Consider the following 57,671-nt stretch of genomic DNA (forward strand, 5'->3'; position numbering starts at 1 on the left):
GACGATGGCGCAGGTTCGAGCGGCGCGCCTCGGGGATCGTGTAGAAATTGATGTCGATGACATTGTCGAGCATTCGCATCGCGGTCGCGACCGTCTTGCCGAGCCGGGCCCGGTCGAGCCCGTCCGCCGTTACATGGGCAGCCAGGTTGATCGAGCCCAGATTGCAGACGGCGACCTCGTCGGCCGAGGTGTTCAGCGTGATCTCGGTGCACAGGTTCGAGGAATGCACCACGCCGGCATGCTGCTGCGGCGAGCGCAGGTTGCAGGCATCCTTGAAGGTGATCCAGGGATGGCCGGTTTCGAACAGCATGGTCAGCATCTTGCGCCAGAGATCGAGGGCGTTCAGGCGCTTGAATACCTTGATCTCGCCGCGTTCGGCCTTGGCCTCATAGGCCTCATAGGCCGCCTTGAACGGCTTGCCGTAGAGATCGTGGAGGTCGGGCGTCTCGTCAGGCGAGAACAGGGTCCACTGCCCCCCGGCCGCAACGCGCTGCATGAACAGGTCGGGGATCCAGTTCGCGGTGTTCATGTCATGGGTACGGCGGCGGTCGTCGCCGGTGTTCTTGCGCAGGTCGAGGAACTCCTCGACGTCGACATGCCAGGTTTCGAGATAGGCGCAGACCGCGCCCTTGCGCTTGCCGCCCTGATTGACGGCGATCGCGGTGTCGTTGGCGACCTTGAGGAAGGGCACGATGCCCTGGCTCTCGCCATTGGTGCCCTTGATATGGGCACCGAGGCCGCGCACGGGCGTCCAATCATTGCCGAGCCCGCCGGAATATTTGGCCAGCAGGGCGTTGTCCTTCACCGCCTTGAAGATGCCGTCGAGATCGTCCGGCACCGTGGTCAGGAAGCAGGAGGAGAGCTGCGGCCTGAGGGTTCCTGCGTTGAACAGGGTCGGCGTCGAGGCCATGAAGTCGAAAGAGGAGAGCAGGTCGTAGAAGGCGATCGCTCGCGCCTCGCGGTCGATCTCGCGGATCGCCAAACCCATCGCGACACGCATGAAGAAGGCCTGCGGCAGCTCGAAGCGGTTGCCTCGGACATGCAGGAAATAGCGGTCATAGAGCGTCTGGAAGCCGAGATAGTCGAACTGGAGGTCGCGCTCCGGCTTGAGCGCAGCCGCAAGCCGGGCGAGATCGAAGCGTCCAAGCTCGGGATCGAGCAGTTCGTTGGCAATGCCGGTCTTCACATAGGCGTGGAGATAGTCGCCATAACGCCCTGACATTTCTGACTGAGTGGCCTGTTCCGGCCGGCCGGAGACGAAGCTCAACGCCTCGTGGCGGAGCTTGTCGAGCAGGAGGCGAGCCGAGACCTTGGAATAGTTCGGCTCGGTCTCGACCAAAGTTCGCGCGGCCAGGATCGGTGCCTGCGCCAACTCGTCCTGGCTGATGCCGTCATAGAGGTTACGCTGCGCTTCGCTCAGCACGGCTTCGGCCGAGACGCCGTCAAGCCCGGCGCAGGCTTCGCGAATGACAGTTGCGAGGCGCGCCGCGTCGAGCGGCACGAGCGCGCCGTCGGCCGCCTTCATGCGCAGCACCGGTGCCGTGGCGACCGCAGGCTTCGCTTCCGCCTTGGCGCGGGCCCGCTCCTGGGCTCGCTCCTCGCGGTAGAGCACATAGGCGCGGGCGACCTTATGGTGTTCGCTGCGCATCAGCGCGAGTTCGACCTGATCCTGCACATCCTCGATATGGAAGGTGCGGCCGGCATCGGCGCGCCGCGTCAGCCCGGCGATGATCTGCTGGGTCAACTCCGCGACGATGTCGTGGATCCGGCGCGATGCGGCGGCGCTGCTGCCCTCGACCGCCAGGAACGCCTTGGTCAGCGCGATGCTGATCTTGGAGGCGTCGAAAGGGGTGACACTGCCATTGCGGCGGATCACCTGGTAGGCCGGTTCCGCAGTCGATCGCGTATCGCTGCCTTGCGACGCGATCGGGCTGAACGTCTCAGGGCGGATGGTATCGGTCGCGAGGGACATCGGCTTTCAAACCCCAATCTGTAGGGGGCAAAGGCCTGGCGGAGTCGCAACGGAGAATGTCGCGGCGACGAGCGCCCGCAGACATGACCAAGCGATCCACCGGGACACCCCGCCCGAGGACGATTCTGCTGTCGCGGCAGGTCTCCTGGCTCGCGGGTCATCGCTCTTGTCCCGTCTTCCCAAGGCCTGGTGGCCTCAGTGACTGATATCCTGGACAAGTACTCGCCGCTGACAGTTGCGGGGGCAGCGCCGGTTTCGCACCGGCTTCCCTCTTAGCTCTCGATCTTGCGACTCGAGAGACCGTGACCACCATATCTAGTGGTTAGCGCGATGATTCTGTCAACAGCTTGCCGCGGCCTACCCGTTAGCCTGTGAAGAGCGGGATTGGTCGAATTGGCCGCTTCTGCGTCCTGTCTCCGCCATCTCGCGATGAGCCCGGGATCACCACCATCGATGCAAACCGGCGCCGAATTACATTCGGCGCCGGGCCCGAGGGCGTCATGGCGCAGCTGCTCGTGCTGCCGTCCTCCATGTTATGGCTTTGGGACGGTGGGGCATCTGAGCCCGGACATGGAGGCCGAATGCGCAAGATCCTGATCATCGGAATTGGTGCCGGCAATCCTGACTATGTCACGGTCCAGGCGATCAACGCCCTCAACCAGGTCGATGTCTTCTTCATTCCCGACAAGGGGACAGACAAGGCGGAGCTCGGACGGCTGCGGAAGGACATCTGCGAGCGCTTCATCGAAGGCTCGGATTATCGCCTGGTTCAGGTTCCGATCCCCGAGCGTGCGGCCGCTGGAACGAATTACCGTGGAAGCGTCGACGAATGGCATGCCCGTATTGCCCATGACTACGAGGGCCTGTTCACGAGAGAACTCGGGGAGGGTGAATGCGGAGCCTTCCTCGTCTGGGGGGATCCCACGCTCTATGACAGCACGCTCCGGATCATCGAGCAGATTCGCGCCAAGGGCTTTGCGCTCGAATACGATGTGATCCCGGGTATCAGCAGTGTGCAGGCCCTTGCGGCTCGACACCGGGTGGCGCTCAACCGGATCGGCGAGCCCGTGTTGATCACCACTGGACGCAAACTCGCGGAAGGCTTTCCCAACAACCTCGATAGTGTGGTCGTCATGCTCGACGGGGACCAGGCCTTCAAGCGTGTCGCGGGTGAAGATCTCGATATCTATTGGGGCGCCTATCTCGGGACCGAGGATGAGATTCTGGTCGCCGGAAGGCTGTCGGAGGTGATGGGCGATATCGAGCGCATCCGGCGCGAAGCCCGAGAGGAAAAGGGCTGGATCATGGACACCTATCTGCTTCGGAGACGCGACGAGGACTGAACGGCGCAATGCGCTCATGAAGACATGGAGATGTCGTCATGCCTCCGTTCGCCTCGTCGGGCGGATTGCTCTCCCGGGCTGTTTGCCCGGAGCTGAAAGCGAAGCCATCGCGCCGGATCTCCCGATGACCGAGCTCAGCCGCCGATCGCGCGTCGTTGCCGACCCATATAGCCACGTCTACGGGAGCAGGGCGGAAGGTATCGCGGTCGCGTTGGCCGTCGGATCACCCCGAGTTGGCCCTGGCTCAAACCCCGATGAACCGCTTTCGTAGGTTTGGCGCCTTGCAATTCGTCGGGCCGCTTTGTAGGCGTTCACGATAGCCAGAGACCGGCATCCCGCGGGGGCTTCGTCTTTGGAATCATTCTGAAATACGGCGCCTATGACCGCCGATCTGCGCTCTTTCCGCCCGGAGTGGAAAGGTCGCCAATGCGGCGGACATGGACGGGATGCACTCTCGCGACAGGCTGAAATCGGACCGGACGAGGCTGCTCGCGTTGCCAGTTCTGTTCTGCCTGGGTGCCTGCTCGGTCGGTCCGGACTATGTTGCTCCCGCGCAAGATCTGCCGGCCCGATGGAATGGCGGAGCTTCGGCTGCTCGGCCTGCCGCTCCGTCGGAATGGTGGCGGCAATTCAAGGACCCGGTCCTGAACGGGCTCGTCACGGAGGCGATCGCGGGCAACCTCGATGTAGCCCAGGCGAAAGCGCGGATCCGCGAAGCGCGCGCGAGCAGGATCCAGGCGGTCGCCCCGCTGTTTCCTCAGGTCAATGGTTCAGCATCGGCAACGCGTTCGCGTTACGCCACAAGCTCCGATTCAGGCGGCGGCAACGGCATGAGCAACAGCTTCCGCGCGGGCTTCGACACCTCCTGGGAGCTCGATATCTTCGGCGGGCGCGACCGCGCCGTCGAAGCCGCGACCTATGGCGTCGATGCCGCCGACGATGATCTCGACGGAGTACTATTGACGCTTATTGGGGATGTCGCTTCGGCCGTCATCGAGGCGCGCGGCTACCAGGCGCGCCTTGCGCTGGCGAGGCGGACAGTTGAAACCCAGCGGGTGACCGAGGCGCTGACGCGGGTCCGTTTCCAGGCCGGCGATGTCTCTGCTGTCGATACGGCGAGGGCGGTGGCGCAGGTCGCGAGCACCGAGGCGCAGATCCCGGCGCTCGAAACCGCGCTGGCGCAGACCCTGCACCGTATTGCGGTGCTGGTTGGCCGCCCGCCATCCGCAATGGGCTCGCGCTTGACCGGTGCGGGAAAGGTGCCGTCGACGCCCGCGCCACCGCAAGCCGGCGTCCCGGCGGACGTGCTGCGCAATCGGCCGGATGTCCGGCGGGCCGAACGCAGTCTCGCCCAGGCGACGGCACGGATCGGTCAGGCCGAGGCGGTTCGCTACCCGTCCGTCAGCTTGACCGGCAATATCTCGACCTCGGCGCTGAAGCTCGGCGACCTCGCGAAGAACAGCGCGATCGGTTGGTCGATCGGTCCATCGCTTAGCGTGCCGATCTTCAATGGGGGCGAACTCGCGGCCGCGGTCGACGTGGCGCGCGCCCGACGCGATCAGTCCGATGCGGCGCTTCGGCTCGCCGTGCTGAGCGCCCTGCAGGATGTCGAGGACGCGCTGGTTGGGTTGCGGCAGGAGCGTCTGCGCCTGGCCAGCCTGTCGACGGCGGCTGCGGCCTCCGGACAGGCGGCGCAGCTGTCGCAGGCGCTCTACCAGTCAGGTGGCGCCAGCTTCCTCGACGTGCTCGACGCCCAGCGCTCGCAGTATGGCTCCGAGGATTCGCGGATTCAGAGCCAGATCGCTCTTGCGACCCGCTTTATCGCCCTCAACAAGGCGCTTGGCGGCGGCTGGCTCCGGCCGGTCGAGGTCTCGCGCCCCCGCGTCGAGGACCCTCCGCAGGGGCCCCGCCTGCGTGCCCTGTCCCTGGAGGCCCCGAGCCCATGACGTCGCGCCGTGCCTTCATGCTGCTGCTAGTCCTGGGCATGCTGGGGGCGGGCGGATATGCCCTGCACTCGCAGCAGGCGACGCTGCCGGCCGCCATTCCTCTGCCGACGGTCGCCGCCACGATGGGCGATGTCGAGGAGGCGGTGCTGGCCAGCGGCGCGCTCGAGCCGATCCGGCAGGTGAGCGTCGGCGCGCAGGTCTCCGGCCGGCTGATCTCGCTCAAGGTGACACTCGGCCAGAATGTGAAGGAGGGCGACCTGATCGCCGAGATCGACGGCGTGACACAGCAAAACGCGCTGCGATCGTCCGAGGCGGAACTCGCCGTGCTGCAGGCCCAACGCGACGAACGGCTGGCCAGCCTCGCCTATGCCGAATCCGTGCTCGCGCGGCAGAAGCAGATGCTCGGCCAGAATGCAGTCTCGCGCGACAATTACGAATCGGCCGAGATGACGGTGCGGACCACTCGGGCGCAGATCGCGGCACTGGATGCCCAGATCATTTCCGGCGGCGTCAAGGTCGAGACCGCCCGCGCCAATCTTGGCTACACCCGCATCACCGCTCCGGCGGCAGGCACGGTGCTGGCCATCGTGACGCAGGAGGGCCAGACGGTGAATGCGGCGCAGTCCGCGCCGACCATCGTCGTGCTTGGCGACGTCTCGACCATGACGGTCAAGGCCAAGATCTCGGAAGCAGACGTGCTAAGGGTCAAGGCCGGCCAAGAGGCCCTGTTCAGCGTGCTCGGCGCGCCCGACCGGCGTTTCCCCGGCAGGATCGCCTTTGTCGAGCCGGCGCCCGACACGCTGAAGACACAGAATACGAGCAGCGCCTCGGCCTCTTCGAGCTCGAACTCCGCTTCGACCTCCTCGGCCATCTACTACAACGCGCTATTCGAGGTGCCCAACACCGATGGAAGGCTGCTGACCTCAATGACGGTCCAGGTAACAGTAGTCGTCGGGCGGGTGCGGGGTGTCGTCACCGTGCCGTCCACGGCGATCAGGCGCCGGGGCGGAGAGACCTGGCTCGATGTCGTCGGCGACGATGGCAAGCCCGCACCACGCAAGGTCACGGTCGGGCTCGACAACAAGATCGTCGCGGAAATCTCCTCCGGGCTGAAGGCAGGCGAGCGTGTGGTCACAGCGCGCACGAGCGGGGCAGGCGCTCCTGGAGCGGCCCGTCGCATGCGCGGCCCGCTCGGGTTCTGATCGCATGGGTGTGCCGCTGATCAGACTGAGCGGGGTCCGGCGCGATTTCGGGGCTGGCGAAGCGGCGATTGCCGCACTCGACGGGGCCGAATTGACAATCGAGGCCGGCGAGATGGTTGCGATCGTCGGGCCGTCGGGCTCAGGCAAATCCACGCTGATGAACATCATCGGCTGCCTCGACCGGCCGACCGGAGGTATCTACGAGATCGACGGCCGCCCGACGCGTGATCTCGGGCCGGACGAGCTTGCACGCCTACGGCGCGAGTATTTCGGCTTCGTCTTCCAGCGCTATCATCTGCTGTCGGAACTGACCGCACTCGCCAATGTCGAGGTGCCGGCGATCTATGCAGGCGTTGCCGCCGAGCCGCGGCGCAATCGTGCGGCCGCCTTGCTCGACAGGCTCGGCCTCGGCGCTCGCAAGACGCACCGCCCGGCCGAGATGTCGGGGGGCCAGCAACAGCGTGTCTCGATCGCGCGGGCCCTGATGAACGGGGCTCGGGTCATCCTTGCCGACGAGCCGACCGGCGCACTCGACCGCAAGAGCGGCGAAGAGATGTTGACGCTGCTCGAGGAACTCGGTCGCGAGGGGCACACGATCATTCTTGTCACCCATGACATGAACGTCGCGGCCCGAGCCGACCGCATCATCGAGCTTAGCGATGGCCGGATCATCTCCGATCGGAGGACCCGTCCGGCGCTCCCTTCCGAGGCAAATCCCGCCCTGGGCGTGCCGCCGGGCGGCTCTTGGCGGGCGGCATTCGGCCGGCTGCGCGAGGCCTTCGGCATGGCCCTTTTGTCTATGCGCGCCCATAAGCTGCGCTCTGCCCTGACCATGCTCGGCATCGTCATCGGCATCGCCTCGGTGGTCAGCGTGGTGGCACTGGGGGAGGGCTCACGCCAGCAGGTTCTCGCGAATATCGCCGGCCTCGGAACCAATACGCTGGAGATCTTCCCGGGCACCGGCTTCGGTGACCGCCGCTCGAGTCAGATCAAGACGCTGACAGTCGCCGATGCCCATATCCTCGCGAGCCAACCCTATGCGGAGGGCGTCACGCCGACCGTGTCGACGAGCGCCACGCTGCGCTTCGGATCTGCCGAAGCATCGGCTCTCGTCAACGGTGTCGGCGACCAGTATTTCGCAGTCAGGGGCAGCGTCCTGGCCCAAGGCCGCTTCTTCGACGCGGATGACGTCCAGCGGCTCTCGCAAGATGTGGTCATCGACGAGAACGCGGTCAGTGCGCTGTTTGCGCAAGCAGGCCAGGATCCGATCGGCAGCGTCATCCTCATCGGCTCGGTGCCGAGCCGGGTGATCGGCGTGATGCGGCGCCAGCAGAGCGGCTTCGGCGCCAGCCAAAACCCGCAAGTCTTCCTGCCCTACACCACCGTCCAGGGCCGTTTCCTCGGTGACGTCTCGCTGCGCAGCATTACACTGCGCGTCAATGACGACACACCGATGGAGGCAGCGCAGAGCGCTGTCACCGAGCTGTTGACGCATCGCCACCGGGCCCAGGATTTCTTCATTCAGAATCTCGACGACATCCGCCAGGCGATCACCAGCAACAACGCGACCTTCGCGCTGCTAATCGCGTCAATCGCGGTGATCTCGCTACTGGTCGGTGGTATCGGTGTGATGAACATCATGCTGGTCTCGGTGATCGAGCGCACCGGTGAGATCGGCCTGCGGATGGCCGTGGGCGCGCGACGGGGCGACATCCTCCAGCAGTTCCTGATCGAGGCCTCTCTGGTCTGTTTCATTGGTGGTGTGCTCGGTATAGCGCTGGCACTCGCCGTCGGCGCCGGCTTCGGTCTGGCCGGCTCGCCGGTGCGGTTCATCTATTCCGTCGAGGCCTTCGCGACCGCGATCGCCTGTTCGACGTTGATAGGCATCGGCTTCGGCTTCCTGCCGGCGCGCAACGCCGCGCGCCTCGACCCGGTCGAGGCCCTGGCCAGAGGCGCCTGAGCCTTACTGGAAGGCCGCGGCCTGCAACGCGAACAGCTCGGCATAGCGCCCGCGCAGCGCGATGAGCTCGTCGTGGTTGCCGCTTTCGAGGATGGCGCCGTTCTCCAGCACGAGGATGCGGTCGGCCATCCGGACGGTCGCGAAGCGGTGCGAGATCAGCAATGCGGTTTTCGCCTCACTCAGGTTGCGGAAGCGTTCGAAGATCTCCGCTTCAGCGCGGGCATCCAGAGCCGCGGTGGGCTCGTCGAGGATCAGGATGGCTGCGTCGCGGAAATAGGCTCTGGCAATCGCGATCTTCTGCCATTCGCCGCCCGAGAGATCGAGCCCACGCGCAAAGACGCGGCCCAGCATCTGCTCGTAGCCCTCCGGCAATGTCTCGATCAGGGGATGGGCGAGGCTCTTCCGTGCGGCCTCGATGACGCGGGGTCGATCGCCGAGACCGGCGACGCGCCCAACGCCGATATTCTCTGCGGCGGTCATGTTGTAGCGCACGAAATCCTGGAAAATGGCGCCGACCTGATGCTGCAGGTCGGCGATGTCGATATCGCGCAGGTCGATGCCGTCGACGAGGATGCGGCCCTCGTCCGGTTCGTAGAGCCTGGTCAGCAGCTTGACGATCGTGGTCTTGCCCGCGCCGTTTTCGCCGACAAGGGCAAGAGTTTCTCCGGCAGGAATCGTGAAGCTGAGATCGCGCAGCACCCAGGCATCCTTGCCGGGATAACGAAAGCCGACCTTGTCGAAGACGATGCTCTGCCTCATCGGCGCGGGAAATGGCCGTGGATTCAACGGTGCGGCCATGCTCGACCGGAGATCCATGAACGAGAAGAAGTCATTGAGATACTGGGTCTGCGACGCGATCTGGGTCAGGCCGAGGATCAGCCGCTCGAACAGGCCGTTCAGCTGCAGCAACGACCCGGCGAGAAAGGTGAGATCGCCAATGCCGAGTTCACCCTTCAGGGCGCGCCAGGCGATGACGGCATAGGCCGCGTAATAAGCCAGGGAGGCGATCGCTCCGAACAGACTGCCCCAGAGCGTGCGCCGCGCCGCAAGATCGCGATTGCCGCGATGCACCTTGTCCGCGAGTTCGGCAAAGCGGTCCGCCAAGTAGGCGCCGAGCCCGAACAGCTTCATCTCCTTGGCGGATTCGGCCGCCGAACCGACGATCTGGATGTATTCCATCTGCCGGCGCTCAGGCGTGACCGAGACGTTCAGCCCATACCCCTTCGCATTGAAATGCGCTTCACCGGCAAGCGTAGGCAGGAGTGCCAGCAACAGCAGAATGATCAGCAGCGGCGCATAGGAGAAGAGGCCGACGACAAACAGGATGAGGGTAACGAAGTCCTGAGCCTGGCTGAGCAGGGAAGTCAGGAGCTGGTTACCCATGAAGCGCTGGGTCCGAGCACGTTGCAGCCTGTCCTGCGCAGCGCTGGCCTCGATGTCGCGAAGATCCAGGCTCGCTACCTGCTTGATGAGCGCGACGCCGAGCGCGTTGTCATGCCGCTCGGTCAGCACTCTTTCCACGAAGGCTCCGATACGCGCGAGCGCGTTTGCGGTGGCGACGAGCAGGAATTCGAGCAGGAGCCAGCCGGCAACCGTGCTCAGGCGCCCGCTATACACCCAGTCCGCCAGCGTCGGTCCCGGAGCGGGCGAGGCGGTCTGGAGGATGATCTCGTCGACGATCAGCTTCCCGATGTAGAGCACGAGCGGCGGCTGAGCGGCGCGCAGCAGGCGCAAAGCGATGATCGTGGCCGACAGCGCGGGACTCGTCTGCCAGAATGAGTGCAGCAACCGGGGCAGCAGGGCCAAGGTCCGGAAACGCTGGCGTAGCGCTGGCCCCAACCCGGCGGTGAACGAGGCGGTGGTCATCTCGAAATCTCTGATGGAGCCGCAACGATCGGGACGCTGCGGCAAAGGGGCCGCTTTGGCGGAAGAAGTGCCTCTACACGCTCGCCTCGGCGCTCGTCAGAGACTCCCGCGCGAGGGCGTCTCGTCTCGACAGGCGGATTGCGTGACAGTCGTCCAGGCCCAAGGGCGGCCGGTGCGCGATCAGGATGAAAGTCGCCAGCGGCAAATCCTGGCGCAAGGTTGCGAGCAGATCGCGTTCGGCCGCCGGGTCGAGCGCACTGGTTGCTTCGTCGAGCACGATCCAGTCCGGCTTCTGGAGATGGATGCGGGCGAGCGCCAGGCGCTGGCGCTCGCCGCCGGACAGGCCGCGGCGCGCGTCGTTCCAGGCCGGTTCGTCGATTTCCCAAAGCTGGGTCATGCCCACAGCCGCCAGCGCTCGCTCATAGTCCTCGGCCCGATGGGTCTCAGGGGAGGCGGGATAGGCCAATGCTCCCCGTAGCCCGCCGAGCGGCAGGTAGGGCTGCTGCGGCAGGAAGGCCATTTTGGCATCCGGCCGTTCGATTTGACCGGTGCCATGCCGCCACAGCCCGGCAAGGGCCTTCACCAGGGCACTCTTGCCGTGTCCGGAGGGCGCCGAAATCCAATACGTTCCGCCTGCTTCAAGCCTGATCTCGGGCAGGGGCTCAAGCGCGCGGCCGTCGGGGACCCGGAGGGCGACATCCCGCAGCAGGATCCGGTTGTCCTGCCCCGTGACGAGCGCTGGCCGCGGCGTGTCCACGTTGTCCTCGGCCACCCCAAGGAAATGGCTCAGGCGGCTGGCCGATGCCGCGAGCTCGGCAAGATCGCGATAGGAGAAGATGAACCAGGAAAGCGTCGTCACGACGTTCTGGAAGGCCGAGCCGATCTGCATCAGCCCGCCGAAGGTGACGCGCCCGGCCAGGAATGCCGGCAACGCAAGAAAGAGCGGGATGCGCAGGACCGTCTGCATATAGGGCCTGGTGAAGCAGCCGAGGATCAACTCGCGATTGGCGAGGCCGCGCCAGTTCTGCATGATCGCGCCGAAGCGCTCCGAGAGCAGGCGGCGTTCAGCCGCCTCGCCATTCGCCAGAGCGACGGCCTCGACATGCTCGCGCAGCCGCGTCAGTGCGAAGCGGAAATCGGCTTCGCGGCGCTGCTGCTCGAAGGCGAGGGATTTCAAAGGCTTGCCCAGCCAATGCGTCAGGCCGCTCGAAATCGCGACGTAGAGCGGCGCGGCCCAGACCATGTAGCGCGGGATCTCGACCGCGATGCCGCCAACCGTGAAGGCGAGGGGAAAGGTCGAGAGCGACCACAGGATCGCGACGAAGGAGACGAGCGCGACAATGTTGGTGATGAGCTCGATCGCCTCGCCGGTGAGCTTGTCGACGAAGATACGGCAGTCTTCGGCGATGCGCTGGTCGGGATTGTCGAGGCCGTTATCCGTGCGGTCGCGCAAGTGCCAATAGGACTTGTTCGCGAACCAGCGGTCGAGCGCGGCTTCCGTCAGCGAGCGGCGCCAACGGATCTGAAGCATCTTGCGCAGGTAGCTGCCGCTCAGAAAGAGCGTCACGCTGATTGCGATGAGCCCGAAGAACACTGCGATCTGGCGGAGCGTCGCATCGACATCGAGCTTCTGCAGAGCATTGTAGAAATCGGCCGTCCAGGCGATCAGGCGGACTGAAACCTGGACGCCGGCCAATCCGAGCCCGAGCACGAGCGCGAAATGGATCAGTCCGGCTCGCCCGCCCGGCCCGCTGATGCAGAGCCGGGTCAATAGCGTGATCTGGGAGATGATCTTGGTCACGAAGAGGCCTTGGGCGAAGGACGCCGCGGCGAGGGCGGCTCTGGCGTGTCGAGCCTGAAGATTGCGTCGCCAATGCCCTTCAGGCTTTCCTGGTCATGGCTGGCGCGGTCGGTCGGCAGCAGGACGGCCAGATCATCGATGCCGAGATCGCGGAGCTGATAGGGCGTGCCATGGCCGTATTCGAGATGGCCGCGCCCGATGATCCCGATGACGAGCGGCTCGCCTTCCGCCCTTGCCAGATAATCGGCGATGCCGCAGGCGAAAGCGCGATCCCAGGTCTGCTGGGCTCGAATGAAGCGATCGAAGCGGTCCGGCTCCATGGCGCGCGGGCGATCCGGTCCGGCGAAGCCGCTCATGATTCCGGCGAGATAGCGCCGGTACCCCTCCGTCGCGGCGGCAGCCGGCGTCACGCCATCGCGCTCATCGACCGGGATCGCATCCCAACCAATCTGGCCAACGCGTGTGACCAGTGGCCGATGGCAGTTGAGCGCGAGCATCGGCACGCGCTGCTGCCGGCAAAAATGGAAGAGCGGCAGGTAGAGCTCGGGATCGAAACCCCAGACCTGTGCCCATTCCGACCGCTCCAGGAAGGTCGCGGTGTCCATCTCGCCCTCGACCCAGGCATCGAGCACCGGCTGGATCCGGCGCGGGAACATCTCGAAGCCGACCGCCATCTGTGGTCGAAGCGCGTGCAGGAACGCCGTGACATGGAGCTGCCAGCGATGGATCTCGGCGATGTCGTGACTTTCGCCGAGCAGTACGACGCGCTTCCGTGCCATCGTCCGCATCAGGTCGTGCTGGGCAATGGTCTCTCCGGTCTCCGGCGAAAGCCAGGTCGCGCGCCGATGAGCCAGGGACGCGGATCCGGCGCTGAGTGACGGCTCAGCCATGGGCGTTGCCGAGCGGAACGCCCTTGAAGGCTGCGGCCGGGCCGCGCAGCACGAGGCCGAACGGCTGTCCGTCGACATCGCGCGCGGTAAGCGCGACCCCTGAATCGGCCTCCTGCCGGTGCCAACTCGCAACTGCGCCTGCGCGCAGATGAAGGTGGAAATCGCCCTGCATGATGTTGACGAAACCCATGGCCGGCTTCGGCTCCGGCAGCGCTCCTTCCCAGTGCTGGGCCAGACCCGGCTTCGTGAAATCGATCGAGACCGGTACGGCATTGCGCAGGATCGCGGCGAAGGTCGCGGCGCCCAGATCATCCTGCGGCACATCAGGCGATCCGCCACCGGCAGCACTTTCGCGCTCGACCGGCTCCAGCGCTTCGCCCGGGCCGAACGGGGCAAGGGCCTTGTCAAAGAGCTCCAACCCGTCGAGCCCGATCAGGCTGAACAGCACCTCGCCGGCAGCGTCCTGGCACTCGAGCCTGGGCAGCACCCGGTCGCGCATCTTGCTGGTGCGGTCCGCGACCAGACGGGTCACGACCGAAAGATCGAGCGTGCTGTCGTGGAACTCGCCAGTGAGGCGCGCCTTGTTCGCCTCGATGGTGACGGCACCGACCGCGCCCATGCGCTCATGGGTCGCGCCGCCGGAGCGTGCACTCAGCATGACGCGGCCCATCGCGGGCAGGCCTGCCAAGATTTCGGCGGGAGGCTGTTTCAGCAGTTCGCGAGGATGTGTGGTGTTTGTCATCGGGGGCTCCAAGGGAAAGAGGCGACGCTCCGGGGTCTCGGTCAGAGCGTCGCGTGACTGGCCGCGCCTGTCACAGCTGCGGTCCGTCAATGGGTGGCGCTGCTTCGTTGCGCCTCAGAACTCGACCGAAGCGGCCAGCTTGAATGTGCGGCCGGGCGCGGTCTGCAGCTCGAGCGGCGTGGTCGCGGCGACAGCGGCCGAAGCCGGAACCTTGTCGAAATTGTAGACGTTCGAGAAATAACGACGATCGAAGATGTTTTGCACGCCGCCGCGGACTGTGATGTACGAGGTCGGCTTCCAGTTCAGGAAGGCATCGAATACCGAGTAGCCCGCCGGCTTGAAGATCGTCGGTGCGCTGGCGCGGGTGACACCCGCTCCGAAGGTTCCGATGATTTCGGCTTCCAGACCATATTCCGGCATCAGGTACTTCAGGCCGGCCACGGCGGTCAGAGGGGTGATCGAGTTATAGGGCGTCGTCAAAGCGCCAGCATCGGCTTTCTGCGTACCGTACTGGTAGCTCACCGCGACATTGGCGAGCCAGCGCTCGTGGAATTTCCACTCGGCCGATGCCTCGATACCGGAGATCTTTACGCTCGACAGGTTGCGATAGGTCAGATCGGTCGTGCCGGGAATCGTCGCGAAGTTCTGAATGAAATCCTTGTAGTCGGCATGGAAGACGCCGACCGAGAACCAGCCATTGTCGAAGCGGCCGCGAATGCCGCCTTCGTAGGAGTTGACGCTCTCGGGCTTGAGATCCGGGTTCGGGATCAGATTCTGAGTGCCCATGGGCAGCGAAGTATAGAGCTGCTGCGCCGTCGGCATCTTGAAGCCTTGGGCGTAGCGGGCATAGAGCGAATAGGTCTCGTCGAGCTTGAAGATCGTGCCGACCTGCGGGATCAGCTTGTGCGACTCGATCTCGCGCGGCGCCTTGCCCGGCACGATGACGTAGCCCGGTCCAATGCTCGGATCGATGTTGTAATTGGCATGGCGGACGCCCGGCGTGATCGTCCAGCGACCGTTCAGCAACTCGATTTCGTCTTGCAGATAGAAATCATAGCGCGTGGTCGTCGCGTTGGCGAAGTTGAAGCCGCCTGCGATCGTCGTGGTGGTGACGCCCGTCGACATGTTCCGGACGTCGTCGCGACGCTCATAATCGGTCTTGGTGATGTCGCCCTGGAAACCGTAGGTCAGCCTGTGGAAGCTCGAGCCGAGTGCGAAGCTCGACTTGGCCTGGATATCGAGCTGGGAGAATTGCTCGGAGTAGTCGAGGAAGCCGCGGGTGAAACGCTGCTGGTTGTTGGTCTGCGTCTGGTAGCGATTATTGGTGACCTCACGCTTCTGCGGCGAGAACGATGCCTGCCAGCGGATCGAGTCGAGGAAGCTCGCGCCGACATCCCATTGATGCTCGAAGGCGATGCGCTGGCGCGACTTCACTTCGTCTCGGATATAGGGTCCGTTGCGGAGGCCAGACGCGAGGACATTGTAGTCCCATAGCTGGTTTACCTTTGAGCTGTTATCGAAATACTCGCCGGTCAGCTTGAACGTATGGTCTGTCGTCGGCGAGAAGACGATCTTGCCGAAGGCGTTCCAAACCGTGCTGTCGAGCGGGTTCAGCGTGTCGCAGCCGAGATAGCGCAGGCTCGGCACGGGGCAGCCCCAGCGGCCGCCATCGGCCCGGGCACGGCTGAGTTTGGCCTCCTCCGCCGTCTTCTGGCTCAGGCCGACAATGGCTTCGAGGGCAGGGGTGAGCCTGAAGGCTGCGATGCCGGTCTTGGTGAAGGAGCGGTCGAAACTATCATACCCGGCATCGAGACGTACGGCATACGGCTTGTCCTTGCCTTTCAGCAGGTCCTGGGGATCGAGCGTACGGTAGGCGACGATGCCGCCCAGAGCATCGGCGCCCCAGAGCACGGAGCCCGGGCCACGCACGATCTCGACACTCTTCAGGAAGGGCATCTCGACGAAGTTGCGATTGCCATCGGTGATGCGTTCGATCACCCGCGATCCATCGACCTGCATCTGGACGCGGTTTCCGCCGACCCCGCGGATCGTGAAGCCATCGAGGTTGCTGAACGGGTCGGTGCCGCTGGTCAGGCGGTTGACGCTGACGCCGGGCTGATAGCGCACGAGGTCCTGCATGTCGCGCGTCATGCGCTCGTCGAGTTCCTGCCGTGAGATAACGTTCACGACGCCGGGAACATCGAGAGCCTGCTTCTCACCACGTGTCGCCGTGACCGTAATCTGGTCGAGCGTGAACGCCGGTGACGCACTGCCGCCATCCGCGATCGCTTGAGAGTAACAAATCGTGCTTTGAAGGATTGTAAAAAGGAATGCGGCTGAAAAATATAGTTTTGATTTGTTCTTCATTGGAAGACCCCAGTCCATTTGCGGGTGGATGTAGTCCGCCGGTACTAGGATTCGCAATTGTAAATTTAACACAGTGCTTTCTGATGCGCTTTTGTCGCGCGAACTACATTTGCAATCTGTAATAGATATAGATTCTAATTATTCTACTTTAGCAGCCGCGCGGGAACTTCTTGCCCCGCATCGTCTGCGCGCAACCATGGAACATCCCGCAGTCGTAGCAGGGCCAGTCGACACAGATAGCGACATGGAGACATAAAGATGTCTTTATATTTCCATTGACTGCGGCGAGCATTTGGACCTAGGTTGGGCTGTCGTGGTTCTCCGGGTCTGTTTGCCCGGAGCTAAGAGGGAAGCCGGTGCGTCGAGGTCGCTATTGACCTGGGCAAGGCCGGCGCTGCCCCCGCAACTGTAAGCGGTGAGCCGCTGTCCAAGATGTGTCACTGAGGCCGGCAAGGTCTCGGGAAGGCCGGACAGCAGCGATGACCCGTGAGCCAGGAGACCTGCCTCGACGAACTGAACGTCCTCGGGCGGGGTGTCCCGGTGGAGCGCTTTGCGATTGCGCAGGCTCTTCGCCGGCGGAATCCCGGACGCGTCCGCTTTGGCCTTTGCTCCCAACTTTTGGGGTAAGCCTATGTCATCTTCACTTCCTGTCGCGACCCTTGGGACGCCGCGCATTGGTCCGCGTCGCGAACTCAAGCTCGCTCTCGAAAGCTATTGGTCGGGCAAGTCGACCGAAAAGGACCTGCTCGACACCGCCGCCGCCCTGCGCGCCGCCAACTGGGCCCGCCAGAAGGCACGCGGCGTCACCGTCATCCCGTCGAACGACTTCTCGTTCTACGATCAGGTGCTGGACACCAGCGTGATGGTCGGCGCGATTCCCGAGATCTATGGCTGGAAGGGTGGTCCGGTCGGGCTGCCAACCTATTTCGCCATGGCGCGAGGCGCGCAAGGCGAGACCGAGCCGCACACCTCCTGCGGCCATGCCCACCACGACCACGAGCATTCCCACGGCGCCCCTGCGCAGGAAATGACCAAGTGGTTCGACACCAACTACCACTACATGGTGCCGGAATTCGCGACTGGACAGCGCTTCGCACTGTCCTCGCTCAAGGCGGTCGACGAGTATCGTGAAGCCAAGTCACTCGGCTACGACACCCGCCCCGTTCTGCTTGGGCCGGTCACCTTTTTGAAGCTCGGCAAGAGCAAGGACGCCAGCCTCGATCCGCTCTCGCTGCTCGGCGAGTTGCTGCCGGTCTATATCGATGTGCTGCGCCGCCTTTCCGCCAACGGCGCTGAATGGGTCCAGATCGACGAGCCTTGTCTGGTGCTCGATCTCGACGAGGCCGCCCGCGACGCCCTGCGCCGGACCTATGCCACCATCGCCCATGCCTTGCCGCAGCTGAAGGTCATGCTGACGACCTATTTCGGTGGTCTCGGCGACAATCTCGACACGGCGGTCGCGCTGCCGGTCGCCGGCCTCCATCTCGACCTCGTGCGCGCACCCTCACAGCTCGAGGGGGTGCTCGCCAAGGCGCCGCATGGGCTCGTTCTGTCGCTCGGCATGATCGATGGCCGCAACATCTGGCGTGCCAACCTGCCGGCGCTGCTCGACCGGCTCGAGCCGGTTGTGGCCAAGCGCGGTACCGACCATGTCCAGATCGCGCCGTCCTGCTCGCTGCTGCACACACCGATCGATCTCGATCTCGAAACCGATCTCGATGTCGACCTGAAGAGCTGGCTCGCCTTCTCCGTGCAGAAGATGGGCGAGCTCTCGGTGCTGGGCAAAGCCCTTGCCGGTGGCCGTGACAGCGTCAGGGAGCCGCTGGACGCCTCAGCGGCCGCAGCGGCGGCCCGAAGGGCCTCGCCGAAGGTCCACGATTCCGCTGTCGCAGCGCGTGTCGCGGCAGTGACGCCCAGCATGACGGACCGCCAGAGCCCCTTCGCCGCACGCGCGAGATTGCAGCGCGAGCGCTTCAATCTGCCGGTCTTCCCGACGACGACGATCGGCTCCTTCCCGCAGACCACAGAGGTCCGCAAGGCCCGCTCGGCTCATGCCAAGGGCCTGATCAGCGATGCCGACTATGAGCAGTTCCTGCGCGAGGAAACTGAGCGCACGGTACGCTGGCAGGAGGAGATCGGCCTCGACGTGCTCGTCCATGGCGAGTTCGAGCGCAACGACATGGTGCAGTATTTTGGCGAGCAGCTCGCCGGCTTCGCCTTCACCAAACACGGCTGGGTCCAGAGCTATGGCTCGCGCTGTGTGCGTCCGCCGATCCTGTTCGGCGATGTCTCGCGGCCGAAGCCGATGACCGTCGGCTGGTGGACCTATTCGCAGTCGCTGACCTCGAAGCCGATGAAGGGCATGCTGACCGGGCCGGTGACGATCCTGAACTGGTCCTTCGTCCGTGATGACATCCCGCGCAGCGCCTCCTGCCGCCAGATCGCGCTCGCGATCCGCGACGAGGTCGTCGACCTTGAGACGGCCGGTGCTGCGATGATCCAGATCGACGAGGCGGCGCTGCGCGAGGGGCTGCCGCTGCGCAAGGGCGAGTGGAAGAGCTATCTCGACTGGGCGGTCGGCAGCTTCAGGCTCTGTGCCGCAGGCGTCGCCGACGCAACCCAGGTGCACACCCATATGTGTTACTCGGAGTTCAACGACATCATCGACGCAATCGCCGCGATGGACGCCGACGTGATCTCGATCGAGACCTCGCGCTCGAAGATGGAGCTGCTCGACGCCTTCAAGACCTACCGCTACCCCAACGAGATCGGTCCCGGCGTCTATGACATCCACTCGCCGCGGGTGCCCGAGGTGGGCGAGATGACGAGCCTGATGAAGCTCGCTCGTCTCCGGCTCGCAGACGAGCAGCTCTGGATCAACCCCGATTGCGGCCTGAAGACCCGCAAATGGGAGGAGGTCAGGCCTGCCCTCGTCAACATGGTTGAAGCCGCGCGGCACGTCCGGGTGGCCGCTCGCTGAGCGCCTGAGGCTCGTCGCGGCGGCGCAGGATGCCGCCGCGACGTCGCCGTCAAGCCGGCTTCGCCTCTCGAAGCTTCTCGGCGGAGCGGGTATCTCGCCGGGGGTACCGCACATGCAGCTCCATTCCGTACTGTCCTACGTGAGAAGCCCGACGCTCGTTTGCGCCTCGGCAATTGACGCGGCCAATAGTGGTGCTATCCAAACGTCAGGAGGGCAGCCCTTGTCCGCGTGGCGCCAGAGAGCAGAAACGAGCCGTTGGGTCGCGGTCGCCGTGGCCTATCTGCTCGTGCTCCAGGTGGTTCTGACGGGGCTCGCGTCCGGTGCCAATGCTGCGAGCATCGCTTTCGATCGCACTTTGGCCATAACGCTTTGTTCGCCGAGTGCCGCTTCACCGGGAGACACGACCGACCGCGGCACGGCGCAGCATGATCTGATGAGCGGTTGCGCGCTCGGCTGCTCTCATTCCACTCACGCGGATGTGCCGTCAGCCATCGGCTACCTGCCCGTTGTCTACCGGATCGTCGACCGGAACGCCTTCATCCGGCGTCTCGACGCGCCCCATGGCTTTGTCGCCGGCCGATCGCCCGCCAATCCCCGCGCACCACCCGTCTGAGACCTGAGCAGGCCGCCGTGCGTTCGCGCACATATGGCCGCTTGATTGCGCGCTCTCGGCTTCAAAGCCGATTTGCCCGCCATCCCCAGCAGATATGCGCCAGATTCGCTGATCCGAGCTTTCGGCGCGCTGTCTGCCCGGCAAGCGAGTGATGCACGAGGCTCGCACCTGCCATGCCTCGGGTCACCAGGCCAACGGCTCCTTTGCTGATCGCAATCCGACCGAGGCCGCATGTCGCGATCGCATTATCGGCCGGCACTCACCGTCCGATGACCACTCTCAAACACATCGAGCGTCATGGGCGTTCTCACGAGCCCGTCGCAGAACCGCTCTCACAGACCAAGGATTACGCCATGAAGACCCATCTCCTTGCAGCGATGTTCGTCACTCTGGGAACAACCGGTGCGCTCGCTCACATTACCCTCGAAACGCAACAGGCTCCGGTCGGCTCGACCTACAAGGCCGTGCTGCGCGTGCCCCATGGTTGCAAGGGCGCGGCAACGACGAAGGTCCGCGTCCGGATTCCTGAAGGCGTGATCGCGGTCAAGCCGATGCCCAAGCCCGGCTGGACACTGGAAACGGTGAAGGGCCCCTATGGCAAGGCTTTCGACTACTACGGCACACCGACTTCGGAAGGCGTGAAGGAAGTGGTCTGGAGCGGCGGCAGGCTGCTTGACGAGCACTATGACGAGTTCGTGCTGCGCGGTTATCTGACCTCCGACCTCAAGGCCGACACCGTCCTCTACGTACCGGTCGTCCAGGAGTGCGAGGGCGGCACAGTCGAACGCTGGATCGAGATCCCGACTGAGGGCAAGAGCGCCGACGACTACAAGTATCCGGCTCCCGGTCTGAAGCTCACCCCGAAAAAGTAAACCGAGCAAGTGGCCGGGCTTCGCGCCCGGCTGCTGGGAGTTGCCATGCGCTGGCCCCTTCGCCTCGCCTTCATCCTGACCTGCGCCTTGGCTGTCGCCACGGCAATATCCGGACGCGCGTTCGCTCATGCCGCGCTGATCGCCGCCTCGCCGGCGGACGGCGCGGTCGTGACCAACGCCCCTGCGGTGTTGACACTGAGCTTCAGTGAACCGGTGTCGCCGCTCATCCTGAAGTTGATCGGACCAGACAGCACGTCCCGCACACTCGATCGGTTCGTGCTGAAGGACAGGACGCTGATGATCGAAGCGCCCGCCGAACTGTCAGCCGGAACGCATGTTCTGAGCTGGCGCGTCATTTCCGAGGATGGGCACCCGGTTGGTGGGGCGGTGGTCTTCTCCATCGGTGCGCCCAGCGGCCAGTCGCCAACTCCTGAGACACGGACTGATCCTGCTGTGCGGGCAACCCTATGGCTGGGAAAGGTAGGGCTCTATCTGGGCTTGCTCATGGGGCTCGGCGGGGTAGCCTTTGCGACCTGGGTTGGTCCCTTGCCTCGCGATGCCCGGCGACCGCTCGGATTGTTCATCCTGCTCGGATCTGCGGCCTTGCCGCTGGCATTCGCCGCGCAAGGGCTCGATATCCTGGATCGCTCGCTCGGCAGCCTGGGCGAAGCGGACGTCTGGAGCGCCGCGGCCGCCAGTAGCTTTGGCCGCACGGCGCTGGCTGCAGCTGTCGCATTTCTACTCGGATTGGCCTCCCTGGCGGTACGCGGCCGCATGGGGCCGGTCTTCGCTGGAGCAGCCCTCCTGACTGTAGGGGTGGCGCTCGCCGCGAGCGGCCATGCCAGCGCGGCCAGCCCGCAGTGGTTGACGCGGAGTGCAGTCTTTATTCACGCCGTCAGCGTCTCCGCCTGGGCAGGAGCCTTGGTGCCGCTGTTCTTCGTTCTGCGGGAGGCCGACGCAATTACCGTGCTGCGCCAGTTCTCGCGTTGGATACCTGTCGTTGTTGGCTTGACCCTGCTCAGCGGTGGCATCCTGGCGGTGGTTCAGCTCGAACAGCCAGGCGCACTGATCTCGACCGGCTATGGCTGGGTTCTGCTGATCAAGCTCGCCTGGGTTGCAATCCTGCTGGGCCTGGCCGCCATCAACCGCTACCGCCTCACGCCCCTTGTCCTGTCTCGAACGGGCCTCGCCGCCAGGACGATGCGGCGCATGATCGCGGCCGAAACCTTGCTGGTGTTCCTTGTCCTTGGCACCGTTGCGACCTGGCGCTTCACGCCGCCGCCGCGGGCACTTCTCGATGCGGGAGCGCCGCCTGCGTCGATCCACATTCACACGGCCAAGGCGATGGCGGACATCCGCGTCTCGCCTGGACGTGCGGGGCCGGCCTCCATTTCGATTTCACTGCTCGACGGGGAGTTTGGACCGCTCACGGTCAAGGAGGTTCGCTGCGTGGTGTCGAATCCGTCGGTCGGGGTCGAACCGATCGAGCGTCAGGCCGTCCGGTCGAGCGACGGCACCTGGCATGTCGACAGCCTCGTCATTCCCATCGGTGGTCGGTGGACCATCGAACTCGAAATCCTGGTCTCCGATTTCGAGATGATCCGGCTCAGCGAGACCGTGGAGATCAAGCCATGACGAATGAGATGACGCGTCGGGACCTGACAGCGTTGGCCACGACCGGGGCGCTTTCGGGCTTGTTTGGACATGTACGGGCGGCCGAGGCGCAACCCGCGGCAACGGGCTCCACACCGGTGCGCATCGCGATGCTTGTCCACCCGGATATGGTTCTGCTCGATCTCGTCGGTCCGCTGACAGTGTTCTCACTGCTGCAGGCCGAGATTCATCTGGTCTGGAAGGGCAGGGCGGCCGTCACCAGCGACGTGAAACTGCCGGTTACGCCAACGGCGACATTCTCCGAATGCCCCCGCGGTCTCGATGTCCTGTTCGTCCCCGGCGGGTTGAAGGGCAGTGTCGCCTTGATGGGGGATAGCGAAGTGCTGGGCTTCCTCGCCGAACAAGGCGCGCAAGCTCGCTATGTCACGAGCGTCTGCACAGGCTCTCTGTTGCTCGGAGCAGCGGGACTGTTGAAGGGCTATCGGGCGACCTCGCATTGGTATGTCCGGGATCTGTTGCCGGTGATGGGCGCAACGCTCCAAACTGATCGCGTCGTGATCGACCGCAACCGGATGACTGGCGGAGGGGTGACGGCTGGACTGGATTTCGGATTGACGCTTGCTGCCTCGCTCATGGGTGAGGAGACGGCGCGCCGGATCCAGCTCGTCCTTGAATACGATCCGCAACCGCCCTTCGATTCAGGCGCGCCCGAGCGCGCGGACAAGGCGAATGTCCAGGATGTTCTCGCGCGCCGGTCGCCGCTGATAGCAATGGCGAAGGCGCAGGCTGAGCAGGCCAGGGCGCGCCTGGCGCTCTGAAGCAGCGGCGCGACATTCCATGATCGGGAAAAGCCGCTTGCGGACCGTCCCCAGCAGCACCGCGCCGGATCTCAGACGAAGTCGAACCGATCGACATCGACCAGCCCCTTGTCGGTGATCTTCAGATGCGGGATCACCGGCAGGGTCAGGAAGGCAACCTGCAGGAATGGCTCGGCCAGCACGACGCCGAGCGCCTTCGCTTCCGTTCGCAAGCCCTCCAGCCCGTGCCGCACGGCCTCGAAAGGCTGGTCGCTCATCAGACCGGCGACCGGCAGCGCCAGCTCTGCCTTGACTATGCCACCATCCGCGACCGCGAAGCCGCCGCCGATCTCGATCAGCCGGTTGGCGGCAGCCGCCATCGAAGCGTCGTCGACGCCGACGATGCAGAGATTGTGGCTGTCATGACCAACAGAAGAGGCGATGGCACCATGCTTCATGCCAAAGCCGTGGACGAAGCCGGTCGCGATGCCGTTCGTCTTGCCATGCCGTTCGATCACCGTGACCTTGACCGCGTCCTGGGCGAGGTCGGGCAGGGCTTGCCCATCCCTGGCGGGCAGGGACATCGCCAGCCGCTCGGTGATGATGCGGCCCGGCACGACGCCGATGACGGGGGTCTCGCCGGACCGGACCGCGACCTTGAAATCTCCCGGCACCAGCCTGCGGCTCCTGACGCTGCCGAGACCGACCGGAGCAATGGGCTTCCGATCGGCGAAGAGGGCCCCCTCGACAAGCCGGCCTCCGGCAAAGACGGACTTCACCCTGCAGGTCGCGAGATCCTCCACGAGCACGATGTCGGCTCGCTTGCCGGGGCCGATGAAGCCGCGATCGAACAGGCCGAAATTCCGCGCAGCCGAGAGTGTCGCGACGCGATAGGTTGCAAGCACATCCGCGCCGGCGGCAATCGCGGTGCGGATCATGTAATCGAGATGGCCTTCTTCCGCGATATCGAGCGGGTTGCGATCGTCAGTGCAGAAGGCGAGGAACGGGGAGGCGTCGCGTGTGATCAGCGGGATCAGGGCATGCAGGTCCTTTGACACCGAGCCCTCGCGGATCAGGATTGCCATGCCCTTGGCGAGCTTTTCGCGCGCCTCCTCGGCCGTGGTTGTCTCGTGGTCGGTGCGGATGCCGGCCGAGAGATAGCCGTTCAGGTCCATTCCGCGGACCAGCGGGGCGTGGCCGTCGATATGCCGGTGTGAGAAGGCCTCGAGCTTGGCGAGGCAACCGGGATCGCGGTGAAGCACGCCCGGAAAGTTCATGAATTCGGCGAGGCCGATGACCTTGGGATGGTCCATCAGCGGCGTCAGGTCGCTCGCCTCCAGCCGGGCCCCAGCCGTTTCCAGATGCGTCGCCGGCACACAGCTCGAGAGCTGCACGCGCAAGTCCATGCGCATCGCCTCGGCGCAGCGCAGGAAATAGCTGATGCCCTCGATGCCAAGGACATTGGCGATCTCGTGGGGGTCGCAGATCGCGGTCGTGACCCCGTGCGGCAGCACGCAGCGCTCGAATTCGAACGGCGTCACCAGTGATGATTCGACATGAAGGTGCGTGTCGATGAAGCCGGGAACGGCGATCAGCCCCCGGGCATCGAAACTCTCGATGCCCTCGTAGCGTCCATGGGTGCCGACGATCGTTTCGCCGCAGAGCGCGATATCGGTCTCGACCAGGGTGCCGGTGACGAGGTCGAACAACCGGGCGCCCCAAATGACGAGGTCGGCCGGCTCGTCGCCACGGCCCTGTGCAATGCGGCGGGAAAGGGTGGCTGCGTCGGTCATGACGAAGGTTCCATTCGGTCCAGGCGTGGTAGCGTGCACGTCGCTCGATGCAAAGTCGACTTGGACGGCGCACGTTGCCGGCCTAGATAGGCTGTCTCGTCCGTCAGCCTAAGAGGTTTCGCCATGAAGCTCACCTGGTTCGGCCATTCGGCCTTTCGTCTCGATCTCCCCGGCGCTTCGCTGTTGATCGATCCGTTCTTCACCGGCAACCCGGCCTTCGAGGGCAATGCCGCCGAGGCATCGAAGGGCGTCAGCCATATCGTGATCACCCATGGCCATGGCGACCATATCGGCGACACGCTTGCGATCGCCGAGGCCAATCACGCGACGGTCGTGACCAATTTTGACCTGTGCATGTACCTTGCCTCGAAAGGCCTGAAGAAGTTCGAGCCGATGAATACCGGCGGCACGGTCGATCTCGGTTCCTTCCAGACGACCCTGGTCCGGGCCGATCATTCGGCTGGGCTGGTTGAGGCCGGAGTCGGGTATCCGCTGGGCAGCGCCAATGGCGTGGTCATCAAGGCCCCGGGCGAGAAGACGCTCTGGCATATGGGCGACACCGACATCTTCCCGGGCATGGCGCTGATCAGCGAATTGCATGCCGTCGACATCTGCATCTGCCCGATCGGCGATCGCTTCACCATGGGCGCGAAGACCGCTGCGCTGGCCATGACCCGGTTCGTCAAGCCGAAGGTGGCGATCCCCTGCCATTACGGCTCCTTCCCGATCATCGCCCAGAATGCCGACGAGTTCGTCGCGGCGCTGAAAGGCAGTGACGTGCGGGCCCTCGTGCCCGGGAAAGGTGAGGCGGTCGCGCTCTAACACCGGTAGCGTCATCCGGGATGGGCGGCAAAGTCCGATATTCCCGTCACCATCCGGCTTCGGTCCGTGACGATGGATCCCGGCGTTTTGGCCGGGTTCCCGACGACCCGTCAGTATTGACTTATCCTTTTGCCGCCGACGCGCTATAGCGCGGGCAAATCAGTTTCGGCTTGTTCAGCCACAGTTTCAGGAGCCTGCCATGTCGGTCGATCTCGCCACCGTGAAGCGCGTTGCGCATCTGGCGCGCATTGCCGTGCCCGAGGCCGATCTGCCCAAGCTGCAAGGCGAGCTCAACGCCATTCTCGGCTTCGTCGAGCAGTTGGACGAGGTCGACGTCAGCGGCGTCGAGCCGATGACCTCGGTGACGCCAATGGCGATGACGCAGCGCCAGGATGTCGTCACGGATGGCGAGATCGCCGATCGGATCGTCGCCAATGCACCGGTCTCCGAGGACAATTTCTTCATGGTGCCGAAGGTGGTCGAATAGGCGCCGAGCCGCCCGTTCCACCATCCCGAATGCGCCAGGAGCGCTCCGCGGGCTCCTCCCAGTTCAATTTGCCGGAAACCACTGACGTGACCGACCTGACCCGCCTGACCCTGACCGAGGCCCGCGACGGCCTCAAGGCAAAGACCTTCTCCGCGACCGACCTCGCCAAGGCGCATATCGCCGCCATCGAGAAGGCCCGCGCGCTCAACGCCTTCGTGCTCGAGACGCCGGAGCACGCGCTGAAGCAGGCAGCGGCATCCGATGCCAGGCTGGCGAAGGGCGAAGGCGGCCCGCTGGAAGGCCTGCCGCTCGGCATCAAGGACCTCTTCGCCACTGAGGGCGTGCGCACCACCGCCTGCTCGAAGATCCTCGGCGAGTTCATCCCGGCCTATGAATCGACCGTGACGAGCCAGCTCTGGCGCGATGGCGCGGTGATGCTCGGCAAGCTCAACAATGACGAATTCGCCATGGGCTCGTCGAACGAGACCAGCGCCTTCGGCAATGTCGTCAATCCCTGGCGCCGCAGCGGCTCGAATGTCGGGGCAGGGGGCTCCGGCGCGATCGAGGGCAACCATCTGGTTCCGGGCGGGTCGTCGGGCGGTTCGGCCGCCGCCGTCGCCGCCGACCTCTGCCTGGCTGCCACCGCGACCGATACGGGCGGCTCGATCCGCCAGCCGGCGGCCTTCACCGGCACTGTCGGCATCAAGCCCACCTATGGCCGGTGCTCGCGCTGGGGCACGGTCGCTTTCGCTTCTTCGCTCGACCAGGCTGGTCCGATCGGCAAGACCGTGCGCGACAGCGCCGTGATGCTGCGCTCGATGGCCGGCTACGACGCCAAGGACACGACCTCCGCGAACCTCGCCGTGCCGGACTACGAGGCGGCTGTCGGCCGCTCGGTGAAGGGCATGAAAATCGGCATTCCCAAGGAATACCGGCTCGACGGCATGTCGCCCGAGATCGAGGCTCTCTGGCAGCAGGGCATCGCCTGGCTGAAGGCGGCCGGTGCCGAGATCGTCAACATCTCGCTGCCCCACACGAAATACGCTCTGCCCGCCTATTACATCGTCGCGCCGGCGGAAGCCTCCTCCAACCTCGCCCGCTATGACGGCGTGCGCTACGGCCTGCGCGTGCCGGGTCGCGACATCGTCGAGATGTATGAGAAGACCCGCGCCGAAGGTTTTGGCGCCGAGGTCAAGCGCCGCATCATGATCGGCACCTATGTGCTCTCGGCCGGCTATTACGACGCCTATTATCTCAAGGCCCAGAAGGTCCGCACGCTGATCAAGCGCGATTTCGAGCTGGCCTATGCCGACGGAATCGACGCCGTGCTGACGCCGGCGACGCCCTCGGCCGCCTTCGGCATTGGCGAGAAGGGCTCGTCTGATCCGGTCGAGATGTATCTCAACGACGTCTTCACGGTCACGGTGAACATGGCCGGCCTGCCGGGCATCGCGGTGCCCGCCGGACAGGATGCGCAGGGCCTGCCGCTCGGCCTGCAGCTGATCGGCCGCCCCTTCGACGAGGAGACGCTGTTCTCGCTCGGCCAGGTCATCGAGGATGCGGCTGGCCGCTTCACGGTTGGCGAGAAGTGGTGGGCGTAAGCGCCTGACGGCGACCTAATCCCGGGCGCCTCCAGGCAGGAGCCCGGGGCTTCGTCGCATGGATCTTCAGAGCTTCCGGATCGTTTCCGGTTCTGCATCACCTTGCGGCTTGCCTGGCAGGGCCCGGGCAGATTTCCGCTGGACGGCGTTTCGGGTCTAGGCTTGCGGCATGATCTTCAGCCGCGCCATCGCCTGGGCCTGTCTTACGTTCCTGCAAGGGGCGCTTGCCTTCGTCGCCGGGCTCCTGCTTCTCCTGATCATCGTGCAGCAGGTGAGGGGCGATGCCGGCGCGCAGCCTCTCGCCAACCTGATCGCAGCTGCGGCTGGCGTCGCCTTCGCGTGCCGGTTCCTGGCTCGAAAGTTCGCCTAAAGAGAAACCCCGCCTTGCCGGATCGGCAAAGCGGGGTTTCTTTGTTCAACAGGCTTCAGTGGGCTGCCGGATGGGCATCCTTGCCGGCGGTCGGCTCGCCCTTCTTCTTCCGGCTCAACACAGAAGCGAGCCAGCGCACCACCACATAGAAGACCGGGGTGAAAAGCAGGCCGAACAGCGTCACGCCGATCATGCCGGAGAACACCGCGACGCCGAGAACCTGGCGCATCTCGGCGCCCGCGCCGACAGAGATCGTCAGGGGCAGCACGCCAAGGATGAAGGCGAGCGAGGTCATCAGGATCGGGCGCAACCGGGTTCGCGCCGCCGCGATGGCAGCCTCGCGCCGGCTCATGCCCTCGTCCTCGGCCTGCTTGGCGAACTCGACGATCAGGATCGCGTTCTTCGCAGCGAGGCCGACGAGCACGACGAGGCCGATATCGACGAGCACATTGCGATCGAAATCCTTGTAACCGACGCCAACCATCGCCGCGAGAATACACATCGGCACGATCAGGATGACGGCGAGCGGCAAGGTCCAACTCTCGTACAGCGCCGCCAGCAGCAGGAAGACGAAGACGACGGCAAGGCCGAAGGCGATGATCGCGGTGTTGCCGGCGAGTTTCTCCTGCAATGCGATCTCGGTCCATTCGAAACCGAACCCAGCCGGCAGCACCTGCTGCGCGATCTTCTCCACCTCCGCGATGCCCTGGCCGGTCGAGAAACCGCGCGCCATCGAAAGCTGGACCTCGGCTGCCGGATAGAGGTTGTAACGCGGCACGCGATAGGGGCCGGTCGTGTCGGAGAATGTCGCGACCGAGCCGATCGGCACCATCTCGCCGTCGACATTGCGCGTCTTCAATGCGGCGACGTCGCGGATATCGAGCCGGTAGGGATTGTCGGCCTGCGCCGTGACCCGGAAGGTGCGGCCCAGGATATTGAAGTCGTTGACATAGGCCGATCCCATATAGACCGACAGGGTCTCGAATACCCGGGTCACGGGCACACCGAGCATTTCGGCCTTGGTCCGGTCGATATCGGCGTAGATCTGCGGCGTCCTGGTCGAGAACAGCGTGAAGGGCTGCTGGATGCCTGGAACCTGGCCTGCGGTTCCAGCCACCGCCCAGGTTGCGCCCTCGAGCGCCGGCAGGCCGCGCCCGCCGCGATCCTGGACATAACCCTTGAGACCGCCGCCGTTGCCGATTCCGGGAACGGCCGGAGGCTCGATTACGAGGGCGAAGGCCTCGCCGATCTGGCCGAGCTGGCTGCGCAGATCGTTGAGGATGCCCTGGGTGGTGAGGCCGGCCTTGGCCCGTTCCCGGAAGTCGCTGAGGGTGACGAAGGCGACGCCGGCATTGGGCGCCAGCGTGAAGGTGGCGCCATCGAGGCCGGCGAAGGCGACGATATGGGCGACACCGGGCCGCGACAGCAGCATGTCGGTCGCTTTGCGGATGACCTCGTCGGTTCGCGGCAGCGACGAGCCCGGAGGCAGCTGCACGACGGCGATGAAGTAGCCGCGGTCGAGCTGCGGAACGAGGCCCGTCGGAATCGCCGCCAGGCGCTGGCCGGCGACCGCGATCAGGGCGGCATAGACCAGCAGCATCAGGACGCCGACGCGGATCAGGCGCGAGGTCGCCGCGCCGTATGCGCGCGAGAGCCAGTCGAAGGCCTTGTTGAAATACTTGAAGAACCAGCGGATCGGCGCGGTGATCGTAGCAAGGAACCCCTTCGGCTCCTCGTGGCTGTGCGGCTTCAGCAGGATCGCCGACAGCGCCGGCGACAGGGTCAGTGAAACGAAGCACGAGATCGCAGTCGAAGCGGCGATCGTGACTGCGAACTGCTGGTAGAACGTGCCCTGTAAGCCGGTGATGAAGGCGGTCGGGATGAACACCGCGCACAGCACGAGCGCGATTGCGAGCAGGGCGCCTCCGACCTCGTCCATGGTCTTGTGCGCGGCTTCCTTGGCGCTCATGCCTTGCGCCAGATAGCGCTCGACATTCTCGACCACGACGATCGCGTCGTCGACGACGATACCGATCGCCAGCACAAGCGCCAGCAGCGAGATCGTGTTGAAGGAGATTCCGACCGCGCTCATCACCAGGAAGGTGCCGACCAGCGAGACCGGGATCGCGATGATCGGGATGATCGCCGCGCGCCAGGTCTGCAGGAACAGGATGACGACGATGACGACGAGCACGATCGCTTCGAGCAGCGTTGTCACCACGGCGGAGACGGATTCTGCGATGAACTCTGTCGGATTGTAGACGATCTTGTACTCGACCCCGGCCGGGAAGTTCTTCGACAGCCCATCCATCGTCTTGATGAGCGCTTCGGAGGCCGCCAGCGCGTTTGAACCCGGACGCTGGAACACGCCGATCGCGACGGCTTCCTTGTTGTCGAGATAGGAGTTCGACAGATAGTCCTGCGCGCCGAGTTCGACGCGGGCGACGTCGCGGACACGGATCGTACCGCCATCGGCGTCCGAGCGGACGACGATGTTGTAGAACTCGTCGATGCTGGTCAGGCGTCCCTGCGTGTTGACCGAAAGCTGGAAGGCGCCATCCGATTTCGCCGGCGGCTGGTTGATCGCGCCCGCTGCGACCTGGATGTTGGCGGCGCGGATCGAGGCGATGACATCGCCGGCAGTCAGGTTGCGCGCAGCGACCTTGGCCGGATCTAGCCAGACCCGCATGGAGTAATCGCGTGCACCGAAGACCTGGACGTCGCCGACGCCTTCGACGCGGGTCAGCACGTCCTTCACATTCAGCGTCGTGTAGTTCGAGACATATTGCTGGTCGCGCGAGCCGTCGGGCGACAGCATGTGGATGACCATCAGGAAGTCGGGCGAGGCCTTGCGGACCTGCAGGCCGAGCGTACGGACGTCCTGCGGCAGGCGCGGCTCGGCCGCCGAGACGCGGTTCTGCACCAGCACCTGAGCCTGGTCGACATCGGTGCCGGCCTTGAAGACGACGCTGATCGTGACACGCCCGTCACCGGTCGACTGCGACGAGATATAGAGCATATCGTCGACGCCGTTGACCTCCTGCTCGATCGGGGCTGCCACCGTCGAGGCGACGACCTCGGCCGATGCGCCCGGATAGGTCGCGGTGATCGTGACGGTCGGCGGCGCGATCTCGGGATATTCCGCGATCGGCAGGCTGCGCTGTGCGATGGCGCCAGCGATCGTCAGCAGGATCGAGAGAACGGTCGCGAAGATCGGCCGGTCGATGAAGAAATGCGCAAAGCGGAACATGCTGGGGTCCTGGCCGGGAGGGCAGGGCGGGCGGCCGATGCCGTCCGCTTCCGGTGATGGCGGCGTGAGCCGTCAGTTGGTTGCGGCGACCTTGATCTCGCCGGCCTGCGGTGTGACGGTCGCGCCCGGCCGCACCATCGGGCTGGCGAGCCCGTTGATGATGACCTTGTCGTCCTTCTCCAGACCCTTGGTGATCACGCGCAACCCGTCCGCGATCTGACCGAGCACCACCGGCTTGGGCACGACCTTGTTGTCGGCACCGACCGTCAGCACGATCTTGCTGGCCTGGTCCGAGACTATGACCGCATCGGGAACAAGCAAGGCTTCGACCTGGCCGGCATAGATGCGCACGCGCCCAAAGGTGCCGGGCGTCAGGAACTGGTCCTTGTTCTCGAACACGGCGCGGCTGCGGATCGTGCCCGAGCGGGCATTGAAGGCATTGTCGACAAAGTCGATCTTGCCCTGGCGCTTCCAGCTCGTCTCGTCGGCGAGCCGGACCTGCGCGGTCGGAGCGCTTTCACGGTTCGTCAGGCCGCGTTGCTCGCCGGCAAGCCTGGAATAGCGGAGATAGTCGGCTTCCGACGTATCGAACACGAAATTGATCGGATCGGTGGCGACGATCGTCGTCAGCAGCGTCGCGCCCGACTGGCCGCCCGCGACGAGGTTGCCCGCATCGACGCGCTTGTTCGAGATCCGGCCGGACAGGGGGGCGCGAACCTGCGTCCATTCCAGATTGAGCTCGGCCGTCTTGAGATTGGCCTCGGCCGCCTGTTGGGACGCGATCGCGCCGTTCAGGTTGGCGCGGCGCTGGTCGATGTCGCGAACCGTGATCGTCCGGTTCTGCGTCAGGGCCTCGGCGCGCTCGACCTCATTCTGGGCGAGCTCGACCTGGGCCTTGGCGCGCGCGACTTCGGCGCGTGCCGCATCGACGGCAAGCTGATACGGGCGCTGGTCGATGGTGAAGAGCAGATCGCCCTTGCTGACCCGATCGCCGTCGCGGAAATGGATGCTGTCGAGGAAGCCCGAGACGCGGGCCCTGATCTCGACCTGCTCGCGCGCTTCGAAGCGACCTGTGTACTCGTCCCAGTTGGTCACGCGCTTGGCGAGAGGCGCTGCAGTCTGGACCGGCGGAGCCGGTGGGGCGCCCTGGGCGAGGGCCGTGGCGGCGGACGTCGCGAGCAGCACCGCGAAGGTGGCAAGAGTCCGACCCGTTGAGCGGCGGATTCGCATGGAAAAACTCCGGATAGCGGGGCCGGCGCAACCACTCTCGGTTTCCGGGCCGCGCGCAAGAAAGGTTGCATGCTGACGATTGTCAAGTTCCGTCACTCGACAGCAGCGCCGAATGACGACAGATTAGCAACATTCCGGCCAGGGGGTGACAGGATGGCAACAGACGCTTGCCGCCCGGGCGCCAAGGTTCTACCGAAGACGCGACCTGACCAGAGTTGGAAGACCGATATGAACGCGCATGCCCGCCCTGCCGACCCGAAGAAGCTGATCAAGGGTGCAACCGGCGATTGGGAAATCATCATCGGCATGGAAATCCATGCCCAGGTCACCTCCAACGCGAAACTTTTCTCAGGCGCCTCCACCGCCTTCGGGGGCGAGCCGAACGAGCATGTCAGCCTGGTCGACGCGGCGATGCCCGGCATGCTGCCGGTGATCAATGCCGAATGCGTGCGTCAGGCTGTTCGTACCGGCCTAGGGTTGAACGCGCGCATCAACAACCGGTCCGTGTTCGATCGCAAGAACTATTTTTACCCCGACTTGCCGCAGGGCTACCAGATCAGCCAGTACAAGAGCCCGATCGTCGGCGAAGGTGAGATCGTCGTCGATCTCTCGCCGACCGAGCAGATCAACGTCGGCATCGAGCGGCTCCATCTGGAACAGGATGCCGGCAAGTCGATCCATGATCAACATCCGACGATGAGCTTCGTCGATCTCAACCGCTCCGGCGTCGCGCTGATGGAGATCGTCTCGCGCCCCGACCTGCGCTCGGCTGACGAGGCCAAGGCCTTTGTCACCAAGCTGCGCACCATCCTGCGCTATCTCGGCACCTGCGATGGCGACATGGAGAAAGGCAACCTGCGCGCCGACGTCAACGTCTCGGTGCGCCGTCCCGGCGAGCCCCTCGGCACGCGTTGCGAGATCAAGAACGTCAACTCGATCCGCTTCATCGGCCAGGCGGTCGATGTCGAGGCGCGCCGCCAGGTCGGAATCCTCGAGGATGGCGGCAAGATCGACCAGGAAACGCGGCTCTACGATCCCGGCAAGGGCGAGACTCGTTCGATGCGCTCCAAGGAAGAGGCGCATGATTATCGCTATTTCCCGGACCCGGACCTGCTGCCGCTCGAATTCGACGATGTCTTCGTCGAGGGCCTGAAGGCAGCGCTGCCGGAACTGCCCGACGCCAAGAAAGCGCGCTTCATCGCCGAATACGGCCTCACGCCCTATGATGCCTCCGTGCTCGTCGCCGAGCGCGAGCAGGCGGATTACTTCGAGGCTGTCGCCAAGGGGCGCGACGGCAAGGCCGCCGCCAACTGGGTGATCAACGAGTTGTTCGGCCGCCTGAACAAGGAAGGCAAGGATGTGACCGCCTCGCCGGTCTCGGCCGCTCAGCTCGGCGGTCTCGTCGATCTGCTTGGCGAGAGCGTCATTTCGGGCAAGATCGCCAAGGATCTGTTCGAGATCCTCTGGTCCGAGGGGGGCGATCCGCGCGAGATCGTCGAGACGCGCGGCATGAAGCAGGTGACCGACACCGGCGCGATCGAGAAGGCGGTCGACGAGATTATCGCCGGCAATCCCGACAAGGTCGAGCAGGTCAAGCTGAAGCCGACCATGCTCGGCTGGTTCGTTGGCCAGGCCATGAAGGCGTCGGGCGGAAAGGCCAATCCGCAGGCGCTGAACGAGATCCTGAAGAAGAAGCTGGGTATCGAGTGACGCCAGACAGGCTCATCATCCGCGACGCGGTTGCGGCCGATCTCCCGGCCGTCCGCTCGCTGTTGGTCGAGACCTGGCATGCTACCTATGACGGCATCTATGGCTGGCAGCGTGTCGCCGAGATCACCAATGCCTGGCATTCGCTGGAAAATTTGAGCGCCCAGCTCGATCGTGACGGCGAGGCCTTTCTCGTCGCTCTGGTCGAAGACCAGATCGTTGCGACTTCGTCCGCCCGCCGCGAGCGCGACCGGGCGGCGCTGCTCACGCGGCTCTATGTCCTGCCGACCTATCAGGGCGTCGGGATCGGCCGCACCCTGCTGCAAGTCACGCTTGCCCATTTCCCCCTGGCACCGGTCGCGCGGCTGGAAGTCGAGCTGCAGAACGAGCCCGCGATCGCGTTCTACGAGCGGATGGGCTTCTTCTTGCAGCGCTCGGCCCGGTTCGACGGCCGCGACGACACGCCCAACACCTTGCTGATGGCCAAGCGCCTGTTTGCCGAGTGACGGCAGCCGGCTGAGCACGGAAGCGCGCGGCATAGGTCTGCATGCCGAGTTCCGTTTCGGAATGGGCTTTGCTAACACCGCGCGAACCGCGGGGTTGTCCAGCGGTCCGGAGGCCTGGCCATGAGCAAGAGCAAGATCGATCCGTCCGAGATTTCCATTCGCCAGGCGCGGCGCGAGGACGTCCAGCGTGTCGTCAGCCTGATCGTGCTCGGCTCCGCGACACAGACAGTGACGGAACAGGACGCTGCGGCCGAAGCCGCACACCCCGCTTATGAACGGGCCTTCGACGAGCTTCTCGCGAGCCCCGACACCACGCTCTTCGTCGCCGAGCGCGCCGGACAGGTCGTCGGCACCTTTCAGGTCACGCTCATTCCGGGGTTCGTGGCGCGAGGGCGCAAGCGCGCGAAATTCGAGAGCGTCCATGTTGCACCGGAAACGCGGGGAATGGGCATCGGCGCGGTGATGATGGCTCACGGACTCGCCTTCGCAAAGGAGAAGGGAGCGGGGCTGGTCGAGTTGACCTCGCACAAGGCCCGGGGCGATGCCCATCGTTTCTATCGCAATCTTGGCTTCGACCAGAGCCATGAAGGCTTCAAGAAGCTGGTGTGAGTGCTGCGGAGCCGTCGGGGGGATCGCGAGCGGCTCACCACTCCCCGGGCATGACCAACCTGCTTGGGGAGCAGGTCGGGGACCCTTCCGGCGGCCTGCCGAGCGGCCTACATCAGACCCCGACGCCAATCGCGACAGGAAACCGAGATGTCCGCACGCTCGTCAAAGCCGATCGATCTTTATTACTGGCCGACGCCCAATGGCTGGAAAATTACCATCATGCTCGAGGAGTGCGGGCTCCCCTACAACCTCATCCCCGTGAATATCGGCAAGGGCGATCAGTTCAAGCCCGACTTCCTGGAGATCTCGCCGAATAATCGCATGCCGGCGATCGTCGATCATGATGGGCCCGGCGGAGAGCCGATCTCGGTCTTCGAGTCCGGTGCGATCCTGCAATATCTCGGCCGCAAGACCGGACAATTCTATCCTGCCGACGAGCGTGGCCGCGTCGCGGTCGATGAATGGCTGTTCTGGCAGATGGGCGGCTTTGGGCCGATGCTCGGCCAGACCCACCATTTCCGCATCTACGCGCCCGAGAAGCTGCCTTACGCCATCGATCGCTACACCAACGAGGCCAACCGGCTCTATGGCGTGCTCAATCGCCGTCTCGAGGGCCGCGACTATATTTGCGGCGCTTACTCGATCGCCGACATGGCCTGCATCGGCTGGGCCAGGGGGTGGGAGAAGCAGGGGCAGGACATCAGGCAGTTCCCGAATGTCGGGCGCTGGCTGGAAACGATGCAGGCGCGCCCGGCCGTGCAGCGCGGCCTCGCGATCGGCGCCGAACTGCGCAATCCGGCCGGTATCAGCACGCCGGAAGAGAAGGCCATTCTGTTCGGGCAGCGGGCCCGCTGAGCTGATCCATGGGCGATGGTCGGCCTTGCGTTGACCATCGCCGCGCCGGCACGCTCAGCGTATGCGGGGCTTGGATCGCGGTTGCTCAGGTACGGAGGGCACCGCTGACCGAACAGTCCCTAAGCTCGTTGCGTCAGTTCGCCCGGGTCCATTTCACCGAGCGGCAGATGATACCGCCGAGCACGCAACCCGAGGTGGTTAGCGCATCTCCGGACAAAGACATCGTGCCGGAGTAGGTCTTGCCATCCTCCGGATTGAAGGCGCTGCCGCTCCATTTGCCGGCGCCGGTCGACTTCATGTCGTAGAAGATGCGCTGGCCGACCTTGGCAGGGCCATTCGTGTCCTTCAGCCAGGCCAGCGTGCCGCACATCGCCTCGCCGCATTTGGCAAACCGCACCCGCGAGGCCCCGGTATCGCGCAGCCAGGTACCGCTGACATCCTGTGCCAGGGCGGACCCGGCGCCGGCGAGCGCCAGCGTCGCGAATCCGAGCAGAGCGGCCTTGGCCGAGGTCTTGTGAAAGCGCATGCGATCCTCCCGTTTCGACCAGCTATGGCTGTATGGTTCAGATGTGAACTATATCCAAGCGGGCTTTCACTTCAAGCGGGAGACGGCTCGGGCTTGATGCACGGCTCTCGCCGGAGCGATACGGAGCGGGACAGGCAGACGAAGCCGGCGGGGCAGCCTTGTGGGGCGGGGAGGCGGCAGCTATAAGCCGCCGCATTCTCCAGATTGTCCCTAAGGAACCAACGATGGCTGTCCAGCGTACCTTTTCCATTCTCAAGCCCGACGCTACGCGGCGCAACCTGACCGGCGCGGTCAATGCGGTGATCGAGAAGGCTGGCCTGCGCATCGTCGCGCAGAAGCGCATTCAGATGACCAAGGGCCAGGCCGAGACCTTCTATGCCGTCCACAAAGAGCGGCCCTTCTTCGGCGAGCTGGTCGAGTTCATGACGTCCGGCCCGGTTGTCGTTCAGGTTCTGGAAGGCGAGAACGCCATCGCCACCTATCGCGACGTGATGGGCGCCACCAACCCGGCGAATGCCGCCGAGGGCACGATCCGCAAGCTCTTCGCCCAGTCGGTCGGTGAGAACACGGCTCATGGTTCGGATGCGCCGGAGACCGCTGCTATCGAGATCGCGCAGTTCTTCGCCGGCAACGAGATCGTCGGCTGACGCAGCGCAACTGCTGATCGTCTTCGAACGGCGGAGCCAGTGGCTCCGCCGTTTTCGTTCGTGGAACTATTTGAAGCCGAGATCGAAGGCGTAGCTGGCGGAGATGCCGACCGTCAGCGAATCCCGTGAGCCGAACGGCTTGACGATCGGCGACCTGGTCGCATCGCCAACGAGATGCTTGTACTCGAGATAGGCGGTCGTCTGCAGCTTCTCGGACCAGTTATAGGTCACCTGCGCGATCGCGCCGATCGAGTTGATCCCGGCATTGTAACGCTGCAGCAGGCCGCCTCTGCCCGCGTAATTGCCGCCGAAATAGGTCCGGACATAGTCGGCCCCGACGACGCTCATGCGCGGGCCGGCGCCGATCGTCCAGGCCCCGATCTTCTGGAAGGCGTCGATCTTGAATTCGGCGACAAGCGCGTCATGGGTGATCACGCCGCGGCGCAGGTCGACGCGGCCGCGCAGCCAGGAGGTCGGATAGAATTCGACGAAGCCGCCGAGCTCTGCGCCGAACTTGACGTCCGGCATGCCGATCAGCGCACGGTTGGTGCTGGCCTTGCGCTCCCAGAGCAGGTTGCCCGAGAAGCCGGCGCGCCAGGCCTTGCCGGAGAAGAAGCCGATGCTGATCGCGTCGTCTTCGGATGACCACCAGGTGCTCTTGGTGCCACGCGCCAGGTTCACGATCGCCCGCGGCCTGAAGACATAGTCGTTCGAACCGGAATAGTCCGGAGTGTAGCGCAGGCCACCTCCCAGGGTCAGGTGCCAGTTCTGGACGGATTCGGGGGAGGTGAGGGTGGTGTAGTCGCTGGACTGGGCTTGAGCTGAGCCGGCAGGCGACAGGCAGAGACTGGCCGCAAGGCCGGTCAGGAACGCAACGCAACGCATTATCGAACTCCGGCGCAACGGCGCCTTGGCAAGCGAAAGTTCCGACAATCTGAAGCGTTATCGTTAATCCCGGGTTGACGCTGCCGGCATTGACCGCAAAAGCGCGGCGCGTCACCAGTAGCGGGCCGAAGGATCGCCCATGACCGAACTGCCCAGCATCACGCACCTGCCGTCAGTCTGCCCGCATGACTGCCCCTCTGCCTGTTCGCTTGAGGTCGAGGTGATCGACGGGCGCAGCATCGGGCGTGTGCGCGGCAGCAAGCGCCAGAGCTACACCGACGGCGTGATCTGCGCGAAGGTGGCGCGGTATTCCGAGCGCATCCATCATCCCGACCGGCTGCTGCACCCCTTGCGTCGCACAGGACCGAAGGGCTCGGGACATTTCGAGCGCATCTCCTGGGACGAGGCGCTGGACGAAACCGCACGCCGCTTCCTCGCGATCGAGGCCGAGCACGGCGCCGATGCCGTCTGGCCCTATTACTATGCCGGCACGATGGGGCTGGTGATGCGTGACGGCATCAACCGGCTGCGCAACGTCAAGCGCTACTCCGGCCAGTATTCGACGATCTGCACCACGATGGCCTGGACCGGGTTCATCGCGGGCACCGGCCGGCTCGCCGGTCCCGATCCGCGCGAGATGGCGAAATCGGACTGCGTGGTGATCTGGGGCACGAACGCCGTGCACACCCAGGTCAATGTCATGCATCACGCGATCAAGGCGCGGAAAGAGCGCGGCGCCAAGATCGTCGCCATCGACATCTATCACAACCCGACGCTGGCCCAGGCCGATCTTGCATTGGTGCTGCGCCCGGGAACGGATGGCGCGCTCGCCTGCGCCGTCATGCATGTCCTCTTCCGTGACGGCCATGCGGACCGCGACTATCTCGCGCGCTACACCGATGCGCCCGCCGAACTCGAGGAGCATCTCGCCAGCCGCACGCCGGAATGGGCGGCTGCGATCACCGGGCTCGATGTCGCCGCGATCGAGGAATTCGCGACACTGGTCGGCACCCGCAAACGCAGCTTCTTCCGCCTCGGCTATGGCTTCGCGCGTCAGCGCAACGGGGCCGTGAACATGCATGCGGCGCTTTGCGTGCCGACGGTGACGGGCGCCTGGCAGTACGAAGGCGGCGGCGCCTTTCACTCGAACAGCGGCATCTACCAGTGGCGCAAGAGCCTGATCGAGGGGTTGGATGTCAGGGATCCCCGCATCCGCCAGCTCGACCAGTCGCAGATCGGCAGGATTCTGACTGGCGACGCCGAGGCGTTGCGCCAGGGCGGGCCCGTGAGGGCGCTTTTCATCCAGAACACCAATCCCGTCTCGGTTGCGCCCGAGCAGGAGTTGGTCAAGCAGGGCTTTGCCCGCGATGACCTGTTCACGGTCGTGCACGAGCAGTTCATGACCGAGACCGCTGCCATGGCCGACATCGTGCTGCCGGCGACGCAGTTCATGGAACATGACGATCTCTACCAGGGGGGCGGGCACCAGCACATCATGTGGGGCGGCAAGCTCGTGGAACCGCCCGGCGAATGCCGCTCGAACCACGAGGTGATCTGTGCGCTGGCCGAGCGCCTGGGCGCCGAGCATCGCGGGTTCGCGATGACGCCACGCGAGATCGTGGACTGGACGCTGCGCGAGACCGGCCGAGGCACGCTGGACGAACTGATCGCGGCCGATTTCCACGACATCCAGCCAGGGTTTGATCGCGCGCATTACGTCGACGGATTCGGCTATCGCGACGGCAAGTTTCGCTTCAAGCCGGACTGGCCGAAGGTGCCCAACCCCAATGACGGCCCGGTAGGTCCCTACAGCCAGATGCCGGGGTTCCCCGACCATTGGGGCGTGATCGAGAGCACGGACGAGGCGCATCCCTTCCGCCTGGCGACCAGCCCCGCCCGCAGCTTCCTCAACTCGACCTTCACCGAGACGCCGAGTTCGCAGAAGAAGGAGGGGGGGCCGAGCTTGATGATGCATCCGCAGGATGCGGAGGGGCTCGGCATTTCCGATGGCGGCGAAGTCGTTATCGGCAACCGGCGCGGCAGCGTGCATCTGACGGCGAAATTCTTCTCCGGCGTGGTGCGCGGCGTCGTCATTGCCGAATCGATCTGGCCGAACGCGGCGCATAAGCACGGGCGCGGCATCAACACGATCACCGGCGCCGATGCGGTTGCTCCCTTCGGCGGGGCGGCCTTCCACGACAACAAAGTGTGGATCAAGAAGGCGTGACCGATCGGCCACTTGACCTTTACGGAGGGCTGTGACCATTCCGCCGCGCGCGGGCGAGGCATGGATGATGCTTGCCCCGGCATGGGCATGTCTCGAAGGAACTGCGGAATCATGAAGATGCGGCGGATAGGTGCGGTCGTTCTGGCCGGTGGGTTCCTGATGATGGCTGCGGTTTCGGCCCAGGCCGCGAGCGGCACGAGCGCCTTGCCGCCGCCCGATCCGACCGCCAAGAACCTGACGCCCTACATGATCCAGCTTCGGGCCTTCGATGCCTGCCTAGTCACCCAGTCGCAGCTGATGGGCACGACGCGCGAAGCCGTCCACACGCCTTGCAGCTGCTATGCAAAGGGCACGGTCAACGCGATGACCAAGGACGAGATCCAGGCCTTCCGCGAAACCGGCTATTTCAACGACAGCGCCCGCGCCAAGGGCTACGATTTCATCGATCGCTGCAAGCTCAGGCGGCCGAGCTGATCAGCTCCCGGTCGGCGAAATAGCGCGCCCCGATCCGTCCCGCATAGGCGACGAGATTGGGGTGGCTCTCGATCAGGCCCCGTATCGGCGACTCGAAGAGCCTGCACAGCCCCGAAGCCAGGAAAGCGCCAAGCGTGGCGTCTGCTCCGCAAGGCTCGTTGCCCATCAAATAGAGCCGCTCGCCCAGGATCGCGGCGACGGCTCCCAGCGCGTGCCGGGCGAGTTCCGTCTGTTCTGCCGGGCTGTGGCGCCCGGTGCCCTGGCCCTTCAGCGTGCGTTGCACCTGGCGTTTGACCATCGCGGCAACGAGCGGTCGCAGCGGCGCCGGCACGAATTTGAAGAACTGGAGCGGGCCGCGCTTGAAATTGCTGTCATTGGCCCAGCGCTCGCTGACCACGAACCAGTAGAGATGATCCTCGAGCATCTTCTCGACGGCCCAGGCGATGCCGCGCTGTTCCGGTGTCAGGCCCTTGTCGAAGTCGATGCCGTATTTCCGCTCCAGATGCAGTCTGATGAAGGTGCTGTCGGCGACGATCTCGCCGTCGTCGATGATCAGGGGCAGCTTGCCCTTGGGCGCCCGTCTCAGATTGCCGGCTTTGCGCTCATGTGGGAGGCCCGACATCTGCAGGAGGATGTCCGCCTTCATGCAGAATGGGCTCGGGTCGGGCAGGCCGAACCCGGGTCCGAAGACCTGTAGCGTGATCATGCGAAATCCCCCAATGGCGCAGGCAAGGTGCAGGTTTCTGCTGACAGACTGCTGACAATTCTTGTCAGCAGAGCTAGAGCATTGTCCTCCCGAACTTGATGCTTGGGAATTCCTCGTCATGCAACGTGCCGAACGTCTGCTCGATCTGATCCAGGGGCTGCGCCGGCGACGCAGGCCGGTGACGGCCGATACCCTCGCCGCCGAGCTCGATGTCTCCGTGCGGACGATCTACCGCGATATCGGCGCCCTGATGCGCCAGGGTGTGCCGGTGCGTGGCGAGGCCGGCATCGGCTATGTGCTCGATGCGGGCTTCGACCTGCCGCCGCTGATGCTTTCGCCGGATGAGATCGAGGCGGTTCTCGTCGGCATGCGCTGGCTTGGCGAGCGTGCCGACCCGGTGCTCGCCCGCGCGGCGGAAGACGTCGTCAGCAAGGTCGCAGCGGTCCTGCCGCCGCATCTGCGGCCGATCCTGCTCGATGGCGCCCTGTTTGCGCCGGCCTATCGCTGCGACCAGCCGGTCGATCAGATCGACGCTGCCGGCATCCGGGCTGCGATCCGCCAGGGCCGCAAGCTTGCGATCCGGTATCGCGATGAGGCCGGGCAGGAGACCGACCGGATGATCTGGCCGATCGGCATGACCTTCTACGAGCGGGTGCGGATCGTCATCGCCTGGTGCGAGCTGCGACAGGCCTTCCGGCATTTTCGCACGGACCGGATCACCGATCTCATCCTGCGCGAAGAGCGCTACCCCGCTAGACGGGCCGATCTGTTCCGTCGCTGGGAGAAGGAAGAGGAAGAGGCAGCGCGGGCCAGGTCCTGCCCGATCGATCAGCCGCGCACGACCTCGCCGGCGGCCAGCGTGGCCCTGCCGGAGGCGACCTCGGCCAGCGCTCGCTGATAGAGCGCATGTTCGACGCCGAGCACGCGCTGCGCCAGGGCGTCCTCGTCGTCGCCGGCCAGAACAGGAACTTTGGTCTGTGCAATCACGGGCCCGGCATCGAGTTCCGGCACGACGAAATGCACGCTGCAGCCATGTTCGCTCACACCAGCTTCGAGAGCCTGGCGATGGGTATGCGTGCCCTTGAACAGCGGAAGCAGCGAAGGGTGGATATTGAGCAATCGCCCTTCCCAACGCCTGACGAACCAGGGCGTCAGGATGCGCATGAAGCCGGCGAGCGCAATGAGCTCGATCTGGTTGACGCGCAGGACGTCATCCATGGCGCGCTCGAAAGCCTCGCGATCCCTGCCGAAGGAGCGGTGATCGACAGTTGCGACGGGTACGCCGGCAGCCGCGGCCCGGGCCAGGCCGCCGGCCTCGGGTACGTTCGAGAGCACAAGAGCGATCTCGGCGGGATAGTCGCTCGCCTGCGCCGCCTCGATCAGCGCGGCCATGTTGGAGCCGCGCCCCGAGATCAGGATCGCGGTGCGACGGCGCGCCGGCTGGATCACAGGCCGAGCTTCCCGCGATAGCTCACGGGATCTTCGCCGGCCGCGACTGGGACGATCTCGCCAAGCCGTACTGGCGCTTCCCCGGCAGCCTTCAGAGCAGACTCGACCTCTTCGGCCTTGGCGGCTTCAGCGGTGACGATCATGCCGATGCCGCAGTTGAAGGTGCGCAGCATCTCGCGCTCGGCAACGCCGCCGACCTTGGCAAGCCAGCCGAAGACCGGAGGGACCGGAATGGCCGCGAGATCGAGCACAACGCCGAGCCCATCGGGCAGCACGCGCGGGATATTGTCGGGGAAGCCGCCGCCCGTGATGTGGGCGAGGGCCTTGATGCCCGCCGTCGCCTTCAGCGCCGCCAGCAGCGGCTTCACATAGATGCGCGTCGGTACGAGCAGCGCTTCGGCGAGACTGGTCTCGGGCGCGAAGGGGGCGGGAGCCTCCCAGCTCAGGCCCGACAGCGCGACGATGCGCCGGACCAGCGAGTAGCCATTGGAATGGACGCCGGAGGAGGGCAGGCCGAAGACAACATCGCCGGGCACGAGATCGGCACGCGGCAGGAGTGCCCCGCGCTCAGCGGCGCCGACTGCGAAGCCTGCGAGGTCATAATCCTTCTCGGCATACATGCCGGGCATCTCGGCCGTTTCGCCGCCGATCAGCGCGCAGCCGGCCTGCCGGCAGCCATCGGCGATGCCGCGCACGATCTCGACGCCGACCTGCGGATCGAGCTTGCCGGTCGCGTAATAGTCGAGAAACAGAAGCGGTTCGGCGCCCTGCACGATCAGGTCGTTGACACACATTGCGACGAGGTCGATGCCGATGGTCGAATGCCGCCCGCTTTCGATCGCGATCTTGACCTTGGTGCCGACGCCGTCATTGGCGGCGACCAGGATCGGATCATTGAAGCCAGCAGCCTTCAGATCGAACAGGCCGCCGAAGCCTCCGATCTCCGCATCGGCGCCGGGGCGGCGCGTGGCACGCACCAGTGGCTTGATGGCATCGACCATCGCGTTGCCGGCATCGATGTCGACGCCCGCCTGCGCATAGGTCAGTCCGTTTGCTCCTGGCTTGCTCATGATCCTCGGCTTCCATTCCGTTCGCGCGAGCGATAGGCAAGGCAGCCGCGCCTTGCAAGCCGCTATGACGGATTCGGCCTTGCCGGTGCACCGTTTCGGGCTCTAGCGTCGCACAGGACAGCGCTGCGAATCCGGAAGAGCATGACCCTTCCCAACCTCATCACCATCGGCCGGCTGTTTCTGGTGCCGCTCGTCGTGGTGATGATCACCAATGGACGCTGGGAGACGGCCTTCATCCTCTTCGTGGCGGCCGGCGTCTCGGACGCGGTCGATGGGTTCATTGCCAAGCGCTTCGGCATGACCAGTGAGCTCGGCGCCTATCTCGACCCCGTCGCGGACAAGGCCTTGATTGTCTCGATCTACATCACGCTTGCGCTGGTCGGGGCAATCCCGGTCTGGCTGGTCGTCCTGGTCGTCTCGCGCGACCTGATGATCGTCTCCGCCGTGATCCTGTCCTGGGTGATGGAAAGGCCTGTCGAGATCGCTCCCTTCGTGGTCAGCAAGCTCAACACGGCCGCGCAGCTTAGTTTCGCTGCGTTGATGCTCGGGAGCAAAGCCTTCGGGGTCGATCCCGGGCCGGCGATCGATGTCGGCCAGCTCCTGGTCGCCGTATTGACGCTGGGATCGATGGCAGCCTATCTCGCCTTCTGGCTGCGGCATATGGCGGCCTGACCTGCGGCGAGGGGGCGCGATCGCGTCCGTTTCAGTGCTGCGGCTTGGAACTTGCTCCGTGTTCACCCATCTTCGTGGGCGCGGTCGATGATCTCGCATCGCGGAATCCGCCGGGGACTGCCTGTTCATGTCGTTGCAACGCCAAATCGGTTTCTGGCTGATCTCGCTCGCAGTCTTCGTGCTGTGCTTGGTGTTGCTGCGCGATGTGCTGCTGCCATTCATCGCGGCGCTGGCGCTGGCCTATCTGCTCGACCCCCTTGCGGATCGGCTCGAGCGGCTTGGAATGAGCCGTCTGGCCGCGACGATTGTCATCCTGATCGTCTTCCTCCTGATCTTCGTGCTGTCGCTCGTGCTGCTGATGCCCTTGCTCGGCCAACAGCTCGCCGGCTTCGTCGCGCGGATGCCCGAGGTCGCGGCCAAGCTGCAGACGCTGATCCTGGAGCGGGGGGCGCCGCTCCTCGAAAAGCTGGGCGGTGGCAAACTTGCCCAGGATGCCCAGAACTCACTCGGGAACCTTGTCGGCGAAGCAACCAAATGGGTCGGCAGCGTCCTGCAATCGCTCTGGTCGGGAGGAACCGCTATCATCGGCGTGTTCTCGCTGCTGGTGCTGACACCCGTCATCGCCTTCTATCTGCTGGTCGACTGGGACCGCATGTGCTCGACCGTCGACAGCTGGCTGCCGCTCGACCACCGCGACACCATCCGCGGCCTGCTGAGCGAGATGGATAAGGCGATCGCCGGCTTCCTGCGCGGTCAGGCGTTGCTCTGTATTCTGCTCGGGACCTTCTATGCCGTGGGGTTGAGCCTCGTCGGCGTGAATTTCGGTGCACTCATCGGCATCATCAGCGGCTTCCTCTCCTTCATTCCCTATGTCGGCTCGCTGACGGGCCTGGTGCTGTCGGTCGGCGTCGCGATCGTGCAGTTCTGGCCGGAATGGACCTGGCCGCTGGTGACGCTTGGCGTCTTTGCCGCCGGTCAGTTCATCGAGGGCAACATCCTTCAGCCCAAGCTCGTCGGCGACTCGATCGGCGTGCATCCGGTCTGGCTGATGTTCGCACTGCTTGCCTTCGGCTCGCTCTTCGGCTTCGTCGGCCTCCTGCTTGCGGTTCCCCTGGCAGCGGTCATCGGGGTCTTGAGCCGTTTCGCACTCCGCCAATATCTGGCGAGCAACATCTATCATGGCGGCGATGTTTCGAAGTCCGCCGAAGCCCGCAAGCGTCTCGGGGCCGATGTCTGACCATACAAGCCGTCCGCGTCAGCTCGCCTTCGACCTGCCTGTCGACAGCCGCCACGGCGTCGAGGATTTCCTGATCGGCCCGTCCAACGAAGCCGCCTATGGGATGATCGAGGCCTGGCCGCACTGGCCCGAGGCCTGGCTGCGCCTGGTTGGTCCGGAAGGGGCGGGAAAGACGCATCTCGCAGCGATCTGGGCCAAGACTGCCCATGCCTGGGTCGTGCCGGTCTCCGAGGTGACCGAGGAGACCGTGCCACACCTGATCTCGGGCGGTGCGCTCGTCGTCGAGGATTGCGACCGGGGGCCCCGGGACGAAGCCGCGCTGTTCCACCTCATGAACGCGATCAAGGCGAAACGCGGTTCGCTGCTGCTGACGGCGCGCTCGGCCCCCGATCAATGGGGCGTACGTATTCCCGACCTGCTGTCGCGCCTGCGGCTGGCGCCGCATGCGACGATCGCGCCGCCGGACGATGCGCTGCTGCGCGCGCTGCTGGTCAAGCTCTTCATCGATCGGCAGCTCATCGTCGATGCCGGCATCATCGAAGCGCTGACGCTGCGGATGGAGCGCTCGTTTGCCGCAGCACGCGCACTGGTCGACGCGCTCGACCGGCTTTCACTGGAACGCGGGCGGCGTGTCACGCGCGCCCTGGCCGGCGAGGTCCTGGCGGACCTCTTTCCGGATGATGCGAACTGAACGGGCGACGCAGCAGGGCAAGTTGGAAGGAGAGCGGTATGGCCGAGGGGCGGGAGATCCGGCTGTTTTCCTACGGCACATTGCGCCAGAGCAACGTCCAGCTCGCCATATTCGGCCGGGAACTGGAGGGTCGTGATGACGCCCTTGTCGGCTTCTCCAGCACAACGGTCGAGATCACCGATCCGGAGGTGGTCGCCACGAGCGGCGAGACACATCATCCGATCGTGACCCGGTCCGGCAATCCGGCCGACGAAGTGGCCGGAACCGTCTTCAGCATCACAGCCGCGGAGCTCACTGCCGCCGATTCCTACGAGGTCTCGGATTATCGGCGCGTGGCAGTTCGGCTCAGATCCGGAACCGAGGCTTACGTCTATGTCCGGGCTGCGGACGCGTCCTGAACCGAACGTTCAGGCCGCGCCTTCCGAAGCCGACCTGGCCGGTGGGCCAACGAGGCGGGCATGCATGGCCTCGATCAGAAGTTCATGCGCACGGGCTGCGATCGCATCGAGCGACGGGGTCCGCACGAACATCGCGGCCGCCTTCTCGCTGAGCTCTTCACGGCTCGGCAGGACCGGCAGATGCCATTGTGCGACGGCGTCCTGGGCCTGCTGCTGCATCTCGGCCAGCCGGTCACCCGCACGCTGCTGCAGTTCGGCGAGTGCTTCGCGCAAATCGGCGAGCGTCATCGTCGGCAGGTGCAGCTCCGACAGGGCAGGGCTCGCCGCATAGGCCTCCCGGAAGGCGCTGACGACGCGATCCAGCGGCACCGAAGCCGCGAGCCGCTCGGCGGAGCGTTCGATGACGCGTGGCGGCAGGGCCTGCGAACGATCGACCACCGCTTGCGGCGGAGCCTTCAGGTCCCAGACTACGCCAATTTTCGAGAGACTGAGGATCAGGTAGTAGGTTGGGTCCCACTGCCACCAGCGGAAGCCCTGGCGCACGCTGTACTGATAGGCGTGGTGGTTGTTGTGCCAGCCTTCGCCCATGGTGATGATCGCCAGCCACCAGTTGTTGCGGCTCTCGTCGCCGGTCACGTAGTCCTTGTCGCCATGCACATGGGCAAGCGAGTTGATGCAGAAGGTCGCGTGATAGACCGCAACCGTCGACCAGAAGAAGCCGACGATCAGGCCGGCCCAGCCATCTATGGCGAAGCAGAGGCCGGCGAGCAGGATCGCGGGCGCCAGCTCGAAACGATGCAGGAGCCGCAATTCAGGGAACTTCGCCAGGTCCTGAATCGTTGAATCGTCGAAGGTGCTGTGATCCCGGGTGAAGATCCAGCCGACATGCGAATAGGCGAAGGATGTCAGCACCGGCGAATGCACATCATGCTCGGTATCGGCATAGCGATGATGGTGACGGTGTTTGGAGGCCCACCAGAGCACGCTCTTCTGCGCCGTCGACTGGGCCAGCAGCGCGAGCAGGAACTGCCCGAAACGGCTCGTCTTGTAGGAGCGATGTGAGAAATAGCGGTGATAGCCACCGGTCACCGCGAACATCCGCAACCAGTACAGCCCGATCGCGAGCCAGACCGAGGTCCAGGTCACACCGCTCCAGAGCGCCCCCAAGCAGGCGAGATGCGCCAGCACGAAGGGAACGGCGGATGGGTAGACGATGTCGCCATCATCATGGGGGGCAGTGCTGTCGCTCAAGAATGCTCTCTGTGAAGTTCGCGCGGATCCGCCGCTTCGGTGCAGCATGGGCCGCTTGACCAGCGGCACCAAACAGGACGAGCCGGCGCCGCGCAAGTAGGCCACTCGCCGCAGCATGGCAAAGGAAACCACATGGGAAGGCAATTGGTTTGAGGCAACGCAGGAATAGCACTCGCCCGTCATGGAACCGTCACGCTAGGATGGCTTCAAGTTTGACAGGCGGGCGATGTGGGTCCGACTTGCGTTCGAGACGAGGGCGAAACTCATGAATATCGAACCGACAAACGTGAAGGCTGCGGAAAACGCGCCTGAGGTCGGTCCCGTCGGTCTGCGGCAATCACCCGCCCGCTTCGTCAATCGTGAGCTCTCCTGGCTGCAGTTCAACCGTCGGGTCATGGAGGAGGCGTCGAACCGCAACCATCCCCTGCTGGAGCAGCTCCGCTTCCTCTCGATCTCGGCCAATAATCTCGACGAGTTCTTCATGGTCCGCGTCTCGGGCCTGCGCGAGCAACTCAAGGCGGGTGTGGTCACGCCGAGCCAGGATGGGTTAACTCCGGCCGAGCAGCTCATCGAGATCGCCAAGGCGACGGCCGACCTCACTGCCGACCAGCAGGCGCGCTGGGTCGAACTCAAACGCGAGCTGGACGATAATCGCATCGTGCTGCTGGGTCCAAAGGACATCGGTGCGCAGCACCGCACCTGGCTCGAGGACCACTTCCTGCATCTCGTCTTCCCCGTGCTGACGCCATTGGCGATCGACCCGGCGCATCCCTTTCCCTTCATCCCCAATCTCGGCTTCACCCTGGCGCTGGCGCTGGAGCGGATCAGCGACGGCCGGCAGCTCGACGCGCTGATCCGGGTTCCCGGGAAAATCGACCGCTTCATCGAGCTACCCGATCTGGCACGCGACGGCGTGCACCGCTTCATCACGCTGGAAGACACGGTCTCGATCTTCATCGGCAAGCTCTTCCCCGGCTACGACGTCAAGGGAACCGGCTCGTTTCGCGTCATTCGGGACTCCGACCTCGACATCGAGGAGGAAGCCGAAGATCTGGTGCGCGTCTTCGAGACGATGCTGAAGCAACGCCGCCGTGGCGTCGTCATTCGTCTTGAGGTCAGTGCCGGCATGCCCGCGCATCTGCACCGGCTGATCGTGCGCGAGCTGAAGGTCGACCCCGATGAGATCGTCCAGGTCGAGGGTATGATCGGACTGAACGAGCTATCGCAACTCGTCGGCGTCGACCGGCCCGACCTCAAGTTCAAGCCGTACAATGCCCGCTTCCCCGAGCGCATTCGCGAGCATGGCGGCGATTGCTTCGCGGCGATCCGGCAGAAGGACCTGATCGTCCACCACCCCTATGAGAGTTTCGACGTCGTCGTGCAGTTCCTGCAGCAGGCAGCGCATGATCCCAATGTCGTCGCCATCAAGCAGACGCTCTACCGCACCTCTTCGAACTCGCCGATCGTCAGGGCGCTGGCCGAGGCGGCCGAGGCCGGCAAGTCGGTGACGGCTCTGGTCGAGCTCAAGGCCCGCTTCGACGAGGAGGCGAATATCCGTTGGGCCAAGGACCTGGAGCGCGCGGGCGTGCAGGTCGTCTATGGCTTCATCGAGCTGAAGACCCACGCCAAGCTCTCGATGGTCGTACGGCGCGAGGCGGGCCAACTCGTCAGCTACTGCCACATCGCGACCGGCAATTACCACCCGATCACGGCGCGCATCTACACCGACGTCTCCTTCTTCACCGCCGATCCCGTGATGGGGCAGGACGTGGCACGCGTTTTCAACTTCATTACCGGCTATGCGGAGCCGGCCGAACTCGAGAAGATGTCGGTCTCGCCAGTAGGGCTGAAGCAGCGCCTGCTATCCGATATCGCCGAGGAGGTTGCCCATGTGAAGGCCGGCCGCAAGGGCGCGATCTGGGGCAAGTGCAACTCGCTGGTCGACCCCGAGATCATCGATGCGCTCTATGATGCGAGCCAGGCCGGTGTGGAGATCGACTTCGTCGTGCGCGGCATCTGCTGCCTGAGGCCCGGAATTCCGGGCCTGTCGGAGAATATCCGGGTCAAGTCGATTGTCGGGCGCTTCCTCGAACACACCCGGATCTATGCCTTCGGCGCCGGCTTCGGTCTGCCCTCGGCCAAGGCCAAACTCTATATTTCCTCGGCCGACCTGATGCCGCGGAATCTCGATCGGCGCGTCGAGGCGTTAACCCCGATCCAGAATCCGACGGTGCACCAGCAATTGCTGGAGCAGATCATGCTGGCGAATTTCCTCGACAACGAGCAAAGCTGGACCATCTTGCCCGATGGTGGCTCAAGACGCATTGTCCCGCCGCCGAGCGACGAGTCGTTCAACGCCCACAAATATTTCATGACCAATCCGAGTTTGTCCGGACGTGGAAAATCGCTCTCCAATTCAAGCCCCCGCAGCCTTGCGCGCCGGACCGGCAGAAAGGCTTGACCCGGCGTTGATCCCGGGGCGGCTGAGCCTCGGCGAGACGCTCGCCATCGTCGACATCGGCTCGAACTCGGTTCGCCTCGTCGTCTACGAGATGCTGTCACGTTCGCCGGCGCAGGTCTTCAATGAGAAGGAGATGGCTGGTCTCGGCCGCCAGGTCGCGACCACCGGCCGGCTCGCCGATGACGCCATCGATAAGGCGCTTGGCGCGCTCGTGCGCTTCCGCATTCTCTGCGAGGCGATGCATGTCCGCGATATCCGGGTCATCGCGACCGCTGCGGCACGCGACGCCGCCAATGGGCCTGCGTTCATTGCGCTTGCCGAGCGGGCGATCGGCCAGCCGATCGAGCTGATCTCCGGTGGGCGTGAAGCCTATTTGTCGGCCCTCGGCGTGATTTCAGGCTTCGACGCACCGCGTGGCGTCGTCGGCGACCTCGGTGGCGGCTCGCTCGAGCTTGCTGCCGTCGAGAACGACCGGGTGGGCGAGGGAGCGAGCCTGCCGATCGGGGTTCTGGCGTTGCTCGACCGTTCGAAGGGTTCGGTCAAGCTCGCCGAGAAGATCGTCCGCGAAGCCCTCGACAACCTGCCGCAGCTCGCCGCAATGCGCGGCCGCGATTTCTATGCCGTCGGCGGCACGTGGCGTGCGCTCGCGACGTTGCATCAGCGCCAGTCGGTCTATCCGCTGAGCGTCATGCACGCCTACACCGTGCCAGCGCGGGACGTCACCGAATTCGCCAAGCTGGTCGAGCGAGCCGACAGCGCCGTGCTGGAATCGATCGAAGCCGTGTCCTCGGCACGCCGGCCGCTCCTGGCTTATGGCGCGCTGGTGCTCGACCAGTTGATCAAACGCGGCCGTCCGCGCTCGGTGGTGATTTCGGCCAACGGCGTCCGCGAGGGATTGCTGCACGAACAGCTCCCGGAGGAGGAGCGCAGGATCGATCCGCTGCTTCAGGGGGCACAGGACTACAACCTGCTCAGGGCCCGTGACCCGCGTCATGCGGCCGACCTGATTGCCTGGGTCGCAAAGCTCTTCGCGAGCGCGGGTCTGCACGAGGATGCGGCGAGCCGCCGGTTGCAGGACGTCGCCTGCCTGCTCTCGGATATCGGCTGGCGCGCCCATCCGGATTATCGCGGCGAGCAGAGCCTCAACGTCATTGCCCATGCCGCCTTCAACGGCGTCGATCACCCCGGCCGCGCCTTCCTGGCGCTTGCGGTGTTCCATCGCTATGCCGGAGCCAAGAGCGATACGCCGGTGGCATCCGACCTACGGCGCCTCCTGACGCCCCGGCAGCTCGAACGCGCGCTGCTGCTCGCGGCGACGTTCCGCGTGGCCTATCTGCTTTCGGCGGGCATGCCGGATATCCTGACCCGCATCTCGCTGACCTGTGTCGACCGGCGGCTCGTGCTGCGCTTCCCGGCAGAGCTCAAGGCCCTGTCGAGCGAGCGGGTCACCGGGCGATTGAAGCAGCTTGCCCGCCTTCTCGGCCGCGAGCACGAGGTTGCTGCGGGCTAAGGCATCGGCCCGGAATGGGGCTTGCGGCCTTAAAGCCGATGCAAGGACAGAAGGTCAGGTCATGCCGATCAGGCGACGGTGACGCGCCCGCGGGAGATCTTCAGGCTCAGCTGCCCGTTCTTCAGCGCCAGCGCCTTGTTGCCGAAGACCTCTCGACGCCAGCCCTGCAGTGCCGGTACCTCGGCAAGATCATCCGAGGCGATGGCCTCCAGATCATCGGTCGAGGCCAGGATCTTGGGCGCGACGCGTTCGGCATCTGCGGTCGCCTTGAGCAGCACCTTGAGCAGGTCGAGCACGGCACCATTGGTCGGACGTCCGCGCTCGCGCTCGAGACGGGGCAGGGCCCTGGGATCGAGCGCAAGGCCGCGCTCGATTGCAGCAAGCACCTCGCCGCCGGCGCGCGACCGCTCGAAGCCATTCGGCACGGAGCGGAGCTCCGCCAGCGCCTCGACCGAGCGCGGTCCGCGCTGGACGATATCCATCAGCGCATCGTCTTTCAGCACCCGCTGGCGCGGCACGTCGCGGCTCTGCGCCTCCCGCTCGCGCCAAGCTGCGATCTCCATCAGCAGCGCGACTTCCTTGGGCTTGCGAATCCGGCCCTTCAGGCGCTGCCAGGCGTTCTCGGGCCTGACCTCGTAGGTGGCCGGCGAGTTCAGGATCGCCATTTCCTCGGCAACCCAGCCCTCGCGGCCGCTGGCGGCGAGATCGGCGGAGAGAGCGAGATAGATGTCACGCAGATAGGTGACATCGGACTCGGCATAGGTCAGCTGCGCTTCGGTCAGCGGTCGGCGCGACCAGTCGGTGAAGCGCGAGGATTTGTCGATCCGCGCCTTGGCGAGGTCGTTGGCGAGTTGCTCGTAGCCGACGGAGTCGCCGTAGCCGCACACCATTGCGGCGACCTGCGTGTCGAAGAGCGGGGTCGGGAGCAGCTTGCCGATGATCCAGATGATCTCCAGGTCCTGCCGTGCGGCGTGGAACACCTTGACGACGTTCTGGTCGACCATCAGCGCCAGGAAGGGCGCGAGGTCGATCTCGGGCGCGAGCGGATCGACAAGCACCGCTTCGTCGGGCGAGGCGAGCTGGATCAGGCAGAGCTTCGGATAATAGGTCGTCTCCCGCAGAAATTCGGTGTCGACCGTGACGAAGGGATGCTGGGCCAGCCGCGCGCACGCCTCGGCCAGATCCTGTGTGGTGGTGATGAGGCTCATGATGAGCGGCTTAGCGGAGGAACGGGTTGTCCGTCGAGTCCGCGTTTCATGCTTCTGCTCGCTGGCGACGCATGATCTGCAGAAGAACTGGGCGGTCCATCTGCCTTATCAGCCTAGCGAAACCTCCACGCCATGGTGGGCCGGACTCTGCCGGCCCCCTGCTGCGAACAGCCGGAATGCCGGCTTCGCGCATCACGATTGTCGCTGCCATTCTTGACAATCCGCACGCCTGCGTGTGCTTACGCCGAAGGTTTCAGCTGGCCTTGCGCCGGCTCCTTCGCATTTCCGAGAGACGAGTCCCGTGACCTTGCATCGCTATCGCTCCCACACCTGCGGCGCCCTTCGCGAGAGCGATATCGGCAATCAGGTTCGCATTTCGGGCTGGTGCCACCGCATCCGCGATCATGGCGGTGTGCTCTTCATCGATCTGCGCGACCATTACGGCATGACCCAGGTCGTGATCGATCCGGACTCGCCGGCTTTCGCCGAGGCCGAAAAGATTCGGGCCGAGTGGGTCATCCGCATCGACGGCAAGGTCAAGGCGCGCCTCGAGGGGACCGGGAACGCCAATCTTGCGACCGGTGCGATCGAAGTCTTCGCCACGGCGCTCGAGGTGCTGGGTCCTTCCGGCGAGCTTCCGCTGCCGGTGTTCGGCGATCTCGAATACCCCGAGGACACGCGCCTGAAATATCGCTTCCTCGATCTGCGTCGCGAGAAGCTGCACAACAACATCATGCTGCGCGGCAAGGTCATCGACTCACTGCGCAACCGCATGAAGACCTCGGGCTTCTCGGAGTTCCAGACGCCGATCCTGACCGCGTCGTCGCCGGAAGGCGCGCGCGACTTCCTGGTGCCGAGCCGGCTGCATCCCGGCCATTTCTACGCCCTGCCGCAGGCGCCGCAGCAGTACAAGCAACTGCTGATGATGGCGGGCTTTGATCGCTATTTCCAGATCGCGCCCTGTTTCCGCGACGAGGATCCGCGCGCCGACCGTCTGCCGGGCGAATTCTACCAGCTCGACGTCGAGATGAGCTTCGTCACGCAGGAAGACGTCTTCCGCACCATGGAGCCGGTGATCGCCGGCGTCTTCGAGGAATTCGGCGGCGGCAAGTCGGTCACCAAGAACTGGCCGCGCATTCCCTATGCCGAGTCGATCCGCAAATACGGCTCGGATAAGCCGGATCTTCGCAACCCGCTTGAGATGCAGGACGTCTCCGAGCATTTCCGCGGTTCGGGCTTCAAGGTCTTCGCCCGCATTCTGGAAGACGAGAAGAACCAGGTCTGGGCGATCCCGGCGCCGGGCGGCGGTTCGCGCGCCTTCTGCGACCGCATGAACTCCTGGGCTCAGGGCGAAGGCCAGCCTGGCCTCGGCTATATCATGTGGCGCGAGGGCGCGGGCGCCGGCCCGATCGCCAACAATATCGGTCCGGAGCGGGTCGAGGCGATCCGCGCGGCGCTTGGCCTGAAGGACGGCGACGCTGCCTTCTTCGCCGCAGGCAACCCCGACAAGTTCTACAAGTTCGCCGGCGCCGCCCGTAACAAGGTCGGCTCGGAACTCGGCCTGATCGACGAGAACGCCTTCGCTTTCGCCTGGATCGTCGACTTCCCGATGTACGAGTACAACGAGGACGAGAAGCGGGTCGATTTCTCGCATAACCCGTTCTCGATGCCGCAAGGCGGATTGGAGTCGCTGCAGAAGGACGACCCGCTGGCGATCAAGGCCTTCCAGTACGACATCGCCTGCAACGGTTACGAGCTTGCCTCGGGCGGCATTCGCAATCACCGTCCTGAGGCGATGGTCAAGGCGTTCGAGATCGCCGGATATGGCGAGGAGACGGTGATCGAGCGCTTTGGCGGCATGTATCGCGCCTTCCAGTATGGCGCGCCGCCGCATGGTGGCATGGCCGCCGGTATCGACCGCATCATCATGCTGCTTGCCGGCGCCAGCAACCTGCGCGAGGTCGCGCTGTTCCCGATGAACCAGCAGGCCGTCGATCTGCTGATGGGGGCGCCCTCCGAGGTTGGGCCCAAGCAGCTGCGCGAGCTCCATATCCGCTTGAACCTGCCCGAAAAGAACGGCTGATCCCCCGCCATGCCTGCCTCGACCGGAGCACGCCTGGCCGTGCTCGCCTGCCTGCTCGCGCTGCCGCTAACCGCCTGTGTCACCGCAGCGCCCCATACCAGCTCGGGGCGGGCGGCGGAGCTTGCCAATCTGGTCTCGCGCTCGATCGCCTGCCGGGCCGGAGCGCCGCGCTCCAGCACGCTCGACCGTTTCCTCGACGCCGAGCGTGCTCGCGGCGCGACGCCGGAGCAGATCGCGGGAGCACGCTCGACCTATGTCACCGTCTCGGAGGCGTCGACCATCAACCAGGATGTGCGGCCCGAAGCCTGCTCTGCGGAAGAACGCGGCTCCTTGAAGCCCCGCATGGCGCGCGTACGGGCCGGCGATTTCAGCGGGCTCTGAGCGCGATCAGCCATGTTCTTCGCCAGAGCCTTCCTCTGCAGCCTGTTCCTGTCTGCGCTTGCTGCCTGCACGACGAGCGCCGGTCCAATGCCCGGCACGGCGGAGTTTGCAGCGGTCAAAGTCTCGCGCGGATATGATTGTGGTGTCGCCGTCGATCGCCGCCGTGTGATGGCGGGGCTTGCCCCGGCCGAGCGCGGACGCTTCGTCGCCGTCAATGCCAGCCTCGCGGTGAAGTCCTACAAGGCGCCCCGTCATTGCGACGCCGCCGAGCGCAGCGCGGTTCAGCACGACCTTGCCCGCCTCGCACGGCGCTGAATTCTGCTTGCCTGCCGGGGGCGATCCCGGCCAGAAGGCAGGAATGCCGCCCGCAAACGAGTTGCTCCCGCTCCAAGAGACCGTCACCGCGGTCGTCGTCGCCTATGACAGTGCCGATGTCCTGTCGGCCTGCCTCTATGCGCTACGGCGCGAGGGCGTGCCTGCCATCGTCGTCGACAATGCCAGCGGTGACGAATCGGCCGCCATCGCGCGGTCGCATGGTGCAACGGTGATCGCGAGCCCCCGGAATGAAGGCTATGGCCGAGCCAACAATCTCGGCATCGCAGCCTGCCGCACGCCCTATGCGCTGATCGTCAATCCCGACCTGGTGCTGCAGCCTGGCGCCATGGCAGCGCTGCTGGCCGCCGCAGGACGCTACCCCGATGCCGGGATGCTGGCTCCTCGCATTGTCGAGCCATCAGGGCGCGTCTTCATTCAGCCGCGGTCTCTGCTGTCGCCGGCCCATCTCAATCATTCCGGCGCAGCGATTGTTCCGGAGGGGGATGCCTGCATGCCGTTTCTCTCCGGCGCTTGCCTCTTGCTCCGCTGTGAGGTCTTCGCCGCGCTGGGTGGCTTCGATCCGCAGATCTTCCTGTTTTACGAGGACGACGATCTTTGCCGCCGGATGCGCGATGCCGGGCATCCGCTCGTGCACGTGCATGAGGCGCAGGCGCATCACGCGCGCGGCCGTTCCAGCAAGCCCAGCCCCGGCCGTCGCTTCAACGCACGCTGGCATCTCGCCTGGTCGCACGCCTATATCGCCGCGAAATACAGGCAACCCGGGCCGTCGTCCCGTGCGGTTTGCGAAAACATCGCAAAGACAGTCGGTTACGCCTTGATCTTTAACCGCCTCAAGATGATGGCGCATGCGGGCTCGGCCGCTGGCGCGCTGGACTGGCGGCGGGGGCGGACGGCGCTCTCGCGGCAGGGCTTAGAATAGCCGGCGCGCCTTAGATCACATCGTACCGGATATCGTATCCGGTTCGATGATCCAACCCTTTGTGTTTGCATCGGCTTTGCCCCGAAAACCGCAATCCACTTTTCGGGCCGATGCTTTAGAGGTGCAGGTCTTTCATGGGGGTGGTGATGATCCTGCGGATCTCGCGGAGCTGCCTGAAGACGAGCCTTGCCTTGCGCAGCACATTGCTGTCGGCCGCGAGCAATTCGGCCTCGCGTGCGGCAAAGGCGGCCTTGCCCTGCAGGACAGGGATTGGGCTCAGCGGCAGCGGCGTGTTCGGCAAGGCCGAGAGATCGAGCTCCGCCAGAGCCGGCTCGGTTCCGCGAA

The 57,671-nt window shown here is 64.9% G+C and carries 48 protein-coding genes and 2 riboswitches (2 of these 50 running past the window's edge); of the genes, 31 read left to right on the forward strand and 17 right to left on the reverse strand.

Translation table 11 applies throughout. The annotated features are described in order from the left end of the window. Positions 1–1,972 carry the 5' portion of a ribonucleoside-diphosphate reductase subunit alpha gene (locus AB4099_RS18475; protein ID WP_441479100.1) on the reverse strand. The gene continues 935 nt to the left of window position 1, outside the view, so 1,972 of the gene's 2,907 nt are visible here — the first part of the coding sequence; it begins with the start codon at positions 1,970–1,972; its stop codon lies beyond the left edge, outside the window. Between the two features lie 118 nt (positions 1,973–2,090). Then, positions 2,091–2,292: riboswitch (cobalamin riboswitch) on the reverse strand. A gap of 261 nt (positions 2,293–2,553) precedes the next feature. Between AB4099_RS18475 and cobF the strand changes: the two genes are divergently transcribed. From cobF to AB4099_RS18495, 4 genes are all read left to right on the forward strand, one after another. Continuing rightward, positions 2,554–3,315, forward strand: a complete 762-nt coding sequence (gene cobF / locus AB4099_RS18480) for a precorrin-6A synthase (deacetylating) (RefSeq protein WP_441479101.1) — start codon at positions 2,554–2,556, stop codon at positions 3,313–3,315. A 437-nt stretch (positions 3,316–3,752) separates the two neighbouring features. Next, positions 3,753–5,261, forward strand: a complete 1,509-nt coding sequence (locus AB4099_RS18485) for an efflux transporter outer membrane subunit (RefSeq protein ID WP_441479102.1) — start codon at positions 3,753–3,755, stop codon at positions 5,259–5,261. Beyond that, positions 5,258–6,463 carry an efflux RND transporter periplasmic adaptor subunit gene (locus AB4099_RS18490; RefSeq protein WP_441479103.1) on the forward strand — a complete coding sequence of 402 codons (1,206 nt, stop codon included), beginning with the start codon at positions 5,258–5,260 and terminating at the stop codon, positions 6,461–6,463. The genes AB4099_RS18485 and AB4099_RS18490 overlap by 4 nt, the downstream gene beginning before the upstream one ends. 4 nt (positions 6,464–6,467) lie before the next feature. Beyond that, positions 6,468–8,423, forward strand: a complete 1,956-nt coding sequence (locus AB4099_RS18495; RefSeq protein WP_441479104.1) for a MacB family efflux pump subunit — start codon at positions 6,468–6,470, stop codon at positions 8,421–8,423. A 3-nt stretch (positions 8,424–8,426) separates the two neighbouring features. Here AB4099_RS18495 and AB4099_RS18500 read toward each other — a convergent pair whose 3' ends face one another. The 5 genes from AB4099_RS18500 to AB4099_RS18520 form a co-directional block, all read right to left on the reverse strand. After that, positions 8,427–10,289, reverse strand: a complete 1,863-nt coding sequence (locus AB4099_RS18500) for an ABC transporter ATP-binding protein (protein ID WP_441479105.1) — start codon at positions 10,287–10,289, stop codon at positions 8,427–8,429. Positions 10,290–10,362: 73 nt separating this feature from the next. Beyond that, the gene (locus AB4099_RS18505; RefSeq protein ID WP_441479106.1) at positions 10,363–12,090 is read right to left on the reverse strand and encodes an ABC transporter ATP-binding protein/permease; all 1,728 of its coding nucleotides are present in this window, start codon (positions 12,088–12,090) and stop codon (positions 10,363–10,365) included. Then, complete coding sequence (locus tag AB4099_RS18510; protein ID WP_441479107.1) at positions 12,087–12,980, reverse strand: ChaN family lipoprotein; 894 nt, start codon at positions 12,978–12,980, stop codon at positions 12,087–12,089. The genes AB4099_RS18505 and AB4099_RS18510 overlap by 4 nt, the downstream gene beginning before the upstream one ends. Beyond that, the gene (locus tag AB4099_RS18515; RefSeq protein WP_441479108.1) at positions 12,973–13,722 is read right to left on the reverse strand and encodes a hypothetical protein; all 750 of its coding nucleotides are present in this window, start codon (positions 13,720–13,722) and stop codon (positions 12,973–12,975) included. The genes AB4099_RS18510 and AB4099_RS18515 overlap by 8 nt, the downstream gene beginning before the upstream one ends. A gap of 114 nt (positions 13,723–13,836) precedes the next feature. Beyond that, complete coding sequence (locus AB4099_RS18520) at positions 13,837–16,107, reverse strand: TonB-dependent hemoglobin/transferrin/lactoferrin family receptor (RefSeq protein ID WP_113512540.1); 2,271 nt, start codon at positions 16,105–16,107, stop codon at positions 13,837–13,839. A gap of 279 nt (positions 16,108–16,386) precedes the next feature. Further along, a riboswitch (cobalamin riboswitch) is annotated at positions 16,387–16,611 on the forward strand. A gap of 109 nt (positions 16,612–16,720) precedes the next feature. Between AB4099_RS18520 and metE the strand changes: the two genes are divergently transcribed. From metE to AB4099_RS18545, 5 genes are all read left to right on the forward strand, one after another. Further along, entirely contained in the window at positions 16,721–19,069 is a 2,349-nt protein-coding gene (gene metE / locus AB4099_RS18525) for a 5-methyltetrahydropteroyltriglutamate--homocysteine S-methyltransferase (RefSeq protein WP_441479109.1), read from the forward strand. A 220-nt stretch (positions 19,070–19,289) separates the two neighbouring features. Continuing rightward, positions 19,290–19,682 (forward strand): hypothetical protein, encoded by a 393-nt coding sequence (locus AB4099_RS18530; RefSeq protein ID WP_441479110.1) that lies wholly within the window; start codon positions 19,290–19,292, stop codon positions 19,680–19,682. Between the two features lie 353 nt (positions 19,683–20,035). Further along, complete coding sequence (locus AB4099_RS18535; RefSeq protein WP_441479111.1) at positions 20,036–20,554, forward strand: YcnI family copper-binding membrane protein; 519 nt, start codon at positions 20,036–20,038, stop codon at positions 20,552–20,554. A gap of 45 nt (positions 20,555–20,599) precedes the next feature. Beyond that, positions 20,600–22,189, forward strand: a complete 1,590-nt coding sequence (locus AB4099_RS18540; protein WP_441479112.1) for a copper resistance CopC/CopD family protein — start codon at positions 20,600–20,602, stop codon at positions 22,187–22,189. Then, complete coding sequence (locus AB4099_RS18545; RefSeq protein WP_441479113.1) at positions 22,186–22,986, forward strand: DJ-1/PfpI family protein; 801 nt, start codon at positions 22,186–22,188, stop codon at positions 22,984–22,986. Before AB4099_RS18540 ends, AB4099_RS18545 begins: the two co-directional genes overlap by 4 nt. 71 nt (positions 22,987–23,057) lie before the next feature. Here the strand turns inward: AB4099_RS18545 and ade are convergent, their stop codons facing one another. Then, positions 23,058–24,758: an adenine deaminase gene (gene ade, locus AB4099_RS18550; protein WP_441479114.1), complete on the reverse strand. Its 1,701-nt coding sequence runs from the start codon at positions 24,756–24,758 to the stop codon at positions 23,058–23,060. Positions 24,759–24,881: 123 nt separating this feature from the next. On the opposite strand from ade, the gene AB4099_RS18555 reads away from it, so the two are divergent. The 4 genes from AB4099_RS18555 to AB4099_RS18570 all read left to right on the forward strand — a co-directional run bounded on the left by AB4099_RS18555 (position 24,882) and on the right by AB4099_RS18570 (position 28,038). Next, positions 24,882–25,580, forward strand: coding sequence for a metal-dependent hydrolase (locus AB4099_RS18555; protein WP_441479115.1), 699 nt, complete (start codon positions 24,882–24,884; stop codon positions 25,578–25,580). Positions 25,581–25,779: 199 nt separating this feature from the next. After that, complete coding sequence (gatC, locus tag AB4099_RS18560) at positions 25,780–26,067, forward strand: Asp-tRNA(Asn)/Glu-tRNA(Gln) amidotransferase subunit GatC (RefSeq protein WP_113512524.1); 288 nt, start codon at positions 25,780–25,782, stop codon at positions 26,065–26,067. Between the two features lie 86 nt (positions 26,068–26,153). Then, positions 26,154–27,668, forward strand: a complete 1,515-nt coding sequence (gene gatA / locus AB4099_RS18565; RefSeq protein ID WP_113512777.1) for an Asp-tRNA(Asn)/Glu-tRNA(Gln) amidotransferase subunit GatA — start codon at positions 26,154–26,156, stop codon at positions 27,666–27,668. 169 nt (positions 27,669–27,837) lie between these two features. Beyond that, positions 27,838–28,038, forward strand: coding sequence for a hypothetical protein (locus AB4099_RS18570; RefSeq protein WP_441479116.1), 201 nt, complete (start codon positions 27,838–27,840; stop codon positions 28,036–28,038). 55 nt (positions 28,039–28,093) lie between these two features. On the opposite strand, the gene AB4099_RS18575 is transcribed toward AB4099_RS18570, so the two are convergent. Continuing rightward, positions 28,094–31,288 (reverse strand): efflux RND transporter permease subunit, encoded by a 3,195-nt coding sequence (locus AB4099_RS18575; RefSeq protein WP_113512774.1) that lies wholly within the window; start codon positions 31,286–31,288, stop codon positions 28,094–28,096. A gap of 72 nt (positions 31,289–31,360) precedes the next feature. Further along, positions 31,361–32,518: an efflux RND transporter periplasmic adaptor subunit gene (locus AB4099_RS18580; protein ID WP_441479117.1), complete on the reverse strand. Its 1,158-nt coding sequence runs from the start codon at positions 32,516–32,518 to the stop codon at positions 31,361–31,363. 228 nt (positions 32,519–32,746) lie between these two features. Between AB4099_RS18580 and gatB the strand changes: the two genes are divergently transcribed. From gatB to AB4099_RS18600, 4 genes are all read left to right on the forward strand, one after another. Then, on the forward strand, positions 32,747–34,228 hold the full coding sequence (gene gatB, locus AB4099_RS18585; RefSeq protein ID WP_113517984.1) for an Asp-tRNA(Asn)/Glu-tRNA(Gln) amidotransferase subunit GatB: 1,482 nt from the start codon (positions 32,747–32,749) through the stop codon (positions 34,226–34,228). Continuing rightward, positions 34,225–34,731: a GNAT family N-acetyltransferase gene (locus AB4099_RS18590; protein ID WP_162768406.1), complete on the forward strand. Its 507-nt coding sequence runs from the start codon at positions 34,225–34,227 to the stop codon at positions 34,729–34,731. The genes gatB and AB4099_RS18590 overlap by 4 nt, the downstream gene beginning before the upstream one ends. A gap of 120 nt (positions 34,732–34,851) precedes the next feature. Next, positions 34,852–35,340, forward strand: coding sequence for a GNAT family N-acetyltransferase (locus AB4099_RS18595; RefSeq protein ID WP_441479118.1), 489 nt, complete (start codon positions 34,852–34,854; stop codon positions 35,338–35,340). 147 nt (positions 35,341–35,487) lie between these two features. Then, positions 35,488–36,195 carry a glutathione S-transferase N-terminal domain-containing protein gene (locus tag AB4099_RS18600; protein ID WP_113517981.1) on the forward strand — a complete coding sequence of 236 codons (708 nt, stop codon included), beginning with the start codon at positions 35,488–35,490 and terminating at the stop codon, positions 36,193–36,195. Positions 36,196–36,328: 133 nt separating this feature from the next. On the opposite strand, the gene AB4099_RS18605 is transcribed toward AB4099_RS18600, so the two are convergent. Further along, complete coding sequence (locus tag AB4099_RS18605) at positions 36,329–36,721, reverse strand: DUF2147 domain-containing protein (protein ID WP_441479119.1); 393 nt, start codon at positions 36,719–36,721, stop codon at positions 36,329–36,331. A gap of 224 nt (positions 36,722–36,945) precedes the next feature. Here AB4099_RS18605 and ndk point away from each other — a divergent pair, with 224 nt between their 5' ends. Further along, positions 36,946–37,368 (forward strand): nucleoside-diphosphate kinase, encoded by a 423-nt coding sequence (gene ndk, locus AB4099_RS18610; protein ID WP_069880790.1) that lies wholly within the window; start codon positions 36,946–36,948, stop codon positions 37,366–37,368. Between the two features lie 66 nt (positions 37,369–37,434). Here the strand turns inward: ndk and AB4099_RS18615 are convergent, their stop codons facing one another. Beyond that, positions 37,435–38,253: a MipA/OmpV family protein gene (locus tag AB4099_RS18615; protein ID WP_441479120.1), complete on the reverse strand. Its 819-nt coding sequence runs from the start codon at positions 38,251–38,253 to the stop codon at positions 37,435–37,437. Positions 38,254–38,392: 139 nt separating this feature from the next. Here AB4099_RS18615 and AB4099_RS18620 point away from each other — a divergent pair, with 139 nt between their 5' ends. Further along, the gene (locus AB4099_RS18620) at positions 38,393–40,480 is read left to right on the forward strand and encodes a molybdopterin-containing oxidoreductase family protein (protein WP_441479121.1); all 2,088 of its coding nucleotides are present in this window, start codon (positions 38,393–38,395) and stop codon (positions 40,478–40,480) included. A 111-nt stretch (positions 40,481–40,591) separates the two neighbouring features. After that, positions 40,592–40,954, forward strand: a complete 363-nt coding sequence (locus tag AB4099_RS18625; RefSeq protein WP_441479122.1) for a hypothetical protein — start codon at positions 40,592–40,594, stop codon at positions 40,952–40,954. Here the strand turns inward: AB4099_RS18625 and AB4099_RS18630 are convergent. Beyond that, positions 40,938–41,660 (reverse strand): glutathione S-transferase family protein, encoded by a 723-nt coding sequence (locus AB4099_RS18630; RefSeq protein ID WP_441479123.1) that lies wholly within the window; start codon positions 41,658–41,660, stop codon positions 40,938–40,940. The genes AB4099_RS18625 and AB4099_RS18630 overlap by 17 nt on opposite strands. Before the next feature lie 118 nt (positions 41,661–41,778). Between AB4099_RS18630 and AB4099_RS18635 the strand changes: the two genes are divergently transcribed. After that, complete coding sequence (locus AB4099_RS18635) at positions 41,779–42,558, forward strand: helix-turn-helix transcriptional regulator (protein WP_441479124.1); 780 nt, start codon at positions 41,779–41,781, stop codon at positions 42,556–42,558. Here the strand turns inward: AB4099_RS18635 and purN are convergent. Next, the gene (gene purN, locus AB4099_RS18640; protein ID WP_441479221.1) at positions 42,489–43,052 is read right to left on the reverse strand and encodes a phosphoribosylglycinamide formyltransferase; all 564 of its coding nucleotides are present in this window, start codon (positions 43,050–43,052) and stop codon (positions 42,489–42,491) included. The two genes, AB4099_RS18635 and purN, sit on opposite strands and share 70 nt — an antisense overlap. 53 nt (positions 43,053–43,105) lie before the next feature. Next, complete coding sequence (gene purM / locus AB4099_RS18645; RefSeq protein WP_113517974.1) at positions 43,106–44,179, reverse strand: phosphoribosylformylglycinamidine cyclo-ligase; 1,074 nt, start codon at positions 44,177–44,179, stop codon at positions 43,106–43,108. Positions 44,180–44,320: 141 nt separating this feature from the next. On the opposite strand from purM, the gene AB4099_RS18650 reads away from it, so the two are divergent. The 4 genes from AB4099_RS18650 (at position 44,321) to AB4099_RS18665 (ending at position 47,177) form a co-directional block, all read left to right on the forward strand. Next, a complete protein-coding gene (locus AB4099_RS18650; protein WP_113517973.1) occupies positions 44,321–44,851 on the forward strand; it encodes a CDP-alcohol phosphatidyltransferase family protein in 531 nt (176 codons plus the stop codon). Positions 44,852–44,978: 127 nt separating this feature from the next. Further along, positions 44,979–46,088 (forward strand): AI-2E family transporter, encoded by a 1,110-nt coding sequence (locus tag AB4099_RS18655; RefSeq protein ID WP_069880798.1) that lies wholly within the window; start codon positions 44,979–44,981, stop codon positions 46,086–46,088. Beyond that, positions 46,081–46,779, forward strand: coding sequence for a P-loop NTPase family protein (locus tag AB4099_RS18660; protein WP_113517972.1), 699 nt, complete (start codon positions 46,081–46,083; stop codon positions 46,777–46,779). Before AB4099_RS18655 ends, AB4099_RS18660 begins: the two co-directional genes overlap by 8 nt. Positions 46,780–46,817: 38 nt before the next feature. Then, on the forward strand, positions 46,818–47,177 hold the full coding sequence (locus AB4099_RS18665) for a gamma-glutamylcyclotransferase family protein (RefSeq protein ID WP_441479125.1): 360 nt from the start codon (positions 46,818–46,820) through the stop codon (positions 47,175–47,177). 9 nt (positions 47,178–47,186) lie between these two features. On the opposite strand, the gene AB4099_RS18670 is transcribed toward AB4099_RS18665, so the two are convergent. Beyond that, positions 47,187–48,428 (reverse strand): acyl-CoA desaturase, encoded by a 1,242-nt coding sequence (locus AB4099_RS18670; protein WP_441479126.1) that lies wholly within the window; start codon positions 48,426–48,428, stop codon positions 47,187–47,189. Positions 48,429–48,693: 265 nt separating this feature from the next. On the opposite strand from AB4099_RS18670, the gene AB4099_RS18675 reads away from it, so the two are divergent. Both AB4099_RS18675 and ppx read left to right on the forward strand, forming a co-directional pair. Beyond that, positions 48,694–50,889: an RNA degradosome polyphosphate kinase gene (locus AB4099_RS18675; RefSeq protein WP_441479127.1), complete on the forward strand. Its 2,196-nt coding sequence runs from the start codon at positions 48,694–48,696 to the stop codon at positions 50,887–50,889. 7 nt (positions 50,890–50,896) lie between these two features. Further along, complete coding sequence (gene ppx, locus AB4099_RS18680; RefSeq protein WP_441479128.1) at positions 50,897–52,399, forward strand: exopolyphosphatase; 1,503 nt, start codon at positions 50,897–50,899, stop codon at positions 52,397–52,399. Positions 52,400–52,467: 68 nt separating this feature from the next. On the opposite strand, the gene rnd is transcribed toward ppx, so the two are convergent. After that, positions 52,468–53,607, reverse strand: a complete 1,140-nt coding sequence (rnd, locus tag AB4099_RS18685) for a ribonuclease D (protein ID WP_113517969.1) — start codon at positions 53,605–53,607, stop codon at positions 52,468–52,470. 307 nt (positions 53,608–53,914) lie between these two features. Between rnd and aspS the strand changes: the two genes are divergently transcribed. Genes aspS through AB4099_RS18705 form a run of 4 tightly spaced genes read left to right on the forward strand, consistent with a single transcriptional unit; the run spans position 53,915 to position 57,326 of the window. Then, positions 53,915–55,690, forward strand: coding sequence for an aspartate--tRNA ligase (gene aspS / locus AB4099_RS18690; protein WP_441479222.1), 1,776 nt, complete (start codon positions 53,915–53,917; stop codon positions 55,688–55,690). A gap of 9 nt (positions 55,691–55,699) precedes the next feature. Next, on the forward strand, positions 55,700–56,071 hold the full coding sequence (locus tag AB4099_RS18695) for a hypothetical protein (protein WP_441479129.1): 372 nt from the start codon (positions 55,700–55,702) through the stop codon (positions 56,069–56,071). Positions 56,072–56,083: 12 nt separating this feature from the next. After that, positions 56,084–56,386, forward strand: a complete 303-nt coding sequence (locus AB4099_RS18700) for a hypothetical protein (protein ID WP_441479130.1) — start codon at positions 56,084–56,086, stop codon at positions 56,384–56,386. 43 nt (positions 56,387–56,429) lie between these two features. Continuing rightward, on the forward strand, positions 56,430–57,326 hold the full coding sequence (locus tag AB4099_RS18705; protein WP_441479131.1) for a glycosyltransferase family 2 protein: 897 nt from the start codon (positions 56,430–56,432) through the stop codon (positions 57,324–57,326). Between the two features lie 115 nt (positions 57,327–57,441). On the opposite strand, the gene AB4099_RS18710 is transcribed toward AB4099_RS18705, so the two are convergent. Further along, positions 57,442–57,671, reverse strand: the end of a protein-coding gene (locus tag AB4099_RS18710; protein ID WP_441479132.1) for a class I SAM-dependent methyltransferase. The gene runs 589 nt beyond the window's last position; only the last 230 of its 819 coding nucleotides appear in the window; its start codon lies beyond the right edge, outside the window; it ends in the stop codon at positions 57,442–57,444.

The sequence above is a fragment of the Allobosea sp. 2KB_26 genome (assembly GCF_052115715.1).
Taxonomy (GTDB): domain Bacteria; phylum Pseudomonadota; class Alphaproteobacteria; order Rhizobiales; family Beijerinckiaceae; genus Allobosea.

Bases quoted from the DNA above. Each gene is read 5' to 3' on its own strand.
- cobF (WP_441479101.1), top strand. From the start codon at position 2,554: ATGCGCAAGATCCTGATCATCGGAATTGGTGCCGGCAATCCTGACTAT.
- AB4099_RS18485 (WP_441479102.1), top strand. From the start codon at position 3,753: ATGGACGGGATGCACTCTCGCGACAGGCTGAAATCGGACCGGACGAGG.
- AB4099_RS18490 (WP_441479103.1), top strand. From the start codon at position 5,258: ATGACGTCGCGCCGTGCCTTCATGCTGCTGCTAGTCCTGGGCATGCTG.
- AB4099_RS18495 (WP_441479104.1), top strand. From the start codon at position 6,468: ATGGGTGTGCCGCTGATCAGACTGAGCGGGGTCCGGCGCGATTTCGGG.
- AB4099_RS18500 (WP_441479105.1), bottom strand. From the start codon at position 10,289: ATGACCACCGCCTCGTTCACCGCCGGGTTGGGGCCAGCGCTACGCCAG.
- AB4099_RS18510 (WP_441479107.1), bottom strand. From the start codon at position 12,980: ATGGCTGAGCCGTCACTCAGCGCCGGATCCGCGTCCCTGGCTCATCGG.
- AB4099_RS18515 (WP_441479108.1), bottom strand. From the start codon at position 13,722: ATGACAAACACCACACATCCTCGCGAACTGCTGAAACAGCCTCCCGCC.
- AB4099_RS18520 (WP_113512540.1), bottom strand. From the start codon at position 16,107: ATGGACTGGGGTCTTCCAATGAAGAACAAATCAAAACTATATTTTTCA.
- metE (WP_441479109.1), top strand. From the start codon at position 16,721: ATGTCATCTTCACTTCCTGTCGCGACCCTTGGGACGCCGCGCATTGGT.
- AB4099_RS18535 (WP_441479111.1), top strand. From the start codon at position 20,036: ATGAAGACCCATCTCCTTGCAGCGATGTTCGTCACTCTGGGAACAACC.
- AB4099_RS18540 (WP_441479112.1), top strand. From the start codon at position 20,600: ATGCGCTGGCCCCTTCGCCTCGCCTTCATCCTGACCTGCGCCTTGGCT.
- AB4099_RS18545 (WP_441479113.1), top strand. From the start codon at position 22,186: ATGACGAATGAGATGACGCGTCGGGACCTGACAGCGTTGGCCACGACC.
- ade (WP_441479114.1), bottom strand. From the start codon at position 24,758: ATGACCGACGCAGCCACCCTTTCCCGCCGCATTGCACAGGGCCGTGGC.
- AB4099_RS18555 (WP_441479115.1), top strand. From the start codon at position 24,882: ATGAAGCTCACCTGGTTCGGCCATTCGGCCTTTCGTCTCGATCTCCCC.
- gatC (WP_113512524.1), top strand. From the start codon at position 25,780: ATGTCGGTCGATCTCGCCACCGTGAAGCGCGTTGCGCATCTGGCGCGC.
- AB4099_RS18570 (WP_441479116.1), top strand. From the start codon at position 27,838: ATGATCTTCAGCCGCGCCATCGCCTGGGCCTGTCTTACGTTCCTGCAA.
- AB4099_RS18575 (WP_113512774.1), bottom strand. From the start codon at position 31,288: ATGTTCCGCTTTGCGCATTTCTTCATCGACCGGCCGATCTTCGCGACC.
- AB4099_RS18580 (WP_441479117.1), bottom strand. From the start codon at position 32,518: ATGCGAATCCGCCGCTCAACGGGTCGGACTCTTGCCACCTTCGCGGTG.
- gatB (WP_113517984.1), top strand. From the start codon at position 32,747: ATGAACGCGCATGCCCGCCCTGCCGACCCGAAGAAGCTGATCAAGGGT.
- AB4099_RS18595 (WP_441479118.1), top strand. From the start codon at position 34,852: ATGAGCAAGAGCAAGATCGATCCGTCCGAGATTTCCATTCGCCAGGCG.
- AB4099_RS18600 (WP_113517981.1), top strand. From the start codon at position 35,488: ATGTCCGCACGCTCGTCAAAGCCGATCGATCTTTATTACTGGCCGACG.
- AB4099_RS18605 (WP_441479119.1), bottom strand. From the start codon at position 36,721: ATGCGCTTTCACAAGACCTCGGCCAAGGCCGCTCTGCTCGGATTCGCG.
- ndk (WP_069880790.1), top strand. From the start codon at position 36,946: ATGGCTGTCCAGCGTACCTTTTCCATTCTCAAGCCCGACGCTACGCGG.
- AB4099_RS18615 (WP_441479120.1), bottom strand. From the start codon at position 38,253: ATGCGTTGCGTTGCGTTCCTGACCGGCCTTGCGGCCAGTCTCTGCCTG.
- AB4099_RS18620 (WP_441479121.1), top strand. From the start codon at position 38,393: ATGACCGAACTGCCCAGCATCACGCACCTGCCGTCAGTCTGCCCGCAT.
- AB4099_RS18625 (WP_441479122.1), top strand. From the start codon at position 40,592: ATGAAGATGCGGCGGATAGGTGCGGTCGTTCTGGCCGGTGGGTTCCTG.
- AB4099_RS18630 (WP_441479123.1), bottom strand. From the start codon at position 41,660: ATGATCACGCTACAGGTCTTCGGACCCGGGTTCGGCCTGCCCGACCCG.
- AB4099_RS18635 (WP_441479124.1), top strand. From the start codon at position 41,779: ATGCAACGTGCCGAACGTCTGCTCGATCTGATCCAGGGGCTGCGCCGG.
- purN (WP_441479221.1), bottom strand. From the start codon at position 43,052: ATGGCCGCGCTGATCGAGGCGGCGCAGGCGAGCGACTATCCCGCCGAG.
- purM (WP_113517974.1), bottom strand. From the start codon at position 44,179: ATGAGCAAGCCAGGAGCAAACGGACTGACCTATGCGCAGGCGGGCGTC.
- AB4099_RS18650 (WP_113517973.1), top strand. From the start codon at position 44,321: ATGACCCTTCCCAACCTCATCACCATCGGCCGGCTGTTTCTGGTGCCG.
- AB4099_RS18655 (WP_069880798.1), top strand. From the start codon at position 44,979: ATGTCGTTGCAACGCCAAATCGGTTTCTGGCTGATCTCGCTCGCAGTC.
- AB4099_RS18660 (WP_113517972.1), top strand. From the start codon at position 46,081: ATGTCTGACCATACAAGCCGTCCGCGTCAGCTCGCCTTCGACCTGCCT.
- AB4099_RS18665 (WP_441479125.1), top strand. From the start codon at position 46,818: ATGGCCGAGGGGCGGGAGATCCGGCTGTTTTCCTACGGCACATTGCGC.
- AB4099_RS18675 (WP_441479127.1), top strand. From the start codon at position 48,694: ATGAATATCGAACCGACAAACGTGAAGGCTGCGGAAAACGCGCCTGAG.
- rnd (WP_113517969.1), bottom strand. From the start codon at position 53,607: ATGAGCCTCATCACCACCACACAGGATCTGGCCGAGGCGTGCGCGCGG.
- AB4099_RS18695 (WP_441479129.1), top strand. From the start codon at position 55,700: ATGCCTGCCTCGACCGGAGCACGCCTGGCCGTGCTCGCCTGCCTGCTC.
- AB4099_RS18700 (WP_441479130.1), top strand. From the start codon at position 56,084: ATGTTCTTCGCCAGAGCCTTCCTCTGCAGCCTGTTCCTGTCTGCGCTT.
- AB4099_RS18705 (WP_441479131.1), top strand. From the start codon at position 56,430: ATGCCGCCCGCAAACGAGTTGCTCCCGCTCCAAGAGACCGTCACCGCG.